This is a genomic window from Mycobacterium alsense (assembly GCF_002086635.1).
Taxonomy (GTDB): Bacteria; Actinomycetota; Actinomycetes; order Mycobacteriales; family Mycobacteriaceae; genus Mycobacterium; species Mycobacterium alsense.
Genome location: NZ_MVHD01000042.1, coordinates 1 through 52428 on the forward strand (window position 1 = coordinate 1; position 52428 = coordinate 52428).

The following is a 52428-nucleotide window of genomic DNA, read 5'->3' on the forward strand; positions in this document are numbered from 1 at the left end:
GTCTGCAGCCCGGGGGCGGGGGGCGGGGCGTCCGGGCCACCCAAGAGTTCGGCCAGGGATTCGGGGGTCAGCAGCCTCCCGGTGGCCGGCCCCACCTGTGTGCCTTGCATGCCCGGCGCGACGACCCAGCCCGGCTGGGTGTTGCGGTGCGACAGCGGGGTGTCCGGCACCCAAATCCCCGGCACCGTGGTGTCTTTGTACCCGTTGGGCGGCTGGAGCCGGGGCTCGGAGTAGGCGATCTCCTTGGGTAGCGCCTCGGCGGTGCTGAACGCGTTCAGCCCGAACGGCAGGTAGTTGAACTTGATCGCATCGAGGATCGGTGCCAGGTACTGCGCGCACAATTCGGCGGATTCCTGGTAGCCCAGCCGGCTGCCGGCCTGAATCATGCTGCACACGAACTGCATTGGATTGGCGAAGTTCGGGATCGCCGGGATGGACATGACGGCGCCGTGCGACGGGTGGTAGATCTGGCTGAGATTGGTCTCCAGCGTCGGCAGGACGTGCAGGGCGGTCTCCAAACCGTTCAGTGGGTCGGGTTGCACGAGCGTGGTCGTCAGGTCGGCGAGGTTGTCGATGTCGTGGGCGAGCACCTCGCGGTTTTTGGCCAGGAACGGGCGCAGCGTGGAGAGCAGGCTGTCGAACTGCTGGATCGCATCGGCGAGGTCGCGGTCGGACCGGGTCAGCTTGTCGGTGAACTGGGCCAGGTTGTTGTTCAGCGCGACGAACTGCCGGTCGTCCTTGTGCAGGGCGTTGACGAACTGCGCCAGGCTGCGGATGACGGCGAAGAAGTCACCGCGGCCCTCGTTCAGCGCGGTCAGCGACCGCGACAGGCTGTTCAGCGTGGTGTTGATCTGCTTGCCCTTGCCGGACAAGCCGTCCGCGAACGACTCGATGGCCTCACCGAACGGGCCCTTGGGCTGCTCGGGCGTCGGGCCGAGCTTGGAGATGATGTTGGCGACGCTTTCGCGCAGTTCGTCCCACTCCGTCGGCACCTGCGTGCGCTCGATCGGGATCACCGCGTTGTTGCCCAACACCGGCCCGCCCTTATAGGGCGGCTCGAGCTGAATGCTCCGCGACGCGACCAGGGTCGGGTTCACGACCACGGCGGACGCGTTGGCGGGCACCTTGTATTTGTTGTCGTAGTGAAACGTCACCTTCATCTTGTCGCCAGCCGGCTCGATCTTGTCGACCGAACCCACGCGGACACCCATGATCTGGACCTTGTCGCCGGCATAGAGCGCGTTCGCCGTTGGCAGGTAGGCGATTACGGTGTTGGTGGTCAAGCTGTGGTAGAGCCGCCAGCCGACCAGCCCGGCGGCCAGGGCCAGCAGCACCACCAGCGCCCCGATGATCGTCCGGGGCCGCGGTTTGCGGGTGCGGAGGACGTCGCTCAATTCTGGTTACCTCCCGCGATTCCGCTGCCTCCCGTGCCGCTGGGGTTGATGAACGGCGCGGGCAACTGCTGGCCGGGTCCCGGTGGCGCCGGCGGCCCCGGCGGCAGCCCGGGCGCGAACGCCGCCGGTGGCGGGGTGGGGCCGGCGGGTTGCAGGTTCTCGGTGCGCGCGCCCGGCGGTGCCTGGGTGGGCAGCGGCACCGGTGTGCCCGGGGCGTCCGGCGGCGGGTCGCCCGGCCGCGCGGCGATCGGGATACCCGGCGTTGGCGGCAAACCGTTCGGGTTGGGCGGCGACGGCTGGACGTCGATCGGTGCCGGGAAAGCGCCGCCGAACGGCCCGATGCCTATGCCCGCGCACGGCAACGGATTCCACGGCCGCGGCAGTGCGTCGGCCGGTGGGGTGTACGAGCACGCCGTTCCCGGCGGGACGGCCGGACCCGGATGATCCGGGGTGCCCTCGAGCACCGGAGGTGCCGGCGGCGGCGCCCCGTTCGGGAAGCGGGTGCCGTTGGGGTCGGGCCAACGGAACTCTGGAAGCCCGGCGCTACGCCAGAAGTCTTCGGGGTCGATACCGCGCTTCTTGAAGGCGGCGTCGACGAACGGCTGCAAGATCCAGTACGGCAGCAGGTTGGACAAGACGATCTTGAAGTACGGCCCCGAAGCGACCGATTCCCCTAGCGATGCGGCGAATTGGCTGACGTACGTGAGGGTTTGGGCCAGGTCGTCCTTGCGTGCCACCAGGACGTCGCTGATGGCGCGCAACTGCTCGAGCACGGGATTGAGGTTCGGGTTGTCGTTGATGAACCCCTGCACCTGGGCCGAGAAGGCGGAAATGTTGTGCAGCAGTGCACCGATGGCGCGGCTGCGTTCGTTGAACGCGACCAGCAACGTCTTCGCGTTGACCAACAACCGGTTGATCTGTTCGCTGCGGTCACCGAGCACACCGGCCACTTGGTGCGCCTGCGCGAGCAGGTGCTTGATCTGTTCGTCGCGTTTACCGATGGTGTCGGAGAACCTGCTCAAGCCGTCGAGCGCGGCACTCAGATGCGGGTACGTCTCATCGACGGTCTGCGACAAGACATTCAGCGACTGCTTGACCTTGTCGACGTCCCAGCCGGTCGCGGCCTTGGTGACATCGAAAGCCGCGTCATAGAGCTGGTAGGGGGTGGTGCTTTGGCCCAGCGGCAACACGGCTCCGGGCCGCAACGCCTGCTTTCCCCGCGGCTCGATCTCCAGCACCTTCTTGCCCAGGATGGTGTCGGTCTTGATCGCGAGCCGGCTCTCGTTGCCGATGGTGTTGGCGCCGATCGAAAACTTGATGATGACGTGGTCGCCGTCGATATCGAACGCCTCCACCTTGCCGACGTTCACGCCGGAGATGCGTACCTTGTCGCCCTTGATGAGTTGGCCGGTGTCGGTGAACTGCCCGTAGTAGCTCGGAGTTGCGAACATCATCGGGATGCTGGTGAAGCTTTGGCCGACGGCGACCACGAGCAGCAGCACGGTGATGCCCATCAGTCCGACCCGGCTGCGATTGAATTCGGTGAGGGTTCTCATTGCGGCGTGCACCTACCGGTGGGTTGCTGCCAGATCCGGACCGTGCGGACCGGGCCGCCGGGCTGCAACCCGTTCCACCTGATGCTCAGGTCACACAGGTAGAAGTTCACCCAGTCCCCGTAGAGACCGATGCTGCGTCCGATCAGGTTGAGCGCGGTCGGCGTCTTGTGGATCAGGTCGCCGAGCTGATCGCGTTGGTCGACGAGTGGCTGCTGCAGCGCCTGCAGATAGTCGATCGCCTTGTGCAGCAGAGCGCGGTTGTCCGCGAGGAGGTCGGCCACCGTTCCCGCGGCGTCGCTGACGTTCGCGGTGCCGGCCGCCAGCGGGTCGGCGTGGTTTTGCAGCCCGGTGATCAATCTCTCGAAGTTGTCGACAGTTTGGTCGAATTCCTTGCGATGCCTGACCGTCGTGTCGAGCACGGTGTTCAGGTTCTTGACCACCTCGCCGATCGCCTGATCGCGATCGGCGACGTGCGCGGTCAGCTGCGCGGTCTGGTCCAGGATGTCGTTGATGGTGCCGCCCTGACCCTGGAACACGGTGATGATCGCCGACGCGATGGTGTTGACCTTTTCCGGATCGAGCGCCCGGAACAGTGGCTTGAAACCACCGATCAGCGCGTCGAGATCCAGCGCCGGTGCCGTTCGGGAAAGCGGGATGAATCCGCCCGGCGGCAACACCCGGTCCGCGGCCGCGCCCTCGCCGCGCTTGAGCTCCAGGTAGCGGTCGGCGAACAGGTTGAGGTAGCGGATCTGCGCGGTCGTCGACTGATAGAGCGTTATCGAGCGGTCGACGTCGAAGTCCACCAGCACCCGCTGGCCGCCGTCGATCAGCCGCACCGTCTTGACCTTCCCGATCTCCACTCCGGCCGCGCGGACGAACTGACCGTTTTTCAGCCCGCTGGCATTCTTGAACTCCGCGGAATAGGTGTTGGTGCGGTTGAAGCGCATCTGGGCGAACACCACCACGATCGACGCGGTGATCAGCGCCAGCACCAGGGAGACGATGCCGAGCTTGATGGCGGAACCGGTGACTTTCATGGGTTGATCGTGTTGTCCCCGACCTGGCGGCCCCAGACGTACTCGATCGCGTACGGGGAGCCGGTTTCCAGATGGTTGTAGGGCGCGAGGCTGGCGCCGGTGTCGACCACCAGGCTCGGCGCCGGCCACAGGTCATGGGTGATGGTCTGCCAGCAACCGGGGGCGCCCCCCGGGCCACCGCGGGCGTTCACGCGTGGCAGATTGTCCGGGTACACAAAGGGATTCGGCGCCCCGCCGACCAGCCCGGCCAGGCCCAGGAGCCCCATCGTGGCGGCGGCCCCCGCCAAACCCGGGAGCGTGAGGATGCCACCCAACCCCGACGTCAGTTCGGTCATGGTCTTGAGCGCGTAGCCGTTGCCGCCGCCCGTCGTCGCATAGGCCGCCGGTTCTTCGTCGTAGTAGTTGCGGATGGTGCAGAAGATCTCGGGGCTGTAGGTGTCGAACAGCTGGGCGGTGGGCACCAAATCGGCCGCCCCCCGCTGCAGGTAGGGCCCGCCGCGGGCGAAGATGTCCGCGCCGGTGTTGCCCAGCCCCGCGGCGGCCAGCAGCGCGGCATCCAGGTCGGCTTCCTGGCGGTGCAGGGTCCGCGCCGTCGTCACGGCGTTGTTGAGGGAATCGATGAGATCCGGCGCGGCGTCCGCGTAGATGTCGCCCAGGGCCGCAAGCCGTTGGATGTCGTGCCGGATCTGCGGCATTTGGGGGTTGATGTCGTCGAGGATGGCGTTGGCGTTGACGATCGATTGCCCGAACTTGTCGCCCAGCCCGGTCAACGCCTGCGCGGCCGCGGCCAGGGTCAGGTTGACCTTGACCGGATCCAGCTTCTCCGTGATCGAGGTGAGGGTGTCGAACAGCGTGTTGAACTCCGTGGTCACCGACCTCGCATCGATGGTGTGCTGCGACGTGATGTGCTGCGGCATCGGCTTTTTCGGCGAGGTCAACGACACGTACTTGTTGCCGAACAGCGTGGTCGCCCTGATATTGGCGTCCACGTTGGCCGGGATCAGCTCGATCCACTTCGGATTCACGTTCAAAACGAATTCGGCCGCCGGCTTGCCGTCACGCTCGATCTCCGAAATGCTGGCCACCCGGCCGATTTCCACCCCGTTGTAGGTGACCTTCGACCCCGGATCCATCACCAATCCGGCCCGCGGCGCCAACATCGTCAGTTGTGTCGTCGGTGAGAGCCGGCCCCGAAACTGCAACCACACGAATCCCAACACCGCCGCGGACACCACCAAGAACACCAACGCCGTCGTCCGGTAGGGCGGAATGCGTTGCGGGTTCTCCTTCGCCGGGCTCGTCATCGCGCCTACACGGTGAGGTTGAAGTTCGGGGTTTTGCCGTAGACCGCCATCGCGGTCAGTACGACCACCACGACGATGGTGATCAACGACAGCCGCATCGACCGGCCGACCGCTTCGCCGACGCCCACCGGCCCGCCGGTGGCGTTGTAGCCGTAGTAGCAGTGGGTGGTCATCACGACCACCGCGACCAGGATCACCTCCGCGAACGACCAGCCCACGTCGTTGAGGCGCAGGAAGGTGTGGAAGTAGTGGTTGTACGTGCCGATGGACTGCCCGTACAGCAGGACGGTGGTGACCTGCTGGGACAAAAACGCCATGGTCATCGCCAACCCGTAGAGCGGGACGATGACGATCAGACCCGCCACCACCCGAGTGGACGCCAGGAAGGCGACCGACCGGATACTCATCACCTCGAGCGCGTCGATCTCCTCGGCGATGCGCATGGCGCCCAGTTCGGCCGTGGCGCCGGCGCCGACCGTGGCGGCGAGCGCCTGGCCGGCGGCCACCGGCGCCACGAACCGCACATTGACCAGCGCGGCCAGGAACCCGGTGAACGCCTCGACACCGATATTTCCCAGGGTCGCGTAGCCCTGGATGGCGACCAATGACCCCGCGGACAGGGTGATGAAGCCGACGATGGCGGCGGTGCCACCGACCACGGCCATCGCGCCGGTGCCCATCCCCATCTGGGCAACCATGCGCAGCAGCTCCTTGCGGTAGCGGTGAACGGCGAAGGGGATCTGCCCGATCGCACTCAGCGCGAACCAGACCATCTGTCCGATCTCGACCAGCGGCCGGGTGGGGGTGTCCCCGTAGCGCTGGAGCGCGGCCGTCGTCCGGGGGAATCGGACCCGCAGCGCTGCGACCGTAGCCATTCAGCGCCCCGTCCCGAACCGGACACCGATGGTCGTCAGCGCCGCATTGACCGCGAACAGCGCGATGAAGCAGAGCACCACCGTCTCGTTGACGGCGGTGCCGAGGCCTTTGGACCCACCGTGGACGATCAGCCCGCGGTAACACCCGACCAGCCCGGCGATCAGACCGAACGTCGCCGCTTTGATGAACGCGATCACCACCTCGGGCAGGCCGGTCAGCGCCGTCAGCGTGGAGAGGTAGGCGCCGCTCGAGACGTTCTGCAGGTACACGCTGAAGAGGTAGCCACCCCCCAGACCGACGGCGACGACGAGGCCGTTGAGCAGGACCGCGACCATCGTCGAGGCGACGACGCGGGGGACCACCAGCCGGTGGATCGGGTCAATGCCGAGCACCTCGAGCGCATCGATTTCCTCGCGGATGGTTCGCGCGCCGAGGTCGGCGCAGATCGCGGTGCCCCCGGCGCCCGCGACGACGAGCACCGTCACGATCGGGCCGAGCTGCGTGACCGCGCCGATCGCGGCACCCGCACCGGATACGTCGGCGGCGCCGATCTCGCCCAGCAGGAGGTTGAGCGTGAAGATGAGCAGCACGGTTTCCGGGATGGACACCGCGATGGTGGGTAGCAGCGATACCCGCATGAGGAACCAGCCCGTCCAGATGAACTCACGCCATTCGAACGGCTGCCGGAGCGCTTTGCCGGTGAGCACGCACATGCGGAAGAACCCGCCGGCCACCTCCGTCCCCGGCCGGATCTTGTCGAGCACCTTGCCGGTAGCAATACTCGCGGTGGTCATCGGCGGCCGCCGAGCGGTGAAAACGGCTTCACTGCAGCGCGTTTCGAGCCACATCCCACGGTGGGGAGCGATGGTTCTTCGCGTGGCCCACCGCGCGACCGCTCGCCTCGACCCCCTCGCCGGCCGAAAGTATCTGCCCTCGGGCTCCATGCCGCCCACGCTCGCGCCACACGGCAACTATTCCACTAGACCGTACGGTCAGTCAACAAAAATTCGCCGGCTGAGCCTGCGGCGGCACTCCCGGCCTGCGCCGCGCTCCACGAAAGTGACGATCGGGGTCCGCGCCGCGCTTCGGGCGTACCGATTGCGGCTAATCAAGGGCCTCGCAACGTATTCCGCACCGAGCGGTTAATGCGCCGGGTCCGTTACCTTTGCGAGGCACTCGCGGACCACCGAGACCACGCCGGCGGAAGGGTTGGCCCAGTTGCTCAGGCCCAACCGGTCGAGCAGCAGTCCACCGAGGAAAAGGTCGACGAAGGCGGCACCGACTTGCTCGGGTGTGCGGGAACCGGCGGGGTCGAACCACACCCACATCCACTCGAGCGATCCCCACAGCTGCAGTGCCGCCAGTTCGACGTCCACGCTTCGGAACACGCCGCATTCGACCCCGCGTTGGATCTCGTCAATCACCAGCTCCTGCAAGTCATTACGCAATTTGCGCACTTCTTGCATCGCGGGATCATCGAACAGCTGAACCACCTCTCGCTGGCTTGCCACCGCGGCATCGCGGGCCATCACCTGGAGCAATGCCGACGCGTAGATGGCGGCGGCGATGCGTTCGTGCGGCGCCGCCACACGATCCCATACCATCCGCAGCACATCGAGCTGGCGGGCCAGGTGAGATTCTTCAAGCTCCCGCAGCATCTGAGCTTTGGTTCCGAAGTGGTGGACGATGGTGCCCTTGGACATGCCGAGCTCGTCGGCGATGTCGCCGATATTCGTTTTGTCATAGCCACGTTCGGCGACATAGCGGACGAACGCGTCGAGGATCTCGCTCCGCCTGCCAGGCGATCTGGGCATGTTCAATCCCTTGGTAACTAACCGTACGAACGGTCTATCATAACCCGCGGCCGCGCGAAACCGGGTCAGCGATTTGCCGCCGTGGCGATCCGTGTCGCCGGGCTACGGGGTGAGGTCGAGACCGGGGGAGTGAAAACCCGCCCGTGCGCGCGGAGCCCGCGCCCGCGGGATCGTCGAAGCCCGGTTGAATGCGGGCGGAGGGCCCGCGACCGGGCCGGGAAGGGCGCGTGAGCGCATGAAGCCGCGGCAAGTGTCCCCACGGGACCGGGGACGATGGGAACGCTGAAAGTCGTTTCTTTGTTCTGCTGCCGGGCGGGTCAACAGGACCTGCGACGCGGCGCCGCGACCGAGTCATCCGGGGCGGTGACGACATACATGGCCGCACCGGGTGCCGCCTTGATTTCTCCGGTCGCGTATACGGTCATGAGCTCCCGGCCGTCACGCTCGGCAACGCACACGTGGGTGTCGGTCTCGGGATCGTAGTCGAATCTGTCCCAAGCCAACACGAACGCCAAGCAGTGGCCGTCGCGATCCGTGACGACAAGCTTGTGCGCACCGGACTCCTTCAATAGCTTGGCGTCCCGCGCTTGCTGAGGAACCTGGTTGGTGTCGAGCGTGAGGCTGTTTATCATCTGCGTACTCCCTTGGCGACGTGGTCTCCGTCTGGTCCGGACGCTCAAATAACTCCGAACCTGAGCAATTTTCCTCTTATCCACCGCGGCTGGCCAGGGCATTACGGCCCTTGGGAAGGGGGTCGCCGGTCCCTCGGCATCCAGGGTCGTCCCGGGCGGTGGATCACATTCTGGTGGCCGCCTGCGAAGCTATTGTGACCGATGGAAACCGTGGCATAGTCATATTGCTGTCGTATCGCTCGAAACACCGCGCTGAAAGGTTTGGCTATGCCGACGGTAACCACCAAGGACGGCGTCGAGATCCACTACAAGGACTGGGGTTCCGGCCAACCCATCGTGTTCAGCCACGGCTGGCCGCTGTCGTCGGACGACTGGGATCCGCAAATGCTCTTCTTCCTGAACCAGGGCTATCGCGTCGTCGCGCACGATCGCCGCGGGCACGGGCGTTCGGCCCAGGTCGCCGATGGGCACGACATGGACCACTACGCCGACGATCTGGCGGCGGTGGTCGAACACCTGGATCTGCGCGACGCGGTGCACATCGGCCACTCGACCGGGGGCGGCGAGGTGGTGCACTACCTGGCCCGCCACGGCCAGAGCCGCGCCGCCAAGGCCGTGCTCATCAGCGCGGTCCCACCGCTGATGGTCAAGACCGAGGACAATCCCGGCGGGATGCCCAAAGAGGCCTTCGACGACCTGCAGGCGCAACTGGCGGCCAACCGATCCGAGTTCTTCCGCGCGTTGCCGTCGGGACCGTTTTACGGATTCAACCGGCCCGGCGCCGAACCGTCGGAAGCGATCATCGAAAACTGGTGGCGCCAGGGCATGACGGGTGATGCCAAGGCGCACTACGAGGGGATCGTCGCGTTCTCCCAGACCGATTTCCGGGAAGACCTCAAGAAGGTCACGGTGCCGGTCCTGGTGATGCACAGCAAAGACGACCAGATCGTGCCGTACGAGGTGGCCGGCCCGCTGTCGGCGAAGCTGTTGCCCAACGGCATCCTGAAGACCTACACGGGTTTTCCGCACGGCATGATCACCACGCAGGCCGAGACCGTCAACGCCGACGTGCTGGAGTTCCTCCGGTCGTAGGCGTGAGCGCCACCAGCACCGCGCCGACGGCGAAAGCCAGCGCGGTCAGCCACGGGTAGCTGCCGTCGGGCGCGAAGCCGTCGGCGGCGAGGAACGACAGGGCATAGGCCGCCATCACCGCGCCGGCCAGTAGGGCGGCTTCGGTCCAGCGATCCCTCAGCGGCACACCGATCGTCGGCAGCGGCGCGGCGAAAACGCGCCGCGCCCACCACAACAGCACCATCACGACCGCCGCCACCACGGCCAGGACGGCCACCCATAGCAGCCTGGCCAGCCACCACTGGCCCGTGCCCAGGGGTGGTTGCGGCAACAGTCCGGCCGGATAGCCGACGATCGCCACGATCACGACGGGAATCATGTGCCACAGGTAGAGGGCCATGACGTTGTCGTTGCCGATCGTCAACGTGCGCTTGATCGCATCCGCGCGCAGCGCGCGGTTGAGCGCGGGCGCGAGCGAGATCACCAAACCCGCCTGGGCGCACCCGAAGGCCAACAACGCGGCGGTGGGCGGGGTGGTGTTGTCGATGGTCTGCCCGGGCACGCCGATCATGCTGACCGGGTACGGGCCCAGAGCGGTCAGCAGCCCCAGCGCCACCCCCGAGACCCCCGCGAGCACGACGGATCTGCGGATCGGCAATGACCCGGCGCGCCAAGCAATTCCGAGCTGGTAGAACGTTCCCCAGCACAACAGGTAATTCACCCGTGCGAGGTGGTCCACATGGCCGGCGATCGACAGCGCGTCCACCGCCACGACCGCCGCCCCGAGCCCCGCCGGCGCCAGCAGGCCCCAACGACGGTGTGCCGCAATGGCGATCGGCGTCAGCGCCACCACCATCAGGTAGACGGCGAGGAACCACAAATGCATCGCCACCGCCCAGCCCGCGTACTGCAGCGTCGAACCCGACACGTGACCCGCTTCGAGCGCCACCACGACCGCGGACACCAGCGCGACGTACACCGCCGTCGGGCCCAGCACCCGGGCCAGCCGGCGCCGAAGCCATTCCTGCCGCGACACCCCCTCAGCCTCGCGCCGATGCGCCCAGGACACCGCGCCCGCGTAGCCCGCCACCACGAAGAACGTCGGGACCGCCTGGAACGGCCACGTCAGCCACTGCGTCCAGGGCATGTCGACGAGCGGGTTTTCCCGTCCGAACGACCCGTCGTGGTAGGTCACCGAACCGGCCAGCCAGTGACCCAGCACGATGAGGACCACGCCGGAGACCCGGTAGAAGTCGACCGCCATGTCGCGGACCGGTTTTGCGGTGTGCACGGGCGCCACGGTACCCGCCGGGGGGACCGGATTCGTCCGGCGCACAATGAGCGCATGAAACCGGCTCATCTCGCCACACTCGAAGTTGGACGCCTCGGTCTTGGCGCGATGGGGATGTCCGTCGCCTACGCCGGTGCCGGAAGCGACGACGCCGAGTCCATCCGCACGGTCCATCGCGCCATCGACCTCGGCGTCACGCTGATCGACACCGCCGAGGTCTACGGCCCCTACGTCAACGAGGACCTCGTGGCGCGCGCCCTGCGGGGCCGGCGTGACGAGGTGGTGCTGGCGACGAAGTTCGGCCTGATCTCCCACACCGGCCGCGACGGCCTCGACAGCAGCCCCGCCAACATCCGCATCGCCGTGGAGGGCTCACTGCGCAGGCTGGAGACCGACCACATCGACCTCTACTTCCAACACCGCCTGGACCGCCAGACCCCGATCGAGGAAACGATCGGCGCACTGGCCGAGCTGGTCGGCGCCGGAAAGGTCAGGCACATCGGCCTTTCCGAGGTCGGCGTCAACACCATTCGCCGCGCCCATGCCGTGCATCCCATCACCGCCGTGCAGTCCGAATACTCGGTGTGGACGCGCGACCCCGAAGACGGGGTCCTCGACGTCCTGCGCGAACTCGGAATCGGGTTCGTCGCCTACTCGCCGCTCGGCCGCGGGTTCCTCACCGGCGCGATCCGCTCCAACGACGAGCTTCCCGACGGCGACTACCGCAAGACCAACCCCCGCTTCTTCGCGGAGAACTTCCAGCACAACCTCGACAGCGCCGACGAGTTGCGCGCCATCGCCGCCGACGTCGGCGCCAGCCCGGCCCAGGTCGCGTTGGCCTGGCTGCTCGCGAAAGGGCCTGACATCGTGCCGATTCCGGGAACCAAGCGGGTCGCGCGGCTCGAGGAGAACGCCGGAGCCGACGCCGTCGCGCTCACCCCCGAGCAACTGGCGAGAATCGACGGGCTCACCCCACCCGTCGGGGGCCACCACGCGGCGGCACAAATGGGCTGGATCGACCGCTAGTGGGCACCGCGACGAAATTGGTGATCGGCGCCAGCGGCTTCCTGGGTTCCCACGTGACCAGGCAGCTGGCCGCCTCGGGGGCCGACGTTCGAGTCATGTTGCGCCACACCAGTTCCACCAAGGGGATCGACGACTTGCCCGTCGAGCGGTGTTACGGCGACGTTTTCGACGACGCCGCCCTGCGGGAGGCCATGACCGGGTGCGACGTCGTCTACTACTGCGTCGTCGACGCGCGGATGTGGCTGCGCGATCCGTCGCCGCTGTTTCGGACCAACGTCGAAGGGCTGAAGCACGTGCTCGACGCCGCGCTGCGGGCCGACCTGACGAAGTTCGTATACACCAGCACCCCGGGCTCTTTGGCGATCAGCGACACCCGGCCGGTCACCGAGGACGATCCGCACAACTGGGACCAGGGCGGCGCCTACATCGAGGCCCGGGTGGCCGGGGAGAACCTGCTGCTGTCGTACGCGCGGGAGCGGGGGCTGCCCGCCGTGGCAATGTGCATATCCACCACCTACGGCCCCGGCGACTGGGCGCCGACCCCGCACGGCTCGCTGCTGTCGCTGGTCGCCAACGGGCGTTTCCCCTTCTACCTGGACTACTCGTCGGAGGTCGTGGGCATCGAGGATGCGGCCCGGGCAATGCTTTTGGCCGCGGAACGCGGGCGAAGCGGGGAGCGCTACATCATCTCCGACCGCTACATGAGCATCAAGGAGCTGCACCGGATCGCGGCCGCCGCGGTGGGCAGGCGGCCACCGCGCATCCCCATCCCGATGCCGGTGCTGCGCGCCGGGGCCCGCGCCAACGACCTCATGGCGCGCGTCCTGCGCCGCGACCTTCCGTTCGCCTACGCCGGGATTCGCATGGCCGAGCTCATGTCGCCGCTCGATCACGGCAAGGCCGAACGCGAGCTCGGGTGGAAGCCCGAACCCGTCGAGGACTCGATCCGCAAGGCCGCGGTCTTTTTCGCCTCACGACGCTAATCCCGTGTGTCGCTTTGGTTTCAGTGGTCACATGCGGGGATGGTCCGTCGGCTTCGCCGCGACTGGCCGGCACGCCTAGGCGGGCGCGCCATGACTCCATCGCGGGTGCGGACAGGGGGTTGAGTGCGTCCCCCGGCCGGGTGCCCGCCGAATGGACCGACACCGTGTCGCCCGCGGGCTTTCGCATGAGGCCGGCAGCCATTTGCGAGTCGCCCGCTTTCTTGACGCAGACGAACAGCACGCCGGGCTTGGCCGTCATGCGCTGACCCTGTCCGAGGCAAAGCGGTCGCGCAGTGCGAGCGAGACATACACCAGCGCCACCAACACCGGCACCTCGATGAGCGGGCCGACCACCCCGGCGAGCGCCTGACCCGACGCCGCGCCGAACGTGGCGATGGCGACGGCGATGGCCAGCTCGAAGTTGTTCCCGGCGGCGGTGAACGCCAGCGTGGTGGTGCGCTGGTAGCCCAAGCCGAGCAGCGCGCCGAGCACGTAGCCGCCGCCCCACATGACGGCGAAGTACGCCAGCAGCGGCAGGGCGATGCGGGCGACGTCCAGGGGACGGGAGATGATCTGAGCGCCCTGGAGGGCGAACAGGATGACGATGGTGAACAGCAGGCCGTAGAGCGCCCACGGCCCGACCTTCGGCAGGAACCGGCTCTCGTACCAGTCGCGGCCCTTGGCGCGCTCACCGATGCGGCGCGACAGGTAACCCAGCACCAGGGGCGCGCCGAGGAAGATCAGCACCGACTTGGCGATCTGCCACGGCGAGACGCTGATCGACGTTTGATCCAGGCCAAGCCAGCCGGGCAGCACCGACAGGTAGAACCAGCCCAATGCGGCGAACATGACTACCTGGAACACCGAGTTGAGCGCGACCAGCACGGCGGCGGCTTCCCGGTCACCGCATGCGAGGTCATTCCAAATGATGACCATCGCGATGCAGCGCGCCAGGCCGACGATGATCAGGCCGGTGCGGTACTCCGGCAGGTCCGGCAGCAGCAGCCATGCCAACGCGAACATCAGCGCCGGGCCGACCAACCAGTTGAGCACCAGCGAGGCCGCCATCAGCTTGCGGTCGCCGGTCACAGTGTCGAGCCGGTCGTAGCGGACCTTGACCAACACCGGATACATCATCACCAGCAGCCCGATGGCGATGGGCAGGCTGACGCCGTCGAGCTGGACCGCGCCCAGCGCCAGGTCGAAACCGGGGACAGCGCGGCCCAGCAGCAGCCCGGCGACCATGGCGGCGCCGATCCACACCGGCAGAAAACGGTCAAGCGTGGACAGCTTGCCGACGACGGGTGTGTGGTGGTCAGTGGTGGCGGGTGCGGTCATGCCGGGAGCCCTTCCGCTGTGTTGGCTGCCAAGCTAGCAGCCGATGAAATCGCCCCGACGTGTTCACGCCGTCGCGGTGAGCGTGAGCTGGCGGGCGTGGAAGTCGAAGTGCCGTCCGGGGTAGCGGTAAACGTCCTCCAACGTCATGTAGTCCTCGAAAAACGGATCCCAGCGGGTTGGGTAATGCATACCGCGAGCGAAGTCGGCGTCGTTCTCTTGGGCGAGTTTTCGTTGCAGCGAGGCGATTACACGGTCGAGTTTTGCGCCCATCCTGCGCCGGTTGTAGACGACGGCGGCCGCACATGAGCCGTAGTAGTTGACGATGTGGAACGGCCTGGCTGCGACGTCGAGCACGTCGGCATAGACGCGGCTCACTCGACCGGGCAGGCGGCTGAAAATCTTGACGAGAACCAACAGTCGCTGTACGACCATGTAGCCGAACACAATATGGAACAGCAGTTGCTCGTTGTTCCATCGCGTTCCGCGTGTCGGCTTGGCCCAATCGTCGGGCTTCGTGGCCTCGAGTAGGCGGTGAAACTCGGCGCGCGCCCGCTCCAAGTCGGCGGATATGTCATCGCGGTCCGCAACGTGCATGCCTCGATAATGCGCCTGCCGCGCAGCGCGTGTAGGCACGGCCGCGCGGCAGGTCGCGAATCGGTTTAGCAGCACGACGCCGCCGGTTCGAGGTCACGCTCGGCGGAGCCGCCGCAGCACACCGCACCCTCGGCGTCAGGGTCGCGGCGCTGCGGACCGGACCCGAAGGTTTCCGAGTCGGCCAGCTTGGTGTAAACCTCCCACTTCTCGTCGTCGGGCGCGGTCACCCACACCTTGTCTTGCGTGGCGAAGCAGCAGGTGGTGTTCAGCTCCTCCTGGGTGAACAGGCCGGCACCGGCCAGGCGGGCGATCTCGGCGTGCACGGTCTCGCTGGACTCCACCTCGACCCCGAGGTGGTTGAGCGATCCGCCTTTGCCGGGGTTCTCGATCAGAACCAGCTTGAGCGGCGGCTCGGAAACGGCGAAGTTGGCGTAGCCGGGCTTGACCTTGGCTGGCTCGGTGCCGAGCAGCTTGGTGTAGAACGCGATGGACGCATCGAGGTTATCGACGTTGAGCGCCAGTTGAACGCGGGACATGGGCACCTCCGAGGTGTGTGACATATGCCGAAAGGGTGGCACCCCTGGTATACGCCACCTTTTTGATAAATGTCAAATTCTCTGGCATCATGACTAGGTGCCCAAGACGCTCCCGATGATCGACATGACGCAGCCGGTGTGCTGCGCACCGGTTGCCGCTGGACCCGCGGACGACGCCTCCGCCCTGGACGTGGCAATGCGACTCAAGGCGCTGGCCGATCCGGTGCGGGTCAAGCTCATGTCCCTGTTGTTCGCCGCCGAGGAGCCAAGTACGACGGGATCGCTCGCCGCTGCCGTCGGGCTGTCGGAGTCCACGGTCAGCCACCACCTCGGTCAGCTTCGCACCGCTGGTTTCGTTGCATCGGAGCGCCAGGGGATGAGCGTGCACCACACCGCCCGCCGGGACGCGCTGACTGCGTTGTGCCAGGTGCTCGACCCAAGCTGCTGCACTTAGGCGGAGCGCGTCGTCAGTGTTGCCCTTCAGCACCGGGTAGCTGATCGGTGCGGTTAGACGTCAGCCGCTCAGCCGTCGGCCAGATAGCAGTACAGCGTGGCCCGGCTGATACCCGGCGTGGCCGCGATGGTTGCCACCGGCTCGCCGCCGCATCTGGATCACGGCCAACCCCGCACCGACCCCTACCACCACCCCGAACGCCTCACCACCAACACCGACGAAGACGACGATCCGTAGTCGCAAGATCGCCAGGCCAGGCCAAGCTAGTCCAAGCTAATCCGGGGCGGCCAAGGCGCCCGGGCCGTATTTCTTCTCGATCAGGGTCCACGGATCGGCATACGGCCCGCGTCGCTCGGCCGCGCGCTGCAGCCTGAGCGCGCCGCGCATCAGCGGGCGCAACACCGGGCCGAGCACGCGCAGGGCGATGCGCAGGTGCCCCTGGGAGGCGGCGACCCACGCCACCGTCTCGGGCCAGTCGTGCTCCTGATAGCCAAGCAGCGCTTGGGATTCGGTGGTGTCGAACCAGCCCGTGAAACTCCAGCCCCGATCGTCGCCGGGATCGCCGGGCAGGCTCACCGAGGGGCCCAGGCGGCCCAGGCCCAGGCCGGCCATCACGTCGTCCTCGAGGTCGCGCTGCAGCTTGACGTACGACTCGTTGCCGCCGATGAGCAGCACCTTGCCGGAGATGTCGGCCCCGCGGTCGACCCCGTTGGCGAACGCCAGCGCCACGTCGCGCGCGTCCACCGCGTGGATGCGGTTGTCGCGCGGCATCGATCGCACCAGCACCAGGTAGTCGCCACTGAAATTCGTCTGCCCATCCGGCGAGATCACCCCGCCCAACCGCAACACCGCGTGCGGCAGACCGCTGGCCCGGACCGCCGCCTCGGCCAGCACCTTGTCCTCGCCGTACTGGTCGATGGGCCGCACCGGCGTGTCGGGGGTGATGCGCTCGGGGTGCCGGTAGGGGTTGAGCGAGCCGTAGACCGCGGCGCTGGATGCCATCAGGAACAGCGGGGGAGTGTCCAGCGTCGCCGCCGCGGCGACAAGGTTTTCCGTGCCTCCCACATTCACCCGCCGCGCCAGCCCCGGATTGCGGTACGACGGCGGCGAAACGATGGCAGCCAAGTGAATAATCGCCTCGGGCCGATGGGCGCTGACCAGATCGCGCACCGCCGCGGCATCCAACAGATCGATGTACGCGGTCACCAGTTTGCCTGCGCTCTCGGACAATTCGGCGGCGGCGGCCAGGGTCTTGTCGGTCCGCAGGTCGGTGGCGACGACGGTGCGGCCCCGGTCGAGCAGGATCTGTGCGCATCGCCTGCCGACCTGACCGAATGCGCCGGTGACGAGGACGGTGCCCGGGGCGCCTACCGTGTCTCCGGCCATCGGCGCATCACTTTTCGAGCATCCGGTTGGCGAGCTTGCCGGCCACCCGCCGGATGCGCGGGGAAATGTAGACCGAGAACACCGGGGTGACGATGTCCTCGCGCAGCCGAGTCAGCTTGGAGCTCTTGATAAGCCACTGCCCACCGACGTTCTGGTACGTCTCGTGGTAGTGGCCGTAGCCGACCAGGGTGACACCGGGCCCGAAGCGGACGACGTCCTGCAGCGCCCACACCCCGCGCGCCGTCGTCGCCGATGTCAGCTCGATTTCGGGCGCGTGCACCTGGTGCGCCGTGGCCTGAGAGCGCCGTCCGATGCCCTTGCGGGTGAACGCGACGAAGTCGTCGGCGCCGACGATCAGCTTGCCGCCGGCCCCGGACGTGTCGCTGACGAAGTCGTCGGTGAAGATGGATCGCCACGCCGCCCAGTCCTTGCCGTCGAGGTAGCGGCAGTAGCGGGACTTGAGCTGCTTGATGGCCTCGATCGCCAGCAGCGTGGTGGTGTCGTCGTGCGCGGTCTGCTCCGTCATCGCGCCTCGGCTGCCCGGTTAGGCCCAGCGTGACATTTCACGCCGAAACTGTAACCCCTGACCCGTCACCCCTTGAAGTAGACCACCTGATGTGAGGTGGCCAGCAGGGCGCCGTCGCGGCTCCACAGCTGCGCGCTCTGGTCGAAGTAGCCGCCGAAGAAGCGGTTGGCGTGGGCGGTGGCCAGGACGTAGTCGGGTCCCACGGCCTCGAGCTGCCGCCGATCGGCGAGAAAATAGGTCGTCAGCGTGATCGTCCCGGCGGGCAGCATGCCGCCGCGGCGCAGAAACACCCGCGGGTAGAAGACGTCACACAGCGCGGCCAGCGCCGGATAGTCGACGGGGCGTTGCTGCCTGTCGCGCACCCACAACGTCGTCGTCGACGACGGGCTGGGCTGCCCCGTGGGAATCGGGCCGTCGACGAACCGCATGTCGTAGAGCCGCGCCCAGGTGACGATGTCGCCCAAAGCTCCGGGCGTGATCGGTTCGGGCGGTGGCGCTTTGGGTGGGCGGGCCTCGGTGTCGGCCCAGCTGTCACGGACGGTGGCGAACACCGCCGTCGCCGTGGCCTTGATCTGTCCGTCCTGGGTGAGCTCGACGTTCCAGTGCTGGTTGGTGCGGTTGGTGCGCACGACCCGAAGGGAGAGGTCGAAGACGCCGTCGGCGACGGGGGCGGCGTAGTTGATCGTCAGCGTCAACGGCTCACCGATGCGGTCGGGGTGCGTTTCGACGGCGCGCACGACGGCGGCCGCGGTGATGCCGCCGAACGGGCCCACCATGTTTTCCCACTCCGGATGGGTGCGCCCGCGCCTGACGTCCGTGTCGATCTGGTCGAGGCGGACGGCGTCGTCGAAGGGGTGGGTGCCGGTCATGCGAATCGACGGCAGACTACTTGGCCGAAACGGCTATGGTCGCGAGGACCCCCGAGTAGGGAGGCGCGCATCGCATGAGCATCCCGGGTCGCCAGCGCGCGATGGTGATGAGCGGGCCCGGCACGCCCCTCGAGGCGGCGGAGCGGGGGGTGGAGCGGCCCGCCACGTCTTCGACTGGGAAAGATGGACGACGCCCTGGCGGTGATGCGGGCCGGTGAGCACGTCGGCAAGATCGCGTCACCATCCCCTGACGGGCCTGTATAGTCACGAAAACGGTGCTGTACAGTCGCTCAGCACAAGCTCAACTCTCGAACGGCACGGGAGGCCATCGGCGATGACGCGCAGGCGAATCCGGTGAGCGGCGAACCGGCCGAGACCGTAGCGCAGTTCCGCGACCGGGCCAGGGCCTGGCTGGCCGAGAACCTGCCGCGGCTGGATTCCGAGGACGCGATGGTCCTCGAGCGCGACGCTCTGACGTCCTGGCAGCGCGCCCGCGAATTGCAACGCAGGTTGTACGACGGGGGATTCGCCGGGATCTGCTTCCCCCGCGAATACGGCGGCCTCGGGTTGGGCTACGAATACAAGAAGGCGTTCGACGCCGAGGCCGTGGCCTACGAGACACCGCTGCTCCTCAACGTTCCCTCCTTCGCGATCTGCTGCGCGACGATCCTCGACATGGGCAGCGAGGAACAGAAGCGCACCCACATCCCGGCGGCGCTGCGCGGCGACGAAGTCTTGGTGCAGTTGCTGTCGGAACCCAGCGGTGGCTCGGACCTCGCGGGCGTCATCACCCGCGCCGACCGCCGGGACGGGCGGTGGATCCTCAACGGCGCCAAGACATGGAGCACCTGGGCGTTCGCCGCCGACTACGGGCTGTGCCTGGCCCGCACCGACTGGGACGTACCCAAACACCAGGGCCTGACGATGTTCCTGGTGCCCCTTGCGCACCCCGGGGTGACGATCAGCCGCATCCAGCAGGTCAACGGCTCGGTCGAGTTCTGCGAGGAGTTTTTCGACGACGTCGACCTGGACGACGACGCCGTCGTCGGGGAACCGGGCAAGGGGTGGGAGGTCGCGTCGCGCCAGCTCTACCACGAGCGCCGCACGATGGGGGACGGCTCGGAATACACCAGCGGGCCCGGAATCGCTGAGGCCGAGGACATTTCGGTCGACCTGATCGGGGTGGTCGAGCGCACCGGGCAGGACGGCAGCGAACGCGTCAGGGAGATGGTCGGCCGGGCGCTGGTCCACCGTGCGGTGCACGGACAGCTCAGCGAACACGTCTACCACTCCGTCGTCGCCGGAACCCTGCCGCCCGCCGCGGGATCGATCATCAGGCTCGACATGGCCGAGGTGCACAACGTCGAGAACGACACCGCCCACGCCATCGCCGGCGCGGCGGCCGTCGTCGAGGACGACGCGGGGCAGCTCACCATCGGCACTCGTTACCTGGGCCGCCAAATCGCCAGCATCGGCGGCGGCACCACCGAGATGGCGCGCAACGTGATCGGCGAGCGGGTGCTCAACTTTCCGCGCGAGTACGCCGCGGACCGCGGTGTGCCGTTCAGGCAGGTGCGCCGGGGCAAAGCCGTTGAGGAGGGCCAGAAGTGAGCGACCAACTTCGCGACATCCGAGAGCTGGCCAACGACGCCGAGGCCTACCGCGAGGAGCTGTTCCGGCGCTGGACGGGTCTTTTGAGCTACCGCTACATCGGCCGCAACCACTCGTCGATGAACATCGGCGAGACCGACGACACGGTCACCATCCGCCGCGACATGCGCAACGAGGCGGGCGGGCTGCTGGTGGCGCCGCTGGCCATCTCGTCGCCGGAGGGATGTCAGACGGACATGGTCGCGGTCCCCAACCCGGTCATCGCGTCGGTCCAGATCGTCGACCCCGGCTACGACGTCAAGACAATCGAGATCGTCGGCTCCGGCATCGTCCACCAGGGCCGGACCATGGGCTACGGGCGGTGCATGATCGTCGACGCCGACAACCCCGATCGGGTCATCGCCTTCAACGAGGGCCAGGGTGCGGTCATCGGCGTGCCGCCGGAAGGCCTTGGCAAGATGGATGTTTCGGGCACCGAGCTGGTGATCGAGGACTCGCCCGACCTGCCGCCGCTGTGGCAAGCGTTCGGTGCCAGCAAGCGCGGCGACGGCCACTGGGTGCTGCCCGAACTCAGCACCGAACTCGCGTCACCGGATGCCGCGCTGCACATCGGGCCCCAGCACGTCGTGCTGGAAACCGCGGCGACCGACCTGGCCACCGAGGCCGCCGGCACACCGAAGGTGCAGGTCGTCAGCTGGCACGTCATGTTCATGTCACGCGGCAAGGTGGGCCCCTTCCGCGTGGAGGGCACCGCGCACGTCGCCGGTTCGAGAGGCGGGCCCGGACGCGTCGGCGTGCGCATGCTCCTGCACGACGAAGGCAACGGGGACAAGGCCGTCACGTCCGCCGCGGCCATCTTCGACGTCGTCGGCTGACCACCCTGGTCATACGCCTGCCGGCATCTGTATGGTGCAGAAAACCCCTTGCGTGACAGGAGAAGCACAGTGGCAGAACGGTTGGCGGGAAAGGTGGCACTCGTCAGCGGCGGCGCGCGGGGGATGGGCGCCTCGCACGTGCGGACGCTGGTGGCCGAGGGGGCCAGGGTGGTGTTCGGGGACATCCTCGACGAGGAGGGCAAGGCGGTCGCGGCCGAACTCGGTGACGCGGTTCGCTACGTGCACCTCGACGTCACCAAGCCCGAGCAATGGGAAGCCGCGGTGGACACCGCGCTGCGCGAGTTCGGCGGGGTCGACGTGCTGGTGAACAACGCCGGCATCCTCAACATCGGCACCATCGAGGACTACGAACTGTCCGAGTGGCACAAGATCCTCGACATCAACCTGACCGGGGTGTTCCTCGGCATCCGCGCGGTGGTGAAGCCCATGAAGGAGGCCGGGCGCGGCTCGATCATCAACATCTCCTCCATCGAGGGGATGGCGGGGACCATCGCCTGCCACGGTTACACCGCAACCAAATTCGCCGTCCGGGGGTTGACGAAGTCGGTGGCGCTGGAGCTGGGGCCGAGCGGGATCCGGGTCAACTCGATCCATCCGGGGCTCATCAAGACGCCGATGACCCAATGGGTGCCCGACGACATCTTCCAGACCGCGCTGGGGCGCGCCGCCGACCCCCGCGAGGTGTCCAACCTCGTCGTGTATCTGGCCAGCGACGAGTCGAGCTATTCGACCGGTTCGGAGTTCGTCGTGGACGGCGGCACCACCGCCGGCCTGGGCCACAAGGACTTCTCGGCGGTCGACGCCAGCCAGCAGCCGGAGTGGGTCACCTAGCCGCCGCGAGACTGTAACTGCCGGCGCATTTCCCGAGAAGTAACGTCGGCAGTTACAGCCTCGCGGAATGAGTTATGTCGCTGCGGCTACCGCTTCGCGCTCTTTTTCCGGCGTCGGCCAGGGCGACGGCTTCGGGCGTTGCCGGACCCGTTGCGGCCACCAGAACCACTTGCCCAGCAGCGCCGCGATCGACGGCGTCATCAGCGACCGCACGATCAGGGTGTCGAATAGCAGCCCCAGGCCGATGGTCGTGCCGACCTGCCCGATGACCGTGAGCTCACTGACCACCATCGCGATCATGGTGAAGGCGAACACCAGACCCGCCGAGGTCACCACCGAGCCGGTGCCGCCCATCGACCGGACGATCCCGGTGTTCAGGCCGGCGTGGATCTCTTCCTTGAACCGCGCGACGAGCAGCAGGTTGTAGTCGGCGCCGACGGCGAGCAGGATGATGACCGACATCGCCAGCACCATCCAGTGCAACTCGATGCCGATCAGGTGCTGCCAGATCAGCACCGAAAGCCCGAACGACGCCCCCAGCGACAGCAGGACGGTGCCCACGATGACGGCCGACGCCACCACCCCGCGCGTGATGAGCAGCATGATGATGAAGATCAGGCACAGCGAGGCGATTCCGGCGATCAACAGGTCGTAGGTATTGCCGTCGCTGAGGTCCTTGTAGATCGACGCGGTGCCGGCAAGATAGATCTTGGAGCCCTCCAGTGGCGTGCCCTTGAGGGCTTCGTAGGCGGCCTTCTTGATGGCGCCGATGTGCGAAATGCCTTCCTGCGACATCGGATCGCCGTCATGGCTGATGATGAAGCGCACGGCGTGGCCGTCGGGGGAGATGAAGTTCTTCATCCCCTTCTTGAACTCGGCGTTGTTGAAGGTCTCCGGCGGAAGATAGAACGAGTCGTCGTTCTTGGACGCGTCGAACGCCTTGCCCATGGCGTTCGAGTTCTTCTGCGCCTCGTTCTGCTGGTCCTGCAACCCCTTCTGGGTCGAGTACATGGTCAGCATCGTCGTCTTCATGGCCTTCATGTTTTGGATCATGGAGGGCATCAGCGCGACCATCTGGGGCATCAGCGTGTCGAGATGATCCATGATCGGAAGCAGGCTCTGGATGTCGTCGGTCATCGTGTCGATGCCGTCGAGCGCGTCGAAGACGGAGCGCAGCGAAAAGCAGACCGGGATGTCGTAGCAGTGCTTTTCCCAGTAGAAGTAGCTGCGGATCGGACGGAAGAAGTCCTCGAAATCCGCCATGTGGTCCCGCAACTCGGCGACGTCGATGGTCATGTCGTGCATCTTTTTGACCATGACATGCATGTCATCGGCCATCTGCGTGGTGATGCCCTGCATCTTTTCCATGCTGTCGATGGTGGTCTGCATCATGTCGGCCTGTTTGAGCATGTCGGCCATCTGGTCTTCTTGGTACTTCTGGTTCATCTGCTGGGTGACGCCCTGCATGCTGATCTGGAACGGGATCGAGGTGTGCTCGATCGGCGTGCCCTGCGGGCGCGTGATCGCCTGCACGCGGCCGATTCCCGGCACCCGGAAGACCGTCTTGGCGATCTTGTCGATGACCAGAAAGTCCGCCGAGTTGCGCAGGTCGTGGTCGCTTTCGATCATCAGCACTTCGGGATTCATCCGCGCCTGCGAGAAGTGGCGATCCGCGGCGGCGTAGCCCTCGTTGGCCGGCAGGTCGACCGGCAGGTACTTGCGGTCGTTGTAGTTGGTGCGATAGCCGGGCAGGGTCAGCAGGCCGACGAGCGCCACCCCGATCGTCACGACCAGGATCGGGCCCGGCCACCGGACCACGAGGGCGCCGACCTTGCGCCAGCCGCGAATCCGTTGGGCCCGCTTGGGTTCGAGGGTCTTACCGAAGCGCGATGCCACCGAGATGACCGCGGGCCCCAGCGTCAGGGCCGCCGCCACGACGACCACCATGCCGATGGCCAACGGGATGCCCAGTGTCTGGAAATACGGCAGGTTGGTGAAGTGCAGGCAGAACGTCGCGCCGGCGATGGTCAGACCGGACCCGAGCACCACGTGCGCGGTGCCCTTGTACATCGTGTAATACGCGTCTTCCCGGGACTGGCCAACGGAACGGGCTTCCTGATATCGGCCGATCAAGAAGATCGCGTAGTCGGTGGCGGCCGCGATCGCCAACGTGACCAACAGGCTCGTGGCGAATGTCGAGAGCCCGATGACCTTGAAATATCCCAGGAATGCGACCAACCCGCGGGCGGCCGACAGCTCGAGCACCACCATCACCAGCGTCAGCAACACCGTGACGACCGACCGGTAGACCAACAGCAGCATCGTGATGATCACCGTGAAGGTGGCCGCCGTGATGAGCTGCATGCTGCGGTCGCCGGCCATGTGCTGATCCGCCGACAGCGCCGCGGGCCCGGTGACATACGCCTTCACCCCGTGCGGCGGCGGCACGCTCTTGACGATGCTCTGCACCGACTCGACCGATTCGTTGGCGAGGGCCTCGCCCTGGTTGCCCGCGAGGTAGACCTGGACGTAGGCGGCCTTGCCGTCGTTGCTCTGGGCGCCCGCGCCGGTCAGCGGATCGCTCCACATGTCCTGAACGTGCTCAACGTGTTTGGTGTCGGCGTTGAGCTTTCTCACCATCCCGTCGTAGTAGGCGTGGGCGTCGGCGCCGAGGGGATTCTGGCCCTCGAGGACGATCATCACCGAGCTGTTGGACTTGTACTCGTGGAACACCGCGCCCATGCGCTTGGTCGCCACGACCGATTGCGCATCGTCGGGCGCCATCGACACCGAGCGCATCCGGCCCACCTCGTCCAGTTGGGGGACGACGACGTTGAGCACGGCAATCAGCGCGATCCAGCCGATGATGATCGGTACGGCAAAGGTGCGGATGATCCGCGGAATCCTCTCCCGCACCGGCAGTTCGGCCGTGGGGATGGCATCGGTGCGGGCGTCGGCGTCGCGTTCGGAGCGTGTGCTCATGCTGATTTCACCAAACAGAAGGTCAGGGCGTGCACGCCGTGGGTTATGTTCTCGTCCTTGACTTCGTCATCGATGGTGATGCGGCAACCGAGGCGGTCGCCGTCGCTTTGCGCCGAGATGTTGGGGAAGACCGACGGGGCGGTGGTGCTGAGGACGAGGGTCCAGGGCAGCGGTGCGTTGTCGACCCGCTTGGGGTCGGCGGACAGGTCGAGATAGTTCACGTTGGCGTGAGTCGCCGAGCCGAAGATCTCGTACTTGACGACCTTGGGCTTGAACGGCTTGGAGTCATCCAGCCGCGGGCTCGTCATGATCCCGGTGTCGTGGGCGCCGAAGAACGACTTGACCCGCGCCACGGTGAACCCGCCGACCGCCACGACCGCCACGATCAGCAGCGGCAACCACGCGTTGCGCACCGCTTTCGATAGCTGCACTGCGCGAGTCCTTTCCTCGTCACTCAGCGGCGGCCCTGGGCATGGTCGTATGCGGCGGCCGCAATTGCTTTGCGGCACAGTGGACTTCGCGGATCTTCACGTTTGCGCGTTCGATCGTCGGTGCTGGGATGCCTGCCCCGCCATCCCGTACCCCCGCTTAGCCTATCAAAGTATAATACATAGCCTGCATAATTTGCAGACAGTGCAAAAAAGTGATCTAGCTAACTGCCGCGCCTTCACTGGTGAAGATGCTGTTGACCAGCGCGGCGGCGCGCTCGACATACGGCATCGGCGTGTCGTCGGCGCACCGGGGTTCGTCGCTGGCCCAGTGCTCGAGGCCCGAACGCACGGCCGTCAGCGCCAGGGCTGCGATCAGCGCGGGGATGTCGTCGTCCGGCCGCATTGCCTGGCGGCGCGCGACGATGTCGGTGAGCTGGGTCTGAAACCGCTCCAGCTCGGCGAGAAACGCGGCCAGCACGGCGGGGCTGGTTTTGGCGAGCACCATCATGCCGGCGGCCTGTTCGCGCCGCGGGGGCAGGTCGCGGAGGTGGTGGGCCGCCAGCGTGATCAGCTCGGCCAGCACCACGCGGTAGGGGGCAGGGCCGGCGGCGACGAATTCCTCGGCCAGCTCGGGGGGCAGGTCGGACGGGCCGTAGGCGATCGCGGATTCCTTGGTGGGGAAGTAGTTGAAGAATGTGCGCGTCGAAATCCCCGCGTCGACGCAGATCTCCTCGATGGTGACCTTGTCGAAACCGCGGTCACTGGCCAGGCGCACCGCGGCGTCGCGGATGTCCGCGCTGGTCTGGCGGCGACGCCGCTCGCGAAGACCCATCTCGTTGCCCATGGCACCAATAGTTGCACAAACCGCAAACTTTGCAGTCACCTTCCGCCCGCGTCGGGTGGTCACGGACACCGGGGCGCGAGGGCATCACGCAGGTGATCGCACTGGCTGGCGAAGAACCTCACCGACACCGCGGCCTTGTCGGCGATCTGATCGAACGCGTGAAAGGCACCCGGGGCGATCTCTTCGTGCACGGGAACGCCGGCCTCGCGCAGCCGGCGCGCGTAGTCCAGGCATTCCTGATAGAACAGGTCCAGCGTCCCGACCCCGATCCACGTCGGCGGCAGGCCGGCCAGGTTTTCCCGGCGCGCCGGTGCCGCCTCACTGGGATCCGCGCCGTTCAGATACCAGCGCCACGCCTGCCGATTGTCGCTGGCGGTCCACACGATCCGCTTGTCGCCGCCGGCGGCGCCGGTGCGGTCGTCGAGCATCGGATACACCAGCATCTGATAGGCGAGTTTGATTTCCCCCCGGTCGAGCGCCCGCTGGGCCACCGCCGCCGCGAAATGCCCACCGGCACTGGCGCCCCCGACCGCGACCCGATCCGGGTCGACCCACGGTTGCCGAACCAGCCACCGCAGCGCCGCGTAGCAGTCTTCCACCGGGATCGGATACGGGTGCTCGGGCGCGAGCCGGTGTTCCACCGCGGCCACCGCGATACCCGTGATGTGCGACAGCTTTTTCAGAAACCTGTCGTCCTGCGCGGCGTGACCCATGATCGTGCCGCCACCGTGGATCCACAACATCCACGGCGCCCGCGCCGGGAGGCCGGCCGGGCGATGCAGGCGGACCGTGACGTGTTCGTTGACCGACGCGATCGGGACGTGGCGCAAGCGGCCCGCGTTGCCCATGAGGTTCATCAGTGCCCGCTGCACCCGGTAGCCGCGGTGCAGGGCGTATCCGCGGGGCAGGAAACGGGCCGCCCTGCGCAGACCGGGATCCAACGCGCGCCGTGCCGTGAAGGCGTTCTCGGCGTATGCATTTGCCATCGCGTGTTCTCCCGTGCCCGGCCCTCGCTGACCATACCCCACCCCTCCCGCGAGAGTGCGGTTACCGGCGTCCCAGTCGAGAAATGCGTCGCCAGTTGCACTTTCGCGGCCACGCGGGCAGATTGTTGTGATGCCGTCGAAATGGGATCGGCTAGTGGGCGCCGCGGACTGGGACGCGGTCACGGCCGCCGTGAACGACGTGGGCGGCGCGCTGCTCCCGCAGCTGCTCACTCCCGCCGAGTGCGCGGCGCTGTTCGATCTCTACGGCGACGACGGCAGGTTTCGCGCCATCGTCGACATGGGCCGCCACCGCTACGGGCAAGGCGAATACCGCTATTTCGATCGGCCCTATCCGCGGTCGATCGAGCGGCTCAAACAGGCGCTCTACCCGCGGCTGTTGCCGATCGCCCGCGACTGGTGGACGAAGCTCCGCCGCGAGCCGCCATGGCCCGACACCCTCGACGAGTGGCTGGACGCGTGCCATCGCGCCGGGCAGACCAAACCCACCGCGTTGCTGCTCAAATACGGGCCCGGCGACTGGAACGCCCTGCACCGAGACCTGTACGGGGACCTCGTCTTTCCGCTGCAGGTCGTCATCAACCTGCACGAGCCGGGCGTGTCACACACCGGCGGCGAATTCCTGCTCGTCGAGCAGCGGCCGCGGGCACAATCGCGCGGCACCGCCACCACGCTGCCGCAGGGACACGGCTACATCTTCACCACCAGGGAGCGGCCGGTGCGCTCGACGCGGGGATGGTCGGCCGCGCCCGTTCGCCACGGGGTCTCGGTGGTCCGCTCCGGCGAACGCTGCACGCTCGGCTTGATCTTTCACGACGCTGCTTGAAGCGACTTGATCGCCGCTGTGAGCGGCGCTTACGGCACGATGGTGCGCATGGAGGTCTACGACGTCATGCGGTCCACGCCCGCGGTGCGCGAGTTCACCGACGACCCGCTTCCCGACGACGTGCTCGGTCGGATCCTCGACGGCGCCCGCTTCGCGCCGACCGGCGGCAACCGGCAGGGCGTGCGCGTCATCGTGCTGCGCGACCAGCGGACCCGGGCGGCGCTGGCCGACCTCGCGCTGCCCGCCGCCCGCCGCTACACCGCGCAGCTCGCCCATGGTGAGTCGCCGTGGAATCCGTTGCGGCCCACCGCAGTCGACGTGTCGACGATCGAGGCGACGCAGCCGCCCGCGCAGATGTGGGCCCCGCTCCGCGAGGCGCCGGTGGTCCTGGTGATGTGCCTGGACCTCGGCGTCGTCGCGGCCACCGATCAAGACCTCGACCGGATCGGCGTGGTGTCCGGGGCGTCGGTGTACCCGTTCGTGTGGAACGTGTTGCTGGCGGCGCGCAACGAGGGATACGGCGGGGTGCTGACCACGATGGCCGTGGCCGAGGAGCCACGCGTCAAAGGATTGCTCGGCGTGCCCGATCCGTATGCGATCGCCGCCGTGGTGCCGCTGGGCAGGCCGGTGCACCGGGTGACCAAGCTGCGGCGACGGCCGGTCCCCGAGTTCGCCACGCGCGAGCGCTTCGACGGGCCACCCTTCGACGCCGCGGTCGACGCAGAGGAGTAGCGTGCGGCCAGGGCTGTTCCGTGACGGGAGACGATGCAGTGACACGAATCGCGCCTTCGACCGCCTTTGCCGCGGTGCCCACCCAGGACCTCGGTCAAGGGGACCGGATCAACCTCGGCGTCGCCGCCATCATGGGGCGCCTGCCCGCGGTGGCCGAGGCGCTGGGCTCGTTGACCGCGGCGCTGCGCGACAACGGAACGCTGCCGCCCCGGCTGCTCGAACTGGTGCGGCTGCGCATCGCGTTCTTCAACCAATGCAAAAGCTGCATCGCGGTGCGCTATCAAAGCGCCATCGACGACGGCCTCGACGAGGACGCCGTCTGCTCGCTGGAACGGCCCGCCGATGCCGAAAACCTCTCGGCCGCTGAGCGATCCGCCCTACGCTTCGCGGAGCTCTTTGCCACCGACCACCTGGCCATCGATGATGCGGTCTACGCCGAGCTGCGCGAGCAATTCAGCGAGGACCAGCTCGTGGAGCTCGGTGTGCACTGCGCGGTGGCGCTGGGCGTCGGTCGGCTTTCGGCGACCTGGGATGTCACGGACGATCTCCCCGATGCGCCGGCCTCGTCCGGACGCCCGGCCCCGTGGAACTCCGCGTCGGTGGTTGCGTCGGGCTAGCGGGATACTCTTGCGCCCCAGGGCAATTCGCCACGGTGACATATTTTCCGTGGCGCACGCCTGGGGAGAGTGCGCGAGATTGTGACGAACTTCAACCGTCGACTGTGACGCGCGTCATACGCTGACCGGTCGCGATTGGGTCATCCTGGTCGTTCGTTCGCTTATCTAACGGCTGGGAGCGCGATGGCCAACTTCGACTTCGCCTACGACCTGACCCTCGACGAGGCGCGCAGACGCAGCGCTGTGGTCGAGGCGATCGGTGACGATTGGGATCCGATTGCGGTGCTCGGCGAGGAACAGCAGGCCTACGAGATGCTGTACTCCGATCTGGATCAGGAGCAGCAGCGGGTGTACGACGAGTTGGTCCGCGCCGGCGTCCTGCCCGAACGGACTGCTCGTGTTACCGATTGATCCGACGGCCGACCGCGGCCGCCGCGCGTGGCTGCCGTGCCCGCGCTGCGACCACCGCGCCCGCTGTGGTGATTGCCGGAGCAGCCGAAACTGCGATACGCACTGGCAGTATCTCCTCAGCAACAAGGGGACGCTGGTGCACCTGCAATGCTCGGACTGCGGTCATCTCTGGTCGACCGACACGCATCGCCGGGCGCGCCACTAGACCGCTGGACACAGTGTGTCCCAATAACCTTGCGCCCCAGGGGCATTCGTCACAGTGACGGAATTGGGCGCCGTTGGTGGCCACAGCGATGAGGGCTATGAGGGTTCGTCGTCGGCGGGGGAGTCGTCGTCCTTGGCCAGGTGGCGCAGGACGCGTTCGTTGAGGGCGGCCAGCATGTCGAGCTCGGCCGGGGTGAGCAGGTCGATGAAGTTGCGGCGGACGGCCTCCACGTGCCCGGGCGCCGCCTTCTCGATCGCGGCGCGGCCGGCCGGCAGCAGGCGGACCATGGTGCTGCGCGCGTCGTCGGGGTTCGGTTCGCGGCTGATCAGCCCGTCCTTCTGCATGCGCCGAACCTGGTGGGAGACACGGCTTTTCTCCCAGCCCAGTGTGCTGCACAGCTCGTGGGCGGGCATCCGGTCCCCGTCGTGACCGGAGAGCACGGCCAGGATCTCGTAGTCGGCGCCGGACAGGCCAGATCCCTGTAGACCACGATTCAGGTGCAAGTCGAGCCGATGGTGCGCGTGCTGGAACGCCCGCCAGGCGCGGTCTTCACGAGGGTTCAGCCAGTTCGGTTCCATCAGCGTCCATGCTACCTCAATTGGTTGACGCATCAACAAACCAGGTCTAAGGTAGACACGTCAACCTTTTTCATCATTAATCCAAGACGGGATACCTCATGAGCAGCATCAGCATCATCGGCACCGGGAACATGGCCCGCGCCATCGGCGCGCTGGCGGTCGCGGGCGGCAACACCGTCGAGGTCATCGGCCGCGATCGGTCGAAGGCCGCTGACCTGGCCAAGGCTCTCGGCGGCGGTGCCACGACGGGAGAGTTCGGCGCCGTGCCGGCCGGGGACATCGTCATCGTGGCGCTGTTGTACGCCAATGTCGTTCCGGTGGTCGCCCGGTACGGCGAGGCCCTCGCGGGCAAGGTCATCGTCGACATCAGCAACCCCTTCAACACCGCCGCCGACGGGCTCGCCATCCCGGATGACACCTCGATCGCGCAGGAAGTCGCCAAGGCGGCCCCGGCCAGCGCCAGCGTGGTGAAGGCCTTCAACACGATCTTCGGTGTCGTCCTGGCCCAGGGCCGGCCGCTCGACGTCTTCATCGCCGGCGACGATGCGCGCGCCAAGGAGGGCGTCGCGGAGTTCATCGAGAGCGTTGGGCTGCGCCCGCTGGACGTCGGCGGCCTGAACATGGCGCACTGGCTGGAGGGAACGGGCCTGGTCATGATGGGCCTCGCCAGCCACGGGATGGGGAACTACGACTTCGCCCTCGGCGCCGCCGTTCCCGCCTGACCGGCCGCCGCCGTGCGCCCAATGATGGTTGATTCATCACCGAAAGGATTCGCGATGAAGCTTGGCTTCGCACTTCCCATCGTCGGGCCCGCTATCAGCAGCGCTGCCGGTCTGAGCGCGTTCTGCCGTGGACTCGAGGACCTCGGCTACGACACGCTGTGGGTCGGCGATCGCCTGGTCACGCCGGTGGATATGCACAGCACCTATCCGGGCAAGGAGCAGCCGTACCCGCCGCAGATGACCCGTTACCTCGATCCGGTGCTGCTGTGGACGGTCGCCGCGACGGCGACCAGCCGGGTGCGGCTGAACGCCAGCACGCTCAGCACGTTCTACTACGAGCCGGTGCACCTGGCCCGCCTGCTGACCACGCTCGACGTGCTCAGCGACGGCCGCCTCGACGTTGGCGTCGGTATCGGCTGGATGAAGGACGAGCACGACATCGCCCGCGGCGCGGACTGGCGCCGGCGCGGGAAGATGCTCGATGACCTGCTGGCGTTCCTGCACGAGTGGTGGACGACCACCCCGGTGTCCTGGGACAGCGAGTTCTTCTCGCTGCCGCCGGTCCATGCCGACCTGCGCCCGGTCCAGCCCGGCGGCCCGCCCATCTGGATCGGCGGTGCCAGCGAGGCCGCCATGCGCCGGGTCGGCCGCGGCGGCACCGGCTGGCTCGGCGTGGAGGGGCTGCAGGACGAGGTCACCGACCATCTGTGGTCGGTCGCGCGCCGCGCGGCGCAGGACGCCGGCCGCGATCCGGACGCGCTGAAGACGGCCATGCGGATCAACCTCGAACCGGGCACGTCGGTTGACTCGGCTGTCGACAGGCTCGAGCGCCTCGCCGGGTCGGGTGCTGACGAGGCGATCGTGGATGCCTTCGCGATGTTTTCCACCCTTGAGCAGATGCTCGACTTCGCCAGCAAGGTAATCGCTCGATGGAGGGGCTCGGTTAGCGCGGCATTCCCAATAGCCGTGCGCCCCAAGGCAATTCGTCACAGTGACGTATTACCGGCGATTCGCGGGGAGGGGGAACCGGCCTGACCGCGCGCCGTTGCGAACCCATTGGCAGACGCGCTTCAGGGTCAGGTCGTTCGTTGAGTGACCCGATGGCGCGCGCCTGAATCGTCGGACGTCGTTGCCTGATCCGGGGAGGTAAAAGTAATCCGGGAAGATGCCGGTGCTGGTGGGTCTTCCGATTAAAGCGCGCAGGTGGGCCTTATACCGATAAGCGACATTATGTCAGGTAAGACCGCCCCGAGCCGGGCTACAGCCCGGACGGTACGACCTTGCCGTTCACCGTCACCTCGACCTGGCCGGTCTTGGGGTTGTAGGCGATCTTGCCGTGCTCGAAGTCGGACACGAGCAGATCGCCGACGGCGTGCTGGTCGCTGATGGGAAAGCCCAGCGGACCCGTCGAACCGTTATCGCCGGTGACCACAGGCACGCCGTCCGGGTCGCGTGGGACGTTCCAGGCCTCCCGGATCTTGCCCAGGGTGATGTATGCGGGCGTGCCGGCGTCGTCGTTCTTGGCGGTGATCACGCCACCCTGGAACTGCTGGAATACCAGGCCGCTCGCCCGTTTTCCTGCGTTGCGGTCGCCCGTCAGCGGCTTGCCCAGAGCCTGCTTCTGATCCTCGGTCGCCGACGAGTACTTGACCGCGATCGGGCCGGTGAGAGTCACCTCGACGTCGCTCTCCCCGATGAGCTTCACCTCGGTCGGCGGCGCCGGGGCTGTAGCCGCGGAGGTGACGCTCACCCCGGCGTGAGGTGGTGCCGACGTGCCGACGCTCTTGCCGTTGCTGCACCCCACGGTGATCAGCGCGACGGCGGCCAGGCCGACGACTGCCGGGTGGCGGTATGCGATCGTTCTCATGGGCTCCCTCCCGCGTCGTCCTGTGGTGTGGTCCCCGCCCCACCCGGTCTTCGTAGCCCCGAACGAACTTACGCCGCGGTCGTAGACGGCGAGCCGCAGCACCTGAGGAACATCCGGTTTGAAGTTGCGACCTTTGGATAGCCCCCACGAATGAGCTGTCGCTTTTTGACAGCCGACATTCACGAAGGGAGCCCGACGTGGCGTTCTCACACTTTGCATCGAAAACAACGACAGTAGCGGCTGCTCTGGCGGCGGCCGGACTCCTCGCGGCGGCACCGGCGTTCGCCGACCCGCAAGTGCTGCAATTCGGCCAGATGGCGGAGCTTTCCAGCAATGGTGGCACCATCGACTACACCGTGAGCAATCTGCAGCCCAGCGGCCACAACGACGGCGTGTGGTACTCCGACGTCACCGCCACGGGCGTGAGCGGTAACGCAACCCCGAACATTGCCGACTTCAACGCTCGCGCCGCCAACAGCTCGACGTTCGCGGTGATGAAGGGCAACCAGACCGACGGCCTTCCCGAGGGGCCACTCCCCCTGGGCACCCCGGTCAAGGGGCGCATTTACTTCGACGTTCGCAGCGGTACGAACCCCGACAGTGTCGTCTACCGGGACGCCGGAGGAACGGACAAGGTCGTCTGGAAAGGCTAGTAACTCGAGCGGCGAGGGGTAGCGCCGCTCAGCCTTGGACGCACGGGTATTGCCGGTTGAGCACGCAATTCGTCGGTGGCGAATAGGTGCCGGACAGCACGCCCCTGAAGCCGCCGTTGGCCGAACCGCCGGGTGCAATGACGCGATTGAAATTCGCGGGGCCGACAACGTAGTGCGTGCCCGTTTGGGTAACGGTGCTGTTCCACGCGTGCAAGACGGATTGCCCCGGCGGCATGTCGAATTCGAGCCGCCAATCGCTGAGCGGCGCCATGCTCGCGTTGGTGACGGTGAAGCGGGCGATGAAACCGGTCTGCCACGTGTGTTGCACCGCCAACGTCGCCGTGGCCGCGGCCGCACGAGCTTCGGGGGCGATCGCGAGTCCGAGGATGGCAATCATCAGTGCCGACAGGGTTACGTGAAGTGCTGTCCGCCAGCGCTTCACGTGGGTGTCCGGTACGGCCATGCCGCCACGCTAAAGCCAGGCACGCGACATCGGCCCTCGGATCGCGGGCATGCTGCCGTACCTTTGCGCAACTGAAACCGTCATGAAACCTGCGCACCGGTCGCCGACCGTGAATTGTGCGACGCGTGCTCGGCGTGTCGCGTCGTGAATTTCACTCTCGGCGTGCGGTTTCCAGCGCGGCCGCGACGACGGGCTTGGCCCACGCCGGCGTCGAGCTCAAGTCGGGCGGCCCGACGATGCGGCCGCGCTCCATGTGCAACACCAGGACCGGCAGTGGCGCCTGCCCGGCAGCCGGGTCGGCGGTCGCCGAGTTGTCGTACACCCGCAGCCCGGTGAGCACCGGCAGCAATGTCACGAGGTTGATCAGGCTGTGACGGCAGCGACGGCGAATGTCGGCCTCGGGAATGTCGTGCCCGCCGGCGCGGACCCGTTGGCGCACCCGCTCGATGTGCGCGTCGGCGCTGGCGAGCCCGACGTAGAAGACGTAGACCTCGATGCCACGCGCGGCGGCCTCGGCCAGCAGCCGCGGCATCGTGTTGCCGCCGAGCGTGGTTTCGAACGTGAAGTCGAGGCGTTGATCGATCGCCCGCTGCAACAGTTTTCGGCCCTGTTCCCACGCCGCGGCGTTGGCCTCGGTCTGGCTGAGGCCGGGGTTGGCCGCCCTGATCTGTCGCGCGGCCTCGTCGGGGTTGTAGTAGTCACCGCCCTTGTCGCGGATCGTCGCGCCGACGATGCTGCTCTTGCCGGCGCCGTTGACACCGGCCAACACGTACAGCCGCGGCGGTGCCGTCGCCTCGCCGACCATGGCCCCGCCGGATCACCGCCGCCGCGGGCTGCGGGCCGCCTTCACCGCCGCGGCGCCGAGTTCCTCCGGTGTGGCATCGAATGCCGCGGCGACTCCGGCCTTGGCTTCGGGTGTCTGCATGGTGGCCAACAACTCGTCGAACCGATCGCCGAGGTCGTCGAGCGACGGTGTGGCCGACGCGGTCAGGGCCTCGAACTCGGCATACGACAGCAGCACCGCCCTGGGCGTGGCGTGCTTGGTGATCACCACCGCGCCGTTGGCGGCGGCCTGCTCGAAGACGGCGCCGAACTGGTTTTTGAGCCGGGTCGCGGGCACCGCGGGGACATCGACCAGCTTGCCGTCGCGGTTGCGGAACAACACGGTCGACATTGGCGCTCCCCTCGTTCGTACCGATGTACCGCCATTCTAGCCGTTTTGGCTAGTTTGTACGAATTGGACATTTACGCGGCCATCGCGAGCTTGCGACAATGGAGGGCATGACCGAGCCAAGCATCTGGATGCAAAAGGTCGCGGCCGATCCCGGGCATTCGCACTGGTACGTCGAACGCTTTCGGTCGATGGCCCGCGCGGGTGAGGACCTGGCGGGCGAGGCGCGCCTGGTGGACGCGATGGCGCCGCGCGGCGCCCGCATCCTCGACGCCGGCTGCGGCCCCGGCCGGTTGGGCGGGTACCTGGCGTCGGTCGGGCACCGGGTCGTCGGCGTCGACGTCGACCCGGTGCTCATCGAGGCGGCCGAGCAGGACCATCCCGGACCGCGGTGGCTCGTCGGCGACCTGGCGGAGCTCGACCTGCCGGCGCGCGGCATCCCCGAGCCGTTCGACATCATCCTGTCGGCCGGCAACGTCATGACGTTTCTCGCCCACAGCACCCGGGTCCGCGTGTTGGCCCGGCTGCGCGCCCACCTCGCGGAGGGCGGCCGCGCGGTGATCGGCTTCGGTGCCGGCCGCGACTACGATTTCGGCGAATTCCTCGACGACACAACGGCAGCCGGCTTCACGCCGGACCTGCTGCTGTCGACCTGGGATTTGCGGCCCTTCACCGAGGACTCCGACTTCCTCGTCGCCGTCCTGCGTTGAGTTAGCCGGCCGGCGGCACCAGCGGCGGACGACACACGTTGGCGCCGGGATCCCACCACCAGCCGTTGTCGCATGCCAGCGGTTGCGGCCCGACCCCCAGCGGCCGGCATATGTTGGCCGTCGGGTCCCACCACTGGCCCGGATCGCACGCCAGCGGTTGCGGCCCGACACCGAGCGGCCGGCAGACCTTGCCCGTCGGGTCCCACCACTCCCCCTCCCCGCAGTCGGCCGAGCTCACCGCCGGCGTCGCGATCGTCACGGCCGCAACCGCCGTGAACGCCATGACGACGACGGCGAAAAGGTGGCGAGCGAATGTCCTCACTGTCGTCCTCCCCTCGTGGTGTAGGGATCATCGAACCGAGCCGGGGCGGGCGGGTCAAGACCGACCGTGCTGCCCCAGCAACGGCCGCGGGGTTGCGATGACTTTCGGACGCGCCACCGGTCATACCTTTCGCAACGGACAAACCGAGCGAAAGGTGAGTGCCATGGCCCAGGCCCTGCCGCCCGTCGTCGATCACCAAACCTGGCGCGCCGCGCTCGACGAACTGCGCAAGCGCGAGAAGGCCGCCACCCGGGAACTGGACGCGGTCGCCGCCCAGCGGCGCCGGCTGCCGATGGTCGAGCTGCCCGAGTACACGCTGATCGGCGCCGACGGGCCCATCCGCCTGGTCGACGTGTTCGGCGGTCGCTCGCAGCTGATCGTCTACCACCACATGTGGTCGGACGGGGCGGAGTGGCAATGCGGCGGGTGCACGGGGTTCACGTCGCAGTTCACCCGGCTGGAGTTTCTCGACAACTACGACGCGCGCTTCGTCGTCGTCACCAACGGGCCGATCGACGAGGCGCTGGCCTACAAAAAGAAGGTCGGCAACCGGATGGAGTGGTACTCGTCGTCGGAGAGCTCGTTCGGCGCCGACATGGACGCCCCACCCGGCGGGGGCTTCGGCGTCAACGTGTTCCTGCGCGACGGCGACACCGTCTACCGCACCTGGCATACGAACGGGCGCGGCACCGAGCAGCTCAGCCACTCGTTCGGGCTGATCGACATCCTTCCGTGGGGTCGCCAGGAGGAATGGCTCGATTCACCCGAGGGCTGGCCGGCGCGGCCCACCTACTCGGGCTGGCTCGACTCCCCCGACATCGCGGCCGCCTACGGACCCAGGGAGGACTCATGACCGCCGAACGCTACGTCGTCACCCGCACCATCGCCGCCCCTCCGGCGGAGATCTTCGCCGTCCTCGCCGACCCCGCCCGCCACCAAACCACCGAGCCCACCGACTGGGTCCGCGACGCGGTGGACACCACACCGATCACGGGTGCCGGGCAGATGTTCGCGATGAACATGTACCTGACCCGGGCCGGTGGCGACTACGTCACCTACAACCTCGTCGACACGTTCGACGAGAACCGCGCCATCGGCTGGATGCCGGGCACGCTGGACGACGCGGGCAATCACTCCCCCGGGGGTTGGTTCTGGCGTTACGAGCTCGCCCCGAATGGGGACCGCACCGACGTCACCCTCACCTACGACTGGAGCGCCACGCCGCAGAGCTTCCGCGACCGGGTTGGCGAGATGCCCATCTTCGGCGAAAACTACCTCGCCGAATCGCTGGCGGCCCTGGAGCGGTCGATCGTTCGCTGACGCCCGCGACTTCGGGCGCCGGGCGCTCGCCTAAATTCGTTCAGCCGGCGAGCGGTTCGAACATGTGCGCCGGGTCGATGCCAAGCTGCTGGGCCACGTGGCTGGTGTCCCAGTACTCGCGCCAGTGCGCGATCGCGCCGTCGCGCACCTCGAAAATGGCGGTGACGTGGAAGGTGACCGCGACCCCGTTCATCGCGTTCACGTCGACTCGTTCGATGACCACCGTGTCCCCGTTCGACACGATCGTGCGGATTTCGCTCCCGTCGATCATTCCGGTCGACAGGCTGTTGTGCTTCTCGAGTTCGGCGCGGGCCGCGTCGCGCCCGACCACCACCGGCGAGAGCGGGACGTGCAACTGCCAAGCGAAGTCGTCCGTCATCAGCGCGGTCATCGCTTCGACGTCCATGTGTTCGCCGTAGGCGGCGTGGAGAAAGTCGAGCACCAGCTGTTCGGTTTCGTTGGTCGCAACGGCCTGGGGCATGAGGGGTCCTTCGCTCGCTATCGGCAACGCTATTCATTAATTAAATTGATTGATTTAATGCTTGAACGAACACGTTAGCCGTTGGGACGGGTGGCGTAAAGACCCGCCGGGGATTTGCCCGGCGTGGCGAAAGTGCCGGAACGAAAGCGTCAGTGCCGCTTCAGGATTGCGGGCCCGTCGACGGCGGCCAGTGCGCACCCGGTGACGCGTCGCCCGGGCTTTCGTGCTCGCCGCGGGCCAGCGGCACCCACTGCTCGGTCGGGGCGGGCTGCTTCGAGGAGGGGAAGTCGCGCAGCTTGCCCGTCGGCTTGGCGTCCCACTTGGCGAACGTCAGCGGCGTCTGCAGCCAGGCGTTCATCAGGCAGTACGCCGCCTCCAGCGAGGCGATGTGGGTGCGCTCCCAGCCGTGGCTGGCGTCGACGCCGAAGCCGACCAGCGCCGCCCGGGTTTCCGCGCCCGCCTCTATGGCGGCGGCGGCGTCGGAACGGTAGTAGCGGAACACGTCGCGCGCGAACGGAATGCCCTGCTCCTCGGCGAGCCGGCACAGCTTGCGCGTCAGGTGGTAGTCGAAGGGGCCGTGCATGTCGGCCATCGGGATGGTCACGCCGTCCTCGATGGAGTGCTGGCCGGGCGCGCACACCGCGTTGTCCACCGAGATCAGCTCCGCGACGTCCGCGGGCAGGCCGTGGCTGGCGCCGTGGCCGACCTCCTCGGTGATGGTGACCATCATCATGGTCCGGTGCGGCAGCACCAGCTTGTTCTGCGAAAGGTTCCTGGCCAGCGCGAGCGCGATCGCCACCCCGGCCTTCCCGTCGAGGTGGCGGGAGACGATGTAGCCGTCGGCGGTGAGCTCCGGGCTGGCGATCAACGCGACGAAGTCGCCGACGTTCAGGCCGAGGCGGACCAGGTCCTCGCGCGAGGACACGCGGCGGTCGAGGCGGACCTCGACGTGCTCCCAGCCGGTGGGCTGGGTGTCGATCTCGTCGCCGAACCGGTGCCCGCTGGCCTTGAGCGGCAGCACCGTGCCGGTGATGAACTCGTCGGGGTCGTCGATGAAGATCCGCACGCGCCCGCCGGTGGCGAACCTCGCCGAGAAGGTGCCGACGGGGACCAGCTCCAGGCGGCCGTTGTCCTTGAGGGTGCGCACCATGCAGCCGATGGTGTCGGCGTGCACCGCCAGCGCCCGGTCGGTGGTCGCCGACTCCCCCGGCAGCTCGGCGGTCAGCGCCCCGCGGCGGGTCAGGGTGAACGGCACGCCCAGGTCGTCGAGGATGTCGCCGATCAACTGCATCACCGCGTCGGTGCGCCCCGACGGGCTCGGGGTCTGCAGCAGCGCGAGCAGCGTGTCGATCATCCACGCGCGGTCGGCCTCAGCCATGGCCGCGGTCTGGCGCACGGTGTCCCCCTTCGCGGTCGTCCGGATTCGCGTTCAACCTACCCCCTTGCACATTCCTGCGTTTGCCGAGGCAAACGGGGTTAGGCTCCACGTTGTCCGGGTCACATCGCGCGACAGGAGCCCGCCATGAAAGTGGACGCGAATCAACACGAGGAGCAAGACCTGCGCCGGCTGCGTGAGCTCGCAACTTTCGACAAGTTCTCGGACGGGGAGCTCCAGCGCCTCGTCGGGGCCGCCCACCGGATTTCACAATCCAAGCCCTGGCCGCTGATCCACGAGCGGACCCCGTCGGACTCCTGTTACATCCTGCTCAGCGGGGAGGTCGGAGTGTATGTGGGCCAGGACCGCGTCGCCCTGCTCGGACCGGGCGAGGTGATCGGCGAATCCGCCCTTCGCCGTGGGAAATTGCGCTCCGCGACCGTGACCACGACCGGGCCGGCCGAGGTGCTGCGCATCGAGCGTGAGGACCTGGCGCGCTTGCTCGACGAGATACCCGCGCTGCGCGAGACCATGGACGCCACCGCCGCGCGCCACATGCCGGTGGCCCAACCCGAGCCCGCGGCGAAGCCCAAACCCACGCACCGCCGGGTGGACGCGTTGGTGCCGACGGAGTTGGCCGAGCGGTTCGAGCGGGCCGCCGACGGCGCCGGGGTGCGCGTCGACGCCGCGCTCGAGGACGCGCTCACCGCCTGGATCGACCGGAACGGCGGCCGTTAGGACCCCATCTCCGCGATCAGGTCGGCCAGCGCCAGGATCCGCTGCGCGTCGCGCACGTGCAGGCTCTCGATCATCCGGCCGTCGACCGTGATGACGCTGTCGCCCGCGGCCCGGGCCCGCTCGTAGGCCGCGACGATCTTGCGGGCGCCGGCCAGCTCGTCGCGCGACGGGCCGAACAGTTCGTTGGCCGGGGCGATTTGGGACGGGTGGATGAGTGTCTTGCCGTCAAACCCCAGCTCGCGGCCCTGTCGGGCCTCGGCCCGAAAGCCCCCCTCGTCGGTGATGTCGTTGAAGACGCCGTCGAGGACGACCTTGCCGGCCGCCCGGGCCCCCAACACGGCCAGCGACAACGCCGTCAGCGCCGGCGCGCGCCCGGGCACGTGCAGCCCGTGCAGCTCGTTGACGAGATCGTTGGTGCCGACCACCAACCCGGCCAGGCGCTCGCCGGCCGAGGCGACCTCCTCCGCCCTCAGGAAGGCCCGGGGCGTTTCGATCATCACCCACAGCCGCAGCGACTCCGGCGCGCCCAGCCGCTCGAGCGCCGCGTCCAGCGCTCGGACCTGTTCGCCCCGCTCGACCTTCGGCACCAGCACGCCGTCGGCCACCGAGCCCGCGACGGCCGCCAGGTCCTCGCCGTGCCAATCCGTGCCCAGGCCGTTGACGCGCACCACGACCTCGCGCGGCCCATAGCCTTTCGACGAAACGGCTTCGCACACCCGCGCGCGCGAGTCGGCCTTCGCGTCGGGCCCGACGGCGTCCTCGAGGTCGAAGATCAGCATGTCCGCCGGCAGCGCCTTGCCCTTCTCCAGCGCGCGGGGGTTGTTGCCGGGCAGGTACAGGGCGGATCGGCGCGGGCGCAGGGTGGGTGGCATGGCTCGTAACTTTCAGCGCAGGAAGCCGGCGAGGAGGTGCTCCACGACTTCGGGTTGGTCGACGGTGACGATGTGGTTGGCGTTGTCGAGAAGCTCGACGCGCCCCGGGCAGTCGCCGCCGGAAGCGGGCCGCGACCGTCGGGCCGTCGAGCAGCGTTTCGTCCGCACCCAGGACGACGAGAATCGGGAACTCGCCCGAAAGCGGTTGCAGGTCTCGGTCAGCGGCATCGGGCTGGTGGCCAGCGCCGCGTCGTACAGCCGGCAATAGGCCGCGCGCGCCTCGTCCGAGCGAAACGCCGAGATTTTCGCCATGGACTCTCCTGATGACCGCGATGAGCTAAACCGGCAAACACGTTACGGGCATCCCCGGTCACATCCGTCACGTGCGTCCCGGCGGGGGCTTGGCGAGTCCGTCTGGAAAGCGATAGCACATGCGATATCGATAATGCCCGCCCGGAGTGGGAACCCTGCGCGGAAGCAGGGAGGAGGAATTCATGCGGGAACACGAAATCCGGTCACTGGCCGACCTCGCGGGCGAGGGCACCCGCGTGCTGACCACCCTGGTGCGCGACACCCACAGCGGCATCGCGCGCCGGGTGTTCGGCGCCGTGGGCCCGGTGTCGAAACCCGTGGAGGTCATCCACAACACGACCGCCGCGGCGACCTACCACGCCGTCGACCGCGCGCTGCGGGGCGCGTTGCGCGGCGCTGGCCACCTGTTCGCCGAGACCCGCGGGGACGACGACAGCGATTCCGTCGAGGCACACCCCAGGGTGGCGGGCTTCATCGCCGCGCTCAACGGCATCTACGGCGACGAGCTCACCCAGCGCGGCAACGGCTTCGCGCTCACCATGCAGGTGCGCCACCACGGCAGGCCGGTGGCGCTGGACGCCGACGGCGTCGCGGCGGCCTTCCCGCACGCCACCGGCCGGGTCGCGGTGTTCGTCCACGGCTGGTGCATGACCGAACGGTCGTGGTCGCGGCCGCCGCGCGACGGCGGGGTCGAAGGCCCGTACGGCGCGCGGCTGCAGGCCGACCTCGGGTTCACCCCGGTCTACCTGCGCTACAACACCGGCCTGCACATCTCCGACAACGGCAAGGCCCTGGCCGGCCTGATCGATCGGCTGCGGGCGCTGTGGCCGGTCCCCGTCGAGGAGATCGCGCTGGTCGGCCATTCGATGGGCGGGCTGGTGGCGCGCAGCGCCTGCCACTACGGGACCGAGCACCGGCACCGCTGGCCCGACGCCGTTCGCCACGTCGTGTGCCTCGGCTCCCCGCACCTGGGCGCCGACTTGGAAAAGGGCGTCAACGCCGCGTCCTGGGCGCTGGCCCGGCTGCCCGAAACCGAGGGCCTGGCTTGGTTTCTCAACGCTCGCAGCTCGGGCACCAAGGACCTGCGGTACGGTGCGCTGCTCGACGAGGACTGGTCCGAATGCGACCCCGACGAGTTTCTGCGCGACCGCTGCCACGAGGTGCCGTTCCTGCCGGGCGCCGTCTACCACTTCGTGGCCAGCAGCGCGGGACCCCGCGCCGTCGGCGCCATCCTCGGCGACCGCCTGGTGCGCCCGACTAGCGCGTCCGGGGTGGGCAGGTCCCGGCGGGTGCCGTTCGAGCCGGACCACGGGCTGACGCTGACCGGCCTGCACCACTTCGACCTGCTCAACCACGCCGCCGTCTACGACAAGCTGCGGCACTGGCTCGGCACCGAACGGGAACCGTTGGGCTAGCAGTCGCCTTTGGCCTCGCGCCAGCCCCGCTCGAAGGGCAGCCGCCACGCGTTGGGCGCGATCAGCTGGTGAATGGCGTTGGGGCCCCAGGTGCCGGGCTGGTACATCTTGGCCGCCGGCGGGTCGTTGAGCAGGTCCTCGGAGCGCTCCCACAGCGACTCGATGCCCTCGGCGGTGTTGAACAGCGTGTGGTCGCCGCGCATCGCGTCGAGGATGAGCCGCTCGTAGGCCTCCAGCACGTCGGCGACGGTGTCGATCTCCTGCGAGGAGAACTGCATCGACAGCTTGTCCAGCTTCATGCCGGGGCCCGGCCGCTTGCCGTAGAAGGACAGCGACACCTTGGAGTTGTCGGCGAGGTCGAACGTGAGGTGGTCGGGACCCTGGGTGCCCACCCCCGACCCGGGCGGGAACATCGTGCGGGGGGCCTCCTTGAAGGCGATCGAGACGATGCGGATGCCCTCGGCCATCTTCTTGCCGGTGCGCAGGTAGATCGGCACGCCGGCCCAGCGCCAGTTGTCGATGCCCACCTTGAGCGCGATGAACGTCTCGGTGTCGGAATCCCTTGCCACGCCTTCCTCTTCGCGATAGCCCTTGTACTGCCCGCGCACCACGTTCGAGGGATCGACGGGCAACATCGACCGAAAGACCTTGTTCTTCTCCTCGCTGATCGCGCGCGGCTCCAGCGCGGTCGGCGGCTCCATCACCACGAACGCCATCACCTGGAACAGGTGGGTGACCACCATGTCCTTGTAGGCGCCGGTGGCCTCGTAGAAGTTGGCCCGCTGATCGAGGCCGAGCGCTTCGGGAATGTCGATCTGGATGTGGTCGATGAAGTTGCGGTTCCAGATCGGCTCGAACAGGCCGTTGGCGAAGCGGAACGCGAGGATGTTCTGGGCCGCCTCCTTGCCCAGGAAGTGGTCGATGCGGAAAATCTGGGATTCCTCGAACGTTTCGTGCAGGAAGTCGTTGAGCGACACCGCGCTTTCCAGGTCGGTGCCGAACGGCTTTTCCATGACGACGCGGGAGCGCTCGACGAGCTTCGCGTCGCGCAGCATGGTGATCACGTCGCGCGCCGCCTTCGGGGGGACCGACAGGTAGTGCAGGCGCCGCGCGTCGGGCCCCAGGTCGTGCTCGGCTTCGGCGACCGCCTGGGCCAGGGCCTCGGGCCCGGCGCTCTGCGGGACGTAACGGATGTTTTTCGCGAAGTTGGCCCATTGTTCGGGCGTGAGCTTGTGCGCGCCGAACGAGTCGAGCGCCTTCTTGGCGAGCTCGCGGAATTCGTCGTTGCTGAAGTCTTCGAGCGAGGTGGCGACGATCTGGACCTCGGGCGCCAACTCGGACTGGTTCAAATAGGCCAAACCGGGGAGCAGCTTGCGTTTGGCCAGGTCCCCCGTCGCCCCGAACAGGACGATGACGTGGGGGTCGAGCGGGACGGCGTCGTGGCGGTGCGGTCGCGCGCCCGGCGCCGGGTAGGAGATCGTTTGCGGTTTCTTGGTGGCCACGCCTCGATACTTCCACCGCCCGCGCGTGTGTGCAGCCCCCCGTTGCGGGGTATGGGATAGCGGTGACGAATCCCGGCCCGGACCCCACCAGCGACCCCGTCAGCCACACCCAGGAGCTGGAGAACATCGTCGACCGGCTCGGCGACAAGGTCGCCAACGAGCGCGAAGCCGAAGACGTCCCCGGCAAACCCAGCGAGCGGGAGAACACCGCGACCCGCGGCTCCGAGGAGGAGCCGCCGGACTAGGCGGGCGGCCCGAACCAGGTGGTGAGCGCGTCGGCGAGCCCGGCGTCGGAGCCATTCCCCACCCAGGCGACGTGGCCGTCGGGGCGAATCAACACCGCGGTCGGAGCGGTCACCGCACCGAGCACCGGAAGTTCCCACGCACCAGTGTATTTCGCGCCGACAGACCTGACCCGATCCGCCCAGGGGGCGATGTCGCAGGTAGCCTCCTCCAGGCTGAGCAGCACCGGCTGGGCGTCGTGCAGCAAGGCGAACACCCGCACCGGGCCGTGCTCGGTGACCAGGTCCAGATCGGGCATGCGCCGCCCGAGCAGCGGGTGCCCGTCGCCGAGCTCGTAACGGATATCCAGGCCCGACATCATCGCGCCGAAGCGGCGGCGGGATTCGTCCCCGCCGAGGAGCTCGGACAAGCACTCGCGCAACGCTTTTAGCCGATCGTCCGGGCGGAGCAACGCCATCTGCGCCATCGTGTTGCGCAGCACGCGCGCGGCCACCGGGTGCCGCTCGGCGTGGTAGGTGTCCAGCAGGCCGTCCGGGGCCGTTCCCCGCGCCACCCGGCCCAGCTTCCAGCCGAGGTTCACCGCGTCCTGCACGCCGGTGTTGAGGCCCTGCCCGCCCACCGGGTGGTGCACGTGGGCCGCGTCACCGGCCAGCAGGATTCGCCGGTCGCGGTACGACGCGGCCTGCCGCGAGGCGTCGGTGAACCGGGAAATCCAAGCGGGACTGTGTATTCCGTAATCGGTCCCGTAGACGGCGACGAGGGCCTCGCGCAGCTCGGCCAGGGTGGGCTCGCTGTTCGGTCCGATGCGTCGCTCGGTCACCATCATCCGCACCGGTCCGCCCTCCGCCACCGTGCTGAGCGAGTGGACGCCGAGGGCGTCGTGGCGGATGCCCCATTGCGGCGCTTCCCCTGGTGCGAAGGCCATTTCGGCCTCGGCGAGCAGGTAGCTCATGGTCGGGTCCCACCCGGGAAAGTCGATGCCGGCCGCCTTGCGGACGGTGCTGGGTCCCCCGTCGCACCCGACGACGTAGCGCGCCCGCAGGAACCGCCCGCCGGCCAGCTCGACGTCGACCCCGGCGTCGTCCTGGGCGACGCCCGTCACCTCGCGCCCGCGGTAGACCGGCACGGCCAGCTCGTCGACCCAACCGGCCAGCGCTCGCTCGATGTGGGCCTGCCACAGCGCGAGCCCGTAGGGGTGGCGGGTGGGAAAGTCGCTGATGTCCAACCGGATCTGGGCGAACCCGGCGACCTGCGCGATCTCGCCCTGGGCGAGGAAGCGGTCGGCGATCCCGCGCTGATCGAGCACCTCGATGGTGCGCGCGTGCAGGCCGCCCGCCCGCGCCCCGATCAGCTCCTGGTCGGCGCGCCGCTCGACGACCGCGACATCGGTCCCCGCCAGCGCCAATTCGCCGGCCAGCATCAGTCCCGTCGGTCCCGCCCCGACGATCACCACCGCGTGCTCGGCCATAGGTTTCGCCGATGACGACACACTCATCCCGCAACTCCCCCAATTCCCGCGGCTTTTCGCCTCGGCCAGCGATTGTGCGCCATCACCCCGGCCTTGCCGCAAGCCCCCGGGTGCGTAATATGGTGAAGTGGGACGGACAAAAACCGTCCCCTTTTTGTGCGCCCATTCTGGTGCACCCGATCGGCCGGACCTATGGCGCGGCGAAAAACCAACTGCGCGTGGCGATTCCAGTCACTGCGGATGGTTCGCCAGGTATTCCGCGACGGGGATCGGCGACGTCGCGGCGTAGCCGATGGGCAGCAGCACGTCGCCGGCCGTCGTGTGGCAGTACACGTCCCAGCGGTAGTAGGCGGCGAACGTGGCGGGGTCGGCGGCGATCAGCGCCGCGTACTGGTCGACCGCGCGGACGTATTCGTGCGCGTGGTTGTAGCGGTAGATGGCCTGATCGTGATCGCCGGCGAAGCCGTTGGCGGCCAGGTAGCGGCCCGCCGCCATGATGCTGTCGTGGGGCGATCCGATGTCGCCGCCCTGCCCGTAGCTGGCGAACGTCGCGGGCATGAACTGCATCGGCCCCTGCGCGCCGGCGGTGCTGACGCCGACGATGCTGCCCAGGCGGGTCTCGATGAGGTTGATCGCGGCCAGGTAGTTCCACCCGACGCCGGATTCCGCCTCCGCCTGGTGGTAGTAGCCCAGCAGCTCGTCGGCGGGGGCGGGCGGCACGATGCGCCACGCGGGCAGCGTGTCTCGCACGGGCGTCATCGCGGTGAGTTGCCGGCGGGCGTCGACGTTGCGGTCGTAGACGTCGAGCAGCGGCGGCGGGATCCGTGGTCGCGTGGTCGCGTCCCATTCGGGGTGCCGGCCGAGGGCGCGATAGGCCGCCTGCTCGCGGCGCGCCGCGGCATCCAGCGCCGCCGGCCCGGTCGCCGGGTCGCGCAATGCGCGCTCGTCGGCCACGAGGTCGCCGGCCAGCTGCGCGGGATCCGGCGCCAAATTCGGCGCCGCGGGAACCGCCGCGATCGACGCCGGCGCCAGCGGCGGCTGCGCCGCGCCGGCGGGCGCGAACGCGATCGCCGCCAGGGCGAGCGGCGCGGCGCACGAAGCGGCTACGCGGTTACGGCGCACTCGTCAACCGTAGCGACCCCGGCGGTCGATGCGAAGGGGCGCTCACGGGTTGTAGAAGATCGTGCTGTCGTGGGCGAAGTCGATGTAGACCGGGTGTCCGAGGAACGGCAGCGCCCCGGTGTTCATGATGTACGGCGACGGCGTCGGCGAATAGTTGAGGCCGTAGGTGAAGGCGTACAGCAGCTGGCCGCTGGGCGCCCAGACATACACGGGCGTGCCGGGTTGGACGTTCAGCTGGCTGGGGATGGTTCCCGATACGCCGCCGGAATCGATGATCGAGTTGACCGAATACTGCGGTCCCAAGAATCCCAGCGGCCCGGTGCTGATCCCCAGTGTGGTGATCGGCGATCCGGCGAGGGTGGCGATCGGCGTCATGTTCGCCGGCGGCGGGCCGAACTGCAGATACGGGTTGGCCCCGGTCTCGTTGATCAGCAGGCCCTGGTTGTAGGGCGCCGGCAACGCCTGGTTGGGGATGCTCGGGCCCGGGCCGCCCGCGTTCGGGCCGACGCCCAGCACGCCCGTCACGCCGTCGGGGGCGAAATACGACTGCCAGGTCCAGCCGTGGGCCATCGCGGCCTGCAGCGACGTCGGCCAGGCGAAGAGTTCGACGTCGACGGGGGTGCGCGCGGTGACGAGCCCGTTGCCGAAATTCACCGGCGCGTTGAACGTGGCGTAGAGGTAGTTCAATCCCCCGCTGTACCCGCTGACGCCGAACCCGGTCGGCAGCCCGAGGTTGAAGAGCCCGAAGATCCCCCCGACGTTTCCCAGCGGAACGACGAGGCCGGTGGATCCGGTGTCCACGAGCACGGGCGCCACCGGCCCGCTGCCGACGGAGACGCCCACCACGGGCTCCGCGCCGCCGACGATCGTGATCGGCACGGTGCCGGGCTGGCCGGTCGTGACGGTGCTCGTGATGGCCGGGGCGACGTTGCCGATCAGCGGGCGGCCGAACAGCAGCTCGGAGGGTTCGTTGAGGACGCCGACGACGGCCTGCTGGGCCTGAGCGAGCGCGGGCGCGGCGGGGCTGCCGCCGACCGCCGAGGTCAACGAGTTCAGCGCCGCGCCAACGGGGCTGGCGGCGATCGCGCCGGACACCCGGGCCGGCACGCCCCGCAGCGCGGTCGACCAGGCCGAAAGTTGCGCCGCCGCTTGCGAAACGCCGCCGTGGTAGCCGACCATCGCGGCCACGTCTTCGGCCCACATCTGTTCGTACTCGGATTCCGCGGCGGCGATCGCGGGTGCGTTCTGCCCGAACAGATTCGAGACCACCAGTTGCACGAGCTGGTTGCGGTTGCCGGCGACGAGCGCGGGGTGCACCGTGGCGGCGACGGCGGATTCGAAAGCGGCCGCGATGGTTTGGGCCTGGGTGGCCGCCGATTGCGCCTGGGTGGCCGCCGCGCTGAGGACGCCCGAGTACTGGGTCGCGGCCGACAGCATCGCCGCCGACGCCGGTCCCTGCCAGGCATCGGCGGCCAGCCCGGAGGTGACCGAGGAAAACGATTGCGCCGCCGAACCCAGCTCGCTGGCCAGGCCGTCCCACGCCGCCGCGGCGGTCAGCATCGGCTCCGCGCCGGCGCCCGTGTACATCAACATCGAATTGATCTCCGGCGGCAGCACCAAGAAACTCATCCCCGATGTCCTTCCCTCCTCTGGTCACTTTAGGAAAGGGATGGGCCGCGGATCTGAAAATGCGCCTTCCCGCGAGCGGCGTTGAGCCGTCGCATGATTGCGCCGTTCTCAGACGAACGTCTGCGTCGGCATCACCTTGGGCTGGACGCCGTAGCGCGGGCCCATGGCGTAGCCGCCGCGCCCGGCCGTGGCCATCGCCGGCATCCCGGCCGGCATCGGGGTCATCGCGGTCTCCTCGGCGGGTGCGGTCCAACCAGATCCGGCGAGTACGGTGGCGGCGGGTTCGGCCGGCGTGGCCACGGACCAGGCCGCCGGCACCGACAACTTGCCGAGCGGCGAGGCCGTGCCCATGCCGGCCAGCACCGGCGCCCCACCGGCACCCCCGGCCGGCGCGGCGGTGTTCGCCAGGGATCCCGCCGACCCGGCGCTGGCGATGGGACCCGTTGCGGCACTGGCCTGTTGGTTCAGTATTCCGGCGGCGATGCTGGCGAACATGTTCCATGCCACGTTGTCGGCGGCGGCCTGCCCCACGTTGTACACCAGGTTGTTGTTGAGGAAGTTGGCCAGCGGGCTGACCGGCGTCGCGGCCGCCGGGGTGGCCATGGCCTGCACCGCATTGGGCAGGTTGGACACCAGCCCGCTGAGGCCCGCGGTCTGCGCGCCGCTGGCCGCGGCGTGCGACACCGCGGCGGCCTGCGCGCCCAGCCCGGCCGGGTTCGTGGGCGGCGCCGGGGACGTCAACGGGTCGAGCGTCCCGGCGGCCGCCGACGCGGCGGCGTAGCCGTACATGGCCGCGGCGTCCTGGGCCCACATCTCGCCGTACAGGGCCTCGGTGGCCGCGATCGCCGGCGTGTTCTGGCCGAGGATGTTGGTCGCGACGAGCGCGGCCAGCTGCGCCCGGTTGGCCGCGACGACCGGCGGGGGCACCGTCATCGCGAACGCCGCCTGATACGCGGCGGCCGACGCCATGGCCTGGGCGGCCGCGCGCTGCAGTTGCCCGGCGGTGGTGTGCATCCACGCCACATAGGGTGTGGCCGCCGTGACCATCGCCGCCGACGACGGACCGGTCCATTCGTCGTCGGCCAGCTGGGCGATCGTCGACTGGCTGGCGAGGGCCGTCGTGCTCAACTCGTCGGCCAGGTTGTTCCACGCCGCCGCGGCGGCCATCATCGGGCCCGAACCCGGCCCGGCGTACATGCGCGCGGAGTTGAGCTCCGGGGGGAATGCGCCGAAATCGAATGTCATGTCCTCAGATCCTGTTCGTGAGTAGCTGCGCTGTTAGTTGACGGTCGGCTTGGGCATCACGATCGGCTTGGCGCCGTAGCGCGGCACGCCGAGCCCGAGGCCGCCCCTGGTGGCCGAGGCCACCGCCGGCACGCCCGCCGGCAGGGCCGTCACCCGCGTCGCGTCCGGCGCGGGGGCGGTCCAGCCGGCGCCCGTCAGCGTCGCGGACGCCGGTGCGGCCGGCGCTCCGCCCGCCGCCCACGCCGGCGGCACCGACAACCCCCCGACGGACGACGCCCCGCCCGACGCCGCGAGCACCGGGACCGCACCGAAACCGGTTGTGCCGGCTGGGGTTACGGCACCCGGCGCCGCGATTCCCGCGCCGGCCTCGCCGCCGAGGCCGGCCGCGGGCGCCGCGGCGGGGGTTTCCTCGGGGGCCAGCTGGACGAGGTCGGATGCGGCGGCGCCGAAGTTCTGCCCCCACCCGATCGGGGTGCCGAGGGTGGCGCCGGTCGAGGTCGACAGACTCGACAGGAGGTCCGGCAACGTCTGGGCGCTGGTGGTCGCCTGATTGGCGGCCTCGGTGGCCCCGTAGGAACCGGCGCTCGTCGCCAGCGTGTTGACGAGCGCCTGGTGGATCGCCGTGGCCTGGGCGCTGACGTTCTGATACCAGGTGCCGTAGGCGGCGAACAGCGTGGCCTGCAGCGCGGACACCTCGTCGGCGGCCGCGGGGACCACCCCCGTGGTGGGCGCCGCAGCCGCCGCGTTCTGGGCGGCCATCGACGAGCCGAGCGCCTGCAGCGCGCCGGCCGCGGCCGTCAGGGCCTCGGGTCGTGTGGTCAGAAAAGACATGGACTTCTCCTCCCGAAGGACGAGCCGGCCGCTCGGACCGGCGGCTGTGGTGTTGCCCTGGCTAAGTACCCGCATAGGCCCCGGTTGATGCCATTTGCGGGCGCGCTCGCGCGCCTTTTCAAGTGTGGACGCTCGACCGGGTGTCGAGCGGAAACTGGCGGGGTGTGTCCGGCCACTCGGCTGGGTGCGCCGGGCGGCGCTCAGGCCGAAACACGCTCGGCGAGAACGTGATTCAAATTCTTAATCGAAATATCAAGCGCGAGAAGGCGTCTGGTTCAGCCGTAGAAGATCGTCGTCCCGATTCGGCCGGGGTTGTAGTCGACGTACACCGGGTGAAGCAGGAACGGCAAGGCCCCGCTGTTCATCGTGCCCGTCGATGGCACCGGGAAGTAGTCCTGGTTGTAGTTGTACTCGTAGAGCAGCGTCGTGCCGTCGGCGGCGTACACCCGGATGTTGTCCCCGGTGTTCGCGCCGAATGGGATGGTGCCCTGCACACCACCGGAATCGACGTTCGTGACAATGGGCATTTGTTGTCCGCCGTTGACCGATACGTTCAGCGTGGTGATCGGGGACCCGGTGAGCGTGGCGATTTGCGTCGCGGTCCCCACGGTCGTCGGCGCGGGGCCGAACTCCAAGTACGGGTAGGGATTCGGATTGAAATTCGGGTTGGTGGTGACCTCGTTGATGAGCACGCCCTGGGCCAGGGTCCCCGGCAACGCCTGGGTCGGAACGGTGGTGCCGGGGCCGCCCGCGTTCGGCCCGAGACCCAGCACGCCGACCACCCCGTCGGGCGCGAAGAACTGGGTGAAGGTCCAGGCCCCGCCGACCCGGGTGGGCCACGAGATGAGCGGCACGTTGTAGGTGGTCGACGTGGTGACGACGCCGTTGCCGAAGTCCACCGGCCCGTTGAACGAGGCGTAGATGTAGGCCAGCCCGCCGCTGTAGCCGCTGATGCCCAGGCCGGTGGGGAGGCCGAGGTGCTGCCACCCGACGTATCGCAGGGGCACGACCAGCCCCGTGGACCCGGTGTCGACCAGGATGGGCACCGTCGGGCCGCCGTTGACCGAGATGCCGACGATCGGCTCGGTGACCCCGAACATCGAGATCGGCACCTGCATGCTGGTGGGCGCGTTGGTGCCGATGGCGCCGTTGGCGCCGTTGGCGCCCAACAGCCAGCCGCCGATGCCCCCGGCGCCGCCGTACGAACCGAGGCCCGCCGCGGGGCCGTTGAAGCCCGCGCCGCCCGTGCCGCCGTTGCCGATCAGCCCGGCGGGCCCGCCGGGCTGATCGGCAACGGCGGCACGGGCGGCGC

The 52428-nt window shown here is 68.2% G+C and carries 56 protein-coding genes and 1 pseudogene; 21 read left to right on the forward strand and 36 right to left on the reverse strand.

The window, feature by feature from the left end:
* The 8 genes from BST11_RS19800 to BST11_RS19835 form a co-directional block, all read right to left on the reverse strand.
* On the reverse strand, positions 1-1394 hold a 1394-nt coding region (locus BST11_RS19800), incomplete at its 3' end, for a virulence factor Mce family protein (RefSeq protein ID WP_142276456.1).
* Complete coding sequence (locus BST11_RS19805; RefSeq protein WP_083139621.1) at positions 1391-2950, reverse strand: virulence factor Mce family protein; 1560 nt, start codon at positions 2948-2950, stop codon at positions 1391-1393. The genes BST11_RS19805 and BST11_RS19800, both read right to left, overlap by 4 nt.
* Positions 2947-3987, reverse strand: coding sequence for a virulence factor Mce family protein (locus BST11_RS19810; RefSeq protein ID WP_083139623.1), 1041 nt, complete (start codon positions 3985-3987; stop codon positions 2947-2949). Before BST11_RS19810 ends, BST11_RS19805 begins: the two co-directional genes overlap by 4 nt.
* Positions 3984-5291, reverse strand: coding sequence for an MCE family protein (locus BST11_RS19815; RefSeq protein WP_083139625.1), 1308 nt, complete (start codon positions 5289-5291; stop codon positions 3984-3986). The genes BST11_RS19810 and BST11_RS19815 overlap by 4 nt, the downstream gene beginning before the upstream one ends.
* Before the next feature lie 5 nt (positions 5292-5296).
* Positions 5297-6166, reverse strand: a complete 870-nt coding sequence (locus BST11_RS19820; protein ID WP_083139626.1) for an ABC transporter permease — start codon at positions 6164-6166, stop codon at positions 5297-5299.
* Complete coding sequence (locus tag BST11_RS19825) at positions 6167-6880, reverse strand: MlaE family ABC transporter permease (protein ID WP_372509743.1); 714 nt, start codon at positions 6878-6880, stop codon at positions 6167-6169.
* Between the two features lie 429 nt (positions 6881-7309).
* The gene (locus BST11_RS19830; RefSeq protein ID WP_083139628.1) at positions 7310-7981 is read right to left on the reverse strand and encodes a TetR/AcrR family transcriptional regulator; all 672 of its coding nucleotides are present in this window, start codon (positions 7979-7981) and stop codon (positions 7310-7312) included.
* Positions 7982-8298: 317 nt separating this feature from the next.
* Positions 8299-8613: a hypothetical protein gene (locus tag BST11_RS19835; protein WP_244897720.1), complete on the reverse strand. Its 315-nt coding sequence runs from the start codon at positions 8611-8613 to the stop codon at positions 8299-8301.
* A 267-nt stretch (positions 8614-8880) separates the two neighbouring features.
* Between BST11_RS19835 and BST11_RS19840 the strand changes: the two genes are divergently transcribed.
* The gene (locus tag BST11_RS19840) at positions 8881-9705 is read left to right on the forward strand and encodes an alpha/beta fold hydrolase (RefSeq protein WP_083139629.1); all 825 of its coding nucleotides are present in this window, start codon (positions 8881-8883) and stop codon (positions 9703-9705) included.
* Here BST11_RS19840 and BST11_RS19845 read toward each other — a convergent pair.
* Positions 9671-10948: an acyltransferase family protein gene (locus tag BST11_RS19845; RefSeq protein ID WP_276034092.1), complete on the reverse strand. Its 1278-nt coding sequence runs from the start codon at positions 10946-10948 to the stop codon at positions 9671-9673. The genes BST11_RS19840 and BST11_RS19845 overlap by 35 nt on opposite strands.
* 81 nt (positions 10949-11029) lie before the next feature.
* On the opposite strand from BST11_RS19845, the gene BST11_RS19850 reads away from it, so the two are divergent.
* Both BST11_RS19850 and BST11_RS19855 read left to right on the forward strand, forming a co-directional pair.
* Positions 11030-12001, forward strand: coding sequence for an aldo/keto reductase (locus BST11_RS19850; protein ID WP_083139633.1), 972 nt, complete (start codon positions 11030-11032; stop codon positions 11999-12001).
* Complete coding sequence (locus tag BST11_RS19855) at positions 12001-12984, forward strand: NAD-dependent epimerase/dehydratase family protein (RefSeq protein ID WP_083139635.1); 984 nt, start codon at positions 12001-12003, stop codon at positions 12982-12984. The genes BST11_RS19850 and BST11_RS19855 overlap by 1 nt, the downstream gene beginning before the upstream one ends.
* Positions 12985-13081: 97 nt before the next feature.
* Here BST11_RS19855 and arsB read toward each other — a convergent pair.
* The 3 genes and pseudogenes from arsB to BST11_RS19875 form a co-directional block, all read right to left on the reverse strand.
* A pseudogene (gene arsB, locus BST11_RS19865) lies at positions 13082-14322 on the reverse strand (ACR3 family arsenite efflux transporter); the annotation flags it as partial.
* Between the two features lie 63 nt (positions 14323-14385).
* Entirely contained in the window at positions 14386-14916 is a 531-nt protein-coding gene (locus BST11_RS19870) for a DinB family protein (protein ID WP_083139638.1), read from the reverse strand.
* Between the two features lie 65 nt (positions 14917-14981).
* Positions 14982-15452, reverse strand: a complete 471-nt coding sequence (locus tag BST11_RS19875) for an ArsI/CadI family heavy metal resistance metalloenzyme (protein WP_083139686.1) — start codon at positions 15450-15452, stop codon at positions 14982-14984.
* A 97-nt stretch (positions 15453-15549) separates the two neighbouring features.
* Here BST11_RS19875 and BST11_RS19880 point away from each other — a divergent pair, with 97 nt between their 5' ends.
* Complete coding sequence (locus BST11_RS19880; protein ID WP_083139639.1) at positions 15550-15906, forward strand: Rv2640c family ArsR-like transcriptional regulator; 357 nt, start codon at positions 15550-15552, stop codon at positions 15904-15906.
* 96 nt (positions 15907-16002) lie between these two features.
* Positions 16003-16143 carry a hypothetical protein gene (locus tag BST11_RS19885; RefSeq protein ID WP_211284740.1) on the forward strand — a complete coding sequence of 47 codons (141 nt, stop codon included), beginning with the start codon at positions 16003-16005 and terminating at the stop codon, positions 16141-16143.
* 36 nt (positions 16144-16179) lie between these two features.
* Here BST11_RS19885 and BST11_RS19890 read toward each other — a convergent pair whose 3' ends face one another.
* The 3 genes from BST11_RS19890 to BST11_RS19900 all read right to left on the reverse strand — a co-directional run bounded on the left by BST11_RS19890 (position 16180) and on the right by BST11_RS19900 (position 18687).
* Positions 16180-17292, reverse strand: a complete 1113-nt coding sequence (locus BST11_RS19890) for an NAD-dependent epimerase/dehydratase family protein (RefSeq protein ID WP_083139640.1) — start codon at positions 17290-17292, stop codon at positions 16180-16182.
* 7 nt (positions 17293-17299) lie between these two features.
* Positions 17300-17818, reverse strand: a complete 519-nt coding sequence (locus BST11_RS19895; protein ID WP_083139642.1) for a nuclear transport factor 2 family protein — start codon at positions 17816-17818, stop codon at positions 17300-17302.
* Between the two features lie 65 nt (positions 17819-17883).
* Positions 17884-18687 carry an acyl-CoA thioesterase gene (locus BST11_RS19900; protein ID WP_083139644.1) on the reverse strand — a complete coding sequence of 268 codons (804 nt, stop codon included), beginning with the start codon at positions 18685-18687 and terminating at the stop codon, positions 17884-17886.
* A gap of 354 nt (positions 18688-19041) precedes the next feature.
* Here BST11_RS19900 and BST11_RS19905 point away from each other — a divergent pair, with 354 nt between their 5' ends.
* The 3 genes from BST11_RS19905 to BST11_RS19915 all read left to right on the forward strand — a co-directional run bounded on the left by BST11_RS19905 (position 19042) and on the right by BST11_RS19915 (position 22025).
* A complete protein-coding gene (locus BST11_RS19905; protein ID WP_083139645.1) occupies positions 19042-20298 on the forward strand; it encodes an acyl-CoA dehydrogenase family protein in 1257 nt (418 codons plus the stop codon).
* On the forward strand, positions 20295-21173 hold the full coding sequence (locus BST11_RS19910; RefSeq protein ID WP_083139646.1) for a hypothetical protein: 879 nt from the start codon (positions 20295-20297) through the stop codon (positions 21171-21173). Before BST11_RS19905 ends, BST11_RS19910 begins: the two co-directional genes overlap by 4 nt.
* Positions 21174-21242: 69 nt before the next feature.
* Entirely contained in the window at positions 21243-22025 is a 783-nt protein-coding gene (locus BST11_RS19915) for an SDR family oxidoreductase (RefSeq protein WP_083139648.1), read from the forward strand.
* A 72-nt stretch (positions 22026-22097) separates the two neighbouring features.
* On the opposite strand, the gene BST11_RS19920 is transcribed toward BST11_RS19915, so the two are convergent.
* The 4 genes from BST11_RS19920 to BST11_RS19935 form a co-directional block, all read right to left on the reverse strand.
* Entirely contained in the window at positions 22098-25007 is a 2910-nt protein-coding gene (locus tag BST11_RS19920) for an MMPL/RND family transporter (protein ID WP_083139649.1), read from the reverse strand.
* Positions 25004-25438: an MmpS family transport accessory protein gene (locus BST11_RS19925; protein WP_211284739.1), complete on the reverse strand. Its 435-nt coding sequence runs from the start codon at positions 25436-25438 to the stop codon at positions 25004-25006. The genes BST11_RS19920 and BST11_RS19925 overlap by 4 nt, the downstream gene beginning before the upstream one ends.
* Before the next feature lie 217 nt (positions 25439-25655).
* Complete coding sequence (locus BST11_RS19930) at positions 25656-26282, reverse strand: TetR family transcriptional regulator (RefSeq protein WP_083139651.1); 627 nt, start codon at positions 26280-26282, stop codon at positions 25656-25658.
* A gap of 59 nt (positions 26283-26341) precedes the next feature.
* Entirely contained in the window at positions 26342-27268 is a 927-nt protein-coding gene (locus BST11_RS19935; RefSeq protein WP_083139653.1) for an alpha/beta hydrolase, read from the reverse strand.
* A gap of 130 nt (positions 27269-27398) precedes the next feature.
* On the opposite strand from BST11_RS19935, the gene BST11_RS19940 reads away from it, so the two are divergent.
* The 4 genes from BST11_RS19940 to BST11_RS19955 all read left to right on the forward strand — a co-directional run bounded on the left by BST11_RS19940 (position 27399) and on the right by BST11_RS19955 (position 29872).
* A complete protein-coding gene (locus BST11_RS19940) occupies positions 27399-28112 on the forward strand; it encodes a 2OG-Fe(II) oxygenase (RefSeq protein WP_083139654.1) in 714 nt (237 codons plus the stop codon).
* A 48-nt stretch (positions 28113-28160) separates the two neighbouring features.
* A complete protein-coding gene (locus BST11_RS19945; RefSeq protein ID WP_083139688.1) occupies positions 28161-28844 on the forward strand; it encodes a nitroreductase family protein in 684 nt (227 codons plus the stop codon).
* 38 nt (positions 28845-28882) lie between these two features.
* Positions 28883-29461, forward strand: coding sequence for a carboxymuconolactone decarboxylase family protein (locus BST11_RS19950; RefSeq protein ID WP_244897721.1), 579 nt, complete (start codon positions 28883-28885; stop codon positions 29459-29461).
* A 183-nt stretch (positions 29462-29644) separates the two neighbouring features.
* Positions 29645-29872: a DUF6400 family protein gene (locus BST11_RS19955; protein ID WP_083139656.1), complete on the forward strand. Its 228-nt coding sequence runs from the start codon at positions 29645-29647 to the stop codon at positions 29870-29872.
* A 300-nt stretch (positions 29873-30172) separates the two neighbouring features.
* Here BST11_RS19955 and BST11_RS19965 read toward each other — a convergent pair whose 3' ends face one another.
* Complete coding sequence (locus BST11_RS19965) at positions 30173-30655, reverse strand: MarR family winged helix-turn-helix transcriptional regulator (RefSeq protein ID WP_083139658.1); 483 nt, start codon at positions 30653-30655, stop codon at positions 30173-30175.
* 98 nt (positions 30656-30753) lie between these two features.
* Here BST11_RS19965 and BST11_RS19970 point away from each other — a divergent pair, with 98 nt between their 5' ends.
* Both BST11_RS19970 and BST11_RS19975 read left to right on the forward strand, forming a co-directional pair.
* The gene (locus tag BST11_RS19970) at positions 30754-31377 is read left to right on the forward strand and encodes an NADPH-dependent F420 reductase (protein ID WP_083139659.1); all 624 of its coding nucleotides are present in this window, start codon (positions 30754-30756) and stop codon (positions 31375-31377) included.
* A 54-nt stretch (positions 31378-31431) separates the two neighbouring features.
* A complete protein-coding gene (locus BST11_RS19975; RefSeq protein ID WP_244897722.1) occupies positions 31432-32412 on the forward strand; it encodes a TIGR03619 family F420-dependent LLM class oxidoreductase in 981 nt (326 codons plus the stop codon).
* A 223-nt stretch (positions 32413-32635) separates the two neighbouring features.
* Here the strand turns inward: BST11_RS19975 and BST11_RS19980 are convergent, their stop codons facing one another.
* The gene (locus BST11_RS19980) at positions 32636-33244 is read right to left on the reverse strand and encodes an LGFP repeat-containing protein (RefSeq protein ID WP_083139661.1); all 609 of its coding nucleotides are present in this window, start codon (positions 33242-33244) and stop codon (positions 32636-32638) included.
* 197 nt (positions 33245-33441) lie between these two features.
* On the opposite strand from BST11_RS19980, the gene BST11_RS19985 reads away from it, so the two are divergent.
* Positions 33442-33897, forward strand: a complete 456-nt coding sequence (locus BST11_RS19985; protein ID WP_083139662.1) for a DUF1942 domain-containing protein — start codon at positions 33442-33444, stop codon at positions 33895-33897.
* Positions 33898-33925: 28 nt separating this feature from the next.
* Here BST11_RS19985 and BST11_RS19990 read toward each other — a convergent pair whose 3' ends face one another.
* The 3 genes from BST11_RS19990 to BST11_RS20000 all read right to left on the reverse strand — a co-directional run bounded on the left by BST11_RS19990 (position 33926) and on the right by BST11_RS20000 (position 35534).
* Positions 33926-34360, reverse strand: a complete 435-nt coding sequence (locus tag BST11_RS19990) for a cellulose-binding domain-containing protein (protein ID WP_083139663.1) — start codon at positions 34358-34360, stop codon at positions 33926-33928.
* Positions 34361-34511: 151 nt separating this feature from the next.
* Positions 34512-35165: an ATPase gene (locus BST11_RS19995; protein ID WP_169834936.1), complete on the reverse strand. Its 654-nt coding sequence runs from the start codon at positions 35163-35165 to the stop codon at positions 34512-34514.
* 12 nt (positions 35166-35177) lie between these two features.
* On the reverse strand, positions 35178-35534 hold the full coding sequence (locus BST11_RS20000) for a type II toxin-antitoxin system prevent-host-death family antitoxin (RefSeq protein ID WP_083139665.1): 357 nt from the start codon (positions 35532-35534) through the stop codon (positions 35178-35180).
* A gap of 107 nt (positions 35535-35641) precedes the next feature.
* Between BST11_RS20000 and BST11_RS20005 the strand changes: the two genes are divergently transcribed.
* Positions 35642-36241, forward strand: coding sequence for a class I SAM-dependent methyltransferase (locus BST11_RS20005; RefSeq protein ID WP_083139692.1), 600 nt, complete (start codon positions 35642-35644; stop codon positions 36239-36241).
* A 1-nt stretch (position 36242) separates the two neighbouring features.
* Here the strand turns inward: BST11_RS20005 and BST11_RS20010 are convergent, their stop codons facing one another.
* On the reverse strand, positions 36243-36563 hold the full coding sequence (locus BST11_RS20010) for a hypothetical protein (protein WP_083139666.1): 321 nt from the start codon (positions 36561-36563) through the stop codon (positions 36243-36245).
* Between the two features lie 163 nt (positions 36564-36726).
* Here BST11_RS20010 and BST11_RS20015 point away from each other — a divergent pair, with 163 nt between their 5' ends.
* Together BST11_RS20015 and BST11_RS20020 are read left to right on the forward strand one after the other, a co-directional pair.
* Positions 36727-37416, forward strand: a complete 690-nt coding sequence (locus BST11_RS20015; protein WP_083139693.1) for a DUF899 domain-containing protein — start codon at positions 36727-36729, stop codon at positions 37414-37416.
* Complete coding sequence (locus BST11_RS20020) at positions 37413-37883, forward strand: SRPBCC family protein (RefSeq protein WP_083139667.1); 471 nt, start codon at positions 37413-37415, stop codon at positions 37881-37883. The genes BST11_RS20015 and BST11_RS20020 overlap by 4 nt, the downstream gene beginning before the upstream one ends.
* 40 nt (positions 37884-37923) lie before the next feature.
* Here the strand turns inward: BST11_RS20020 and BST11_RS20025 are convergent, their stop codons facing one another.
* Both BST11_RS20025 and BST11_RS20030 read right to left on the reverse strand, forming a co-directional pair.
* Positions 37924-38364, reverse strand: a complete 441-nt coding sequence (locus BST11_RS20025; RefSeq protein WP_083139668.1) for a limonene-1,2-epoxide hydrolase family protein — start codon at positions 38362-38364, stop codon at positions 37924-37926.
* 160 nt (positions 38365-38524) lie between these two features.
* The gene (locus BST11_RS20030) at positions 38525-39760 is read right to left on the reverse strand and encodes an osmoprotectant NAGGN system M42 family peptidase (protein ID WP_083139669.1); all 1236 of its coding nucleotides are present in this window, start codon (positions 39758-39760) and stop codon (positions 38525-38527) included.
* A gap of 126 nt (positions 39761-39886) precedes the next feature.
* On the opposite strand from BST11_RS20030, the gene BST11_RS20035 reads away from it, so the two are divergent.
* Positions 39887-40477, forward strand: coding sequence for a cyclic nucleotide-binding domain-containing protein (locus tag BST11_RS20035; RefSeq protein ID WP_067321483.1), 591 nt, complete (start codon positions 39887-39889; stop codon positions 40475-40477).
* Here the strand turns inward: BST11_RS20035 and BST11_RS20040 are convergent.
* Together BST11_RS20040 and BST11_RS20045 are read right to left on the reverse strand one after the other, a co-directional pair.
* The gene (locus tag BST11_RS20040) at positions 40474-41349 is read right to left on the reverse strand and encodes an HpcH/HpaI aldolase/citrate lyase family protein (protein ID WP_083139670.1); all 876 of its coding nucleotides are present in this window, start codon (positions 41347-41349) and stop codon (positions 40474-40476) included. The two genes, BST11_RS20035 and BST11_RS20040, sit on opposite strands and share 4 nt — an antisense overlap.
* A 12-nt stretch (positions 41350-41361) precedes the next feature.
* Positions 41362-41661 carry a hypothetical protein gene (locus tag BST11_RS20045; RefSeq protein ID WP_083139672.1) on the reverse strand — a complete coding sequence of 100 codons (300 nt, stop codon included), beginning with the start codon at positions 41659-41661 and terminating at the stop codon, positions 41362-41364.
* Between the two features lie 182 nt (positions 41662-41843).
* On the opposite strand from BST11_RS20045, the gene BST11_RS20050 reads away from it, so the two are divergent.
* A complete protein-coding gene (locus BST11_RS20050) occupies positions 41844-43076 on the forward strand; it encodes an esterase/lipase family protein (RefSeq protein ID WP_083139695.1) in 1233 nt (410 codons plus the stop codon).
* On the opposite strand, the gene zwf is transcribed toward BST11_RS20050, so the two are convergent.
* A complete protein-coding gene (gene zwf, locus BST11_RS20055) occupies positions 43073-44578 on the reverse strand; it encodes a glucose-6-phosphate dehydrogenase (RefSeq protein WP_083139673.1) in 1506 nt (501 codons plus the stop codon). The two genes, BST11_RS20050 and zwf, sit on opposite strands and share 4 nt — an antisense overlap.
* A gap of 62 nt (positions 44579-44640) precedes the next feature.
* Between zwf and BST11_RS20060 the strand changes: the two genes are divergently transcribed.
* Positions 44641-44823 (forward strand): hypothetical protein, encoded by a 183-nt coding sequence (locus BST11_RS20060; RefSeq protein ID WP_083139675.1) that lies wholly within the window; start codon positions 44641-44643, stop codon positions 44821-44823.
* Here BST11_RS20060 and BST11_RS20065 read toward each other — a convergent pair.
* The 6 genes from BST11_RS20065 to BST11_RS27660 all read right to left on the reverse strand — a co-directional run.
* Complete coding sequence (locus BST11_RS20065; protein ID WP_142276457.1) at positions 44820-46289, reverse strand: FAD-dependent monooxygenase; 1470 nt, start codon at positions 46287-46289, stop codon at positions 44820-44822. The genes BST11_RS20060 and BST11_RS20065 overlap by 4 nt on opposite strands.
* 231 nt (positions 46290-46520) lie before the next feature.
* Complete coding sequence (locus BST11_RS20070) at positions 46521-47411, reverse strand: lytic transglycosylase domain-containing protein (protein WP_083139678.1); 891 nt, start codon at positions 47409-47411, stop codon at positions 46521-46523.
* Positions 47412-47453: 42 nt separating this feature from the next.
* Positions 47454-49040: a PecA family PE domain-processing aspartic protease gene (locus BST11_RS27655; protein WP_083139679.1), complete on the reverse strand. Its 1587-nt coding sequence runs from the start codon at positions 49038-49040 to the stop codon at positions 47454-47456.
* A 108-nt stretch (positions 49041-49148) separates the two neighbouring features.
* Complete coding sequence (locus BST11_RS20080) at positions 49149-50285, reverse strand: PPE family protein (protein WP_083139680.1); 1137 nt, start codon at positions 50283-50285, stop codon at positions 49149-49151.
* Between the two features lie 33 nt (positions 50286-50318).
* On the reverse strand, positions 50319-51116 hold the full coding sequence (locus BST11_RS20085; protein ID WP_083139682.1) for a PPE family protein, SVP subgroup: 798 nt from the start codon (positions 51114-51116) through the stop codon (positions 50319-50321).
* Positions 51117-51391: 275 nt separating this feature from the next.
* The coding region (locus BST11_RS27660; protein WP_158086807.1) for a PecA family PE domain-processing aspartic protease at positions 51392-52428 on the reverse strand (1037 nt) is incomplete at its 5' end.

Excerpts from the sequence above, each read along its gene's own strand:
- BST11_RS20045 (WP_083139672.1), bottom strand. The coding sequence starts at position 41,661 with ATGGCGAAAATCTCGGCGTTTCGCTCGGACGAGGCGCGCGCGGCCTAT.
- BST11_RS19815 (WP_083139625.1), bottom strand. The coding sequence starts at position 5,291 with ATGACGAGCCCGGCGAAGGAGAACCCGCAACGCATTCCGCCCTACCGG.
- BST11_RS20080 (WP_083139680.1), bottom strand. The coding sequence starts at position 50,285 with ATGACATTCGATTTCGGCGCATTCCCCCCGGAGCTCAACTCCGCGCGC.
- BST11_RS19825 (WP_372509743.1), bottom strand. The coding sequence starts at position 6,880 with ATGTGCGTGCTCACCGGCAAAGCGCTCCGGCAGCCGTTCGAATGGCGT.
- BST11_RS19990 (WP_083139663.1), bottom strand. The coding sequence starts at position 34,360 with ATGGCCGTACCGGACACCCACGTGAAGCGCTGGCGGACAGCACTTCAC.
- BST11_RS20005 (WP_083139692.1), top strand. The coding sequence starts at position 35,642 with ATGACCGAGCCAAGCATCTGGATGCAAAAGGTCGCGGCCGATCCCGGG.
- BST11_RS19980 (WP_083139661.1), bottom strand. The coding sequence starts at position 33,244 with ATGAGAACGATCGCATACCGCCACCCGGCAGTCGTCGGCCTGGCCGCC.
- BST11_RS27655 (WP_083139679.1), bottom strand. The coding sequence starts at position 49,040 with ATGAGTTTCTTGGTGCTGCCGCCGGAGATCAATTCGATGTTGATGTAC.
- BST11_RS19870 (WP_083139638.1), bottom strand. The coding sequence starts at position 14,916 with ATGCACGTTGCGGACCGCGATGACATATCCGCCGACTTGGAGCGGGCG.
- BST11_RS20015 (WP_083139693.1), top strand. The coding sequence starts at position 36,727 with ATGGCCCAGGCCCTGCCGCCCGTCGTCGATCACCAAACCTGGCGCGCC.
- BST11_RS20025 (WP_083139668.1), bottom strand. The coding sequence starts at position 38,364 with ATGCCCCAGGCCGTTGCGACCAACGAAACCGAACAGCTGGTGCTCGAC.
- BST11_RS19930 (WP_083139651.1), bottom strand. The coding sequence starts at position 26,282 with ATGGGCAACGAGATGGGTCTTCGCGAGCGGCGTCGCCGCCAGACCAGC.
- BST11_RS19835 (WP_244897720.1), bottom strand. The coding sequence starts at position 8,613 with ATGATAAACAGCCTCACGCTCGACACCAACCAGGTTCCTCAGCAAGCG.
- BST11_RS19935 (WP_083139653.1), bottom strand. The coding sequence starts at position 27,268 with ATGGCAAATGCATACGCCGAGAACGCCTTCACGGCACGGCGCGCGTTG.
- BST11_RS20000 (WP_083139665.1), bottom strand. The coding sequence starts at position 35,534 with ATGTCGACCGTGTTGTTCCGCAACCGCGACGGCAAGCTGGTCGATGTC.
- BST11_RS20040 (WP_083139670.1), bottom strand. The coding sequence starts at position 41,349 with ATGCCACCCACCCTGCGCCCGCGCCGATCCGCCCTGTACCTGCCCGGC.
- BST11_RS19845 (WP_276034092.1), bottom strand. The coding sequence starts at position 10,948 with ATGGCGGTCGACTTCTACCGGGTCTCCGGCGTGGTCCTCATCGTGCTG.
- BST11_RS19895 (WP_083139642.1), bottom strand. The coding sequence starts at position 17,818 with ATGACGGAGCAGACCGCGCACGACGACACCACCACGCTGCTGGCGATC.
- BST11_RS19805 (WP_083139621.1), bottom strand. The coding sequence starts at position 2,950 with ATGAGAACCCTCACCGAATTCAATCGCAGCCGGGTCGGACTGATGGGC.
- BST11_RS20065 (WP_142276457.1), bottom strand. The coding sequence starts at position 46,289 with ATGGCCGAGCACGCGGTGGTGATCGTCGGGGCGGGACCGACGGGACTG.
- BST11_RS19995 (WP_169834936.1), bottom strand. The coding sequence starts at position 35,165 with ATGGTCGGCGAGGCGACGGCACCGCCGCGGCTGTACGTGTTGGCCGGT.
- BST11_RS20085 (WP_083139682.1), bottom strand. The coding sequence starts at position 51,116 with ATGTCTTTTCTGACCACACGACCCGAGGCCCTGACGGCCGCGGCCGGC.
- BST11_RS19890 (WP_083139640.1), bottom strand. The coding sequence starts at position 17,292 with ATGGCCGGAGACACGGTAGGCGCCCCGGGCACCGTCCTCGTCACCGGC.
- BST11_RS19830 (WP_083139628.1), bottom strand. The coding sequence starts at position 7,981 with ATGCCCAGATCGCCTGGCAGGCGGAGCGAGATCCTCGACGCGTTCGTC.
- BST11_RS20020 (WP_083139667.1), top strand. The coding sequence starts at position 37,413 with ATGACCGCCGAACGCTACGTCGTCACCCGCACCATCGCCGCCCCTCCG.
- BST11_RS19920 (WP_083139649.1), bottom strand. The coding sequence starts at position 25,007 with ATGAGCACACGCTCCGAACGCGACGCCGACGCCCGCACCGATGCCATC.
- BST11_RS19900 (WP_083139644.1), bottom strand. The coding sequence starts at position 18,687 with ATGACCGGCACCCACCCCTTCGACGACGCCGTCCGCCTCGACCAGATC.
- BST11_RS19840 (WP_083139629.1), top strand. The coding sequence starts at position 8,881 with ATGCCGACGGTAACCACCAAGGACGGCGTCGAGATCCACTACAAGGAC.
- BST11_RS19945 (WP_083139688.1), top strand. The coding sequence starts at position 28,161 with ATGGAGGTCTACGACGTCATGCGGTCCACGCCCGCGGTGCGCGAGTTC.
- BST11_RS19940 (WP_083139654.1), top strand. The coding sequence starts at position 27,399 with ATGCCGTCGAAATGGGATCGGCTAGTGGGCGCCGCGGACTGGGACGCG.
- BST11_RS19965 (WP_083139658.1), bottom strand. The coding sequence starts at position 30,655 with ATGGAACCGAACTGGCTGAACCCTCGTGAAGACCGCGCCTGGCGGGCG.
- BST11_RS19850 (WP_083139633.1), top strand. The coding sequence starts at position 11,030 with ATGAAACCGGCTCATCTCGCCACACTCGAAGTTGGACGCCTCGGTCTT.
- BST11_RS20035 (WP_067321483.1), top strand. The coding sequence starts at position 39,887 with ATGAAAGTGGACGCGAATCAACACGAGGAGCAAGACCTGCGCCGGCTG.
- BST11_RS19975 (WP_244897722.1), top strand. The coding sequence starts at position 31,432 with ATGAAGCTTGGCTTCGCACTTCCCATCGTCGGGCCCGCTATCAGCAGC.
- BST11_RS19875 (WP_083139686.1), bottom strand. The coding sequence starts at position 15,452 with ATGTCCCGCGTTCAACTGGCGCTCAACGTCGATAACCTCGATGCGTCC.
- BST11_RS19820 (WP_083139626.1), bottom strand. The coding sequence starts at position 6,166 with ATGGCTACGGTCGCAGCGCTGCGGGTCCGATTCCCCCGGACGACGGCC.
- BST11_RS19955 (WP_083139656.1), top strand. The coding sequence starts at position 29,645 with ATGGCCAACTTCGACTTCGCCTACGACCTGACCCTCGACGAGGCGCGC.
- BST11_RS20050 (WP_083139695.1), top strand. The coding sequence starts at position 41,844 with ATGCGGGAACACGAAATCCGGTCACTGGCCGACCTCGCGGGCGAGGGC.
- BST11_RS19970 (WP_083139659.1), top strand. The coding sequence starts at position 30,754 with ATGAGCAGCATCAGCATCATCGGCACCGGGAACATGGCCCGCGCCATC.
- BST11_RS19810 (WP_083139623.1), bottom strand. The coding sequence starts at position 3,987 with ATGAAAGTCACCGGTTCCGCCATCAAGCTCGGCATCGTCTCCCTGGTG.